Origin of the sequence: Curtobacterium sp. MCPF17_047 (genome assembly GCF_003234045.1) — a bacterium.
In the GTDB taxonomy this organism is placed as follows: Bacteria; Actinomycetota; Actinomycetes; order Actinomycetales; family Microbacteriaceae; genus Curtobacterium.
On sequence record NZ_QKSF01000009.1, the window covers coordinates 1 to 56,540 of the forward strand.

Here is a 56,540-nt window from a genome sequence, read left to right on the forward strand (position 1 = left end):
TGGGTGACAGCGCGCCGAACACACCCCGCGAAGGGGTGGAGAACCAGCGGTGAGCTGCTGGTGAGCGCTGCGGGTGTTTCCCGGCTTGTGACAGTGGTTCGGGGCCACCCGGGAACCGGATTGGGTCGGTTTGTCCTCGTTACCGTTCTGTGACACACCGGGTTCTCGCGGCGGGCCGTCGAACACGCGAATTCGTCGTCCCGAATCCCTCTGATCAGGTCTTTTCCGTCGCAGAGGGCACCATCGAGGTGGCAGGATCGTCGAGTTCCGAGACGACGGTGTCTCCGCTGTCATCCCGAAAGGCTCCATCCCATGTCGTTCTGGGCCCTCTTCCTCATCGCGCTCGGTGTCTCCGCCGACGCGTTCGCCGTCGCACTCGGCAAGGGCCTGCACATGCGGCGGTTCGCTGTTCGCCAGGCCGTCGTCATCGCCGTCGTGTTCGGCCTGTTCCAGGCGGTGATGCCACTGCTCGGCTGGCTCCTCGGCACGACCTTCGCGGGAGCGATCGCGGACTACGACCACTGGGTGGCGTTCGGGCTGCTCACGCTCGTCGGCGGCAAGATGCTGTGGGAGGCCTTCAGCGGGCACGAGGACACCGACGAGGACACCGATCGTCTGCGCATCCGCGAACTGCTGGTGCTGGCGATCGCGACGAGCATCGACGCGCTGGCGGTCGGCATCACGCTGGCGTTCCTGCCGGTGTCGATCGGGTGGGCGGTCCTGCTCATCGGCATCACGACGGCGGTGTTGAGCTTCGTCGGGGTGGCCGTCGGACGCCGCGTCGGTGCCCGCTTCGGCAAGCCGGCCGAGATCGCGGGTGGTGTGGTGCTCATCCTCATCGGCGTGCAGATCGTGCTGGAGCACACCGGCGTCCTCGGCTGACACCGACGGACCGCCGGTCGTGGTGAGAGGATCGCGTCGTGCTCACCGATGCCGCCATCGTCGCCGCGCTCCGAGCGGCCCACCCTCGCGACTACACGATCACCGAGGTGGAGGCGGTCGACGGTGTCGCGAGCATGGTGATCGAGCAGGCCGGTGGGCAGAAGGCGCATCTGCGGGTCCGGTTGCCCTCGACCGGGGCACCGCAGTGGTGGTTGCACGCCCCTCCTGAGGACGCCGGGGACTGGGCGGGTCAGTTCCTCACCTGGACCGACGAAGAGGTGGACACCGACGGTCTCGGTGCAACACGTGCCAGGACGACGATCGACGGCGCGAGTCACGTCATCGCTGAGAACTACGGGTGGCGGCTCTCCGACCAGGTCGAGCACGCCCGGCTCCACGCCCTCGCAGGCCCGTTCGGCTGGCACGACGGAGGGCGGTCGGTCGGTCCGGACGGCCCCCTGCCCGTACCCGCGGAACGGGAACTCGTGGTCGACGGTGAAGTCTTCCTCGTGTCCGTGCAGGGCACCAGCCACCAGGTCACGTGGCTCAGCGGCCCGAACGCCGGATACGGTTACGGCGGGACGCTCGGCGGCAGCCGCGGGATGAGTGCCGAGTCGATCGAGGCTGTCGTCGCTGCCACCGTGGGCGACGACGAGCACATGCGCCGGAACATCCGCGCCTTCCTGGCGGAGATCGACCCGACCACCGGGTTCCTCCGGGACGACGACGAGACCTGACCCTCAGAGGACCGGCACCTCCCGCCGGTGCACCGGCCCGTTCCCGTCGACGAGCGCGCCGCCCGGAGCACCCCGGCGGACCGCCACCACCTCGGCCATGATCGACAGCGCCATCTCGGCAGGGGTCTCCGCCCCGATGTCCAGACCGATCGGGGACCGCAGCCGCTCGGTGTCCGGCGTCCCGAGCGCGCGCAGTACTGCCATCCGCCGCTCGTGCGTCGACCGGGACCCCATCGCTCCGACGTACCCGGCGCCCCGACGGAGCGCGAGGTCGAGCACCTCGGCGTCGAACCGGTCGTCATGCGTGAGCACGATGACGACGGTGTCCGGTCCGATCGCGGTGTCGGCGAGGACCCGCGGCGGCCACCCGACGACACGTTCCTGCGCCGCCGGGAACCGCTGGTCGGTGAGGAACACCGGCCTCGGGTCGACGACGGTCACCGCGTAGCCGAGCATCGCCGCCGTGTTGGTCACGGCGACGGTGAACTCGACCGCGCCGACGACGATGCACCGCGCCCGGCCGCCGGCGTACTCGGTGAAGACGCGGGTGCGGCAGCCGTCCGACGCCGTCACCACGGTGCCGAGCGAGGCACCGTCCAGGGACAGGCCGAGCGAGGTCGGCGCTCCGGCAGCGGCGGCACGGAGCGCGTCGACCACGACGGCGTCGGTCGGCAGGACGCGGTGCACGAGCACCTCGACCCGGCCCCCGCACCGCGGACCCGGCGCCCAGTCGGCCAGGGGGTCGGACGGGTCCTCGAACCCGAAGCGTTCCAGGACGGGGACGCCGGTCGCCAGGACCTCCTCGGCGGTGCCGTACAGCGACCCCTCGACGCATCCACCGGAGATCGTCCCGACGACCTCGCCGCCGGGCAGCACCGCCATCGAGGTGCCGGTCCCGCTCGGTGCACTGCCCTGGACGTCGACGGCGGTCGCGACGACGACGGGGTCACCGGCCTCGAGCACGGCCAGGAGGCGCGGTGCCAGTTCGAACATCAGGCACCTCCGGCGTCGGTCGCGTCCGCCAGCAGCGCCCACACCCGGTCGCGGGTCATCGGCAGCCGGTACGGCCGGATGCCGATCGCGTCCCGCACGGCGTTGGCGACCGCCGGGGCGACCGGGTTGTACGGGGCCTCGCTCATCGACTTCGCTCCCAGAGGTCCGAGCGGGTCGTGGGTGTCGGCGAACAGCACCTGCGTCCGCGGGACGTCCGAGATCTTCGGCACCCGGTAGGAGCGGAAGGCGTCGGTGGTGACCCGGCCGGTGTCGTCGAGCACGACCTCCTCGTACAGCGTCGACCCGATCGCCTGCGCCGCGCCGCCCTCGACCTGGCCGCGCAGCTGCTCGGGGTTGAGGACCGTGCCGGCGTCGACGGCCTGGACGCTCTGCAGGACGCGGACCTCGCCGGTCGGACGGTGCACCGCGACCCGAGCGCCGTGCACCGTGAAGGCGAGCGACCGTGGGGTGCCGTCGTGGCTGGCGTGGGCGATCAGCGGACCCTCGGCGAGGAGTTCCGCGTGTCCGACGAGTTCGTCCCCGACGCGGACCCCCTCGGGCTCGACGGCGATGGCGGGTCCGAGCACGCCCGACGCGGTCCTCGGCGTCCGGGCCGCGACGAGCGCGAGCGCGCGGGCGGTCAGGTCGTCCCGGAGTGCCTGTGCGGCGGCGTACAGCGCGCGACCGGCGACGACGACCCCGGCGGACCCGAACGCCCCGGTGTCGTGCCGGGCGGCGTCGGTGTCGGACTGGTGCACGTCGACCCGGTCGGGCGTGGTGCCGAGCGCGGTGGCGACGAGCTGCGTGTGCACGGTGGTGGTGCCGTTGCCGAACTCCGCCGTGCCGACGCCGATCCGGTACCGCCCGCCGGGCAGGAGTTCGACGGACGTGTGTGCGTGGTGGCCCCGGGGCGGCATGGTCGCGATCGCCGCGAGGGCCATCCCGGTCCCGAACGCCCAGTCCGCGGAGCGGTTCAGCCCGGGGCCGCTCAGTTCCGGGCCGTCCATCCGGGGGACCTCGGGCAGCGGTCCGGCCAGGGCGTCCTCGACGAGGTCGAGGCACTGGTCGAGCCCGTAGCTGCCCTCCCACCGCAGGTCGCTCTGTTCGTGCGGGTCGGTGACGACGAGCGGGTCGCCGGGCACCACGACGTTCCGCCGTCGCAGTTCGACCGGGTCGATGCCGAGTTCACGGGCGAGGTCGTCCATGGCCGACTCGATCGCGAACACCACCTGTCCGAGCCCGTACCCGCGGAACGCCCCCGAGGGCAGGTTGTTCGTGTACACCGACTCCGCGTCGACGCGCTTCACCGGGCACCGGTACACGGCGACGGACTCACTGACGGAGTGGAACATGACGCCGATGCCGTGGTTGCCGTACGCCCCGGTGTCCATCGTCTGGTCGACGTGCAGCGCCGTGAGCGTGCCGTCCGGGTCGGCGCCGAGCCGGACCCGGACGCGCATCGGGTGCCGCGTGGGGGCGACCGTGAACTCGTCACGTCGGCTGAACTCGAACTGCACGGTGCGGCCGGTCCGCAGTACCGCGAGGGTGACGAGGTCCTCGGTGAGCAGCTCCTGCTTGCCGCCGAACCCACCGCCCACCCGCTTGGCGACGACGCGCACCCGGGCCGGGTCCAGCGAGAAGACGCGGGCGATCTCGTCCCGCACGAGGAACGGGACCTGTGTGGCGGTCCGGAGCACGAGCCTCCCGTCCGGGTCCATCCACCCGCGGGTGGCGTGCGTCTCGAGGGCCGCGTGCGAGACACGGCCGGTGGTCCAGACACCGTCGACGGTCGCGGCCGACGCGGACAGCGCGGCCTCGACGTCGCCGGTGCCGCCGTGGAGGCTCGCCACGACGTTCCGTGCGGGCTCGCCGATCCGGTGCTCGGCCGTCGTCTTGTCGCCGTGCAGGAGCGGGGCGCCCGGTCGGCGTGCGGCGTCCGGGTCGTGCACGCTGTCGAGGACCTCGTAGTCGACGTGGACCAGGGCGCACGCCTGCTCGGCGATCCGCACGCTGTCGGCCACGACGGCGGCGACGCGCTGGCCGCGGAACCGCAGGACCCGGTCGAGCACGCGGGTGTCGTCCGGGTCGTCGAGCCGGGACTCGTGACGGCCGGTGGAGAACAGCACGCCGGGGTCGTCCCGGTACGTCAACACGGCGTGGACGCCGGGGAGGGCCTCGGCCGCGACGGTGTCGATCGACCTGATGCGGGCGTGCGGGTGCGCGCTGCCGAGGACGGCGAGGTGCAGCAGCGCCTGGGTCCGCCGGAGCCCGTCGCCCGAGCCGGAGAGCGGGCCGTCGGGCAGGTCGAGCGTGTACTCCTCGCTGCCGGAGACGATGCGCCGGGCTGCCGGTGCCGCGACCGAGGTGCCGATCGCCGCCCCCGGTGCTGCGCAGGTGGTGTTCACGACGCCGTCGAGCGCGTCCTCGATCGCCCGGTACCCGGTGCAGCGGCAGAGGTTGCCCTTCAGCTTCCGGTGCCGGTCGGCCAGGTCGTCCTCGGTCAGCGTCGAGGCGGTGACGACGAAGCCCGCCGTGCAGAAGCCGCACTGGAACCCGGGTGCCTCGGCGAACGCCCGCTGGACGGGGTGCGGGTGCTCCGGGGTGCCGAGACCGGCGGCCGTGGTGACCGTGCTGCCCTCGAGCCGGTGCGCGGGCGTGATGCAGGAGTGCACCGGCACCTGGTCGACGAGGACCGTGCAGGCACCGCAGTCGCCGGCGTCGCAGCCCTTCTTCACCGAGGTCACGCCGTGCTCGCGGAGGAGGGTGCGGAGGACCTGGCCGGGCTGCGGAGTGACGTGCAGCGGGACGCCGTCCACCTCGAGCCTCATCGGGTGCCCGCCGTCGCCGCGCCCGCTGCCTCGGCCGCTTCGGCCCGGAGCTCGTGGGCGAAGACGCTGCTCACGGCCCGTCGCCACCGGGGCGATCCGTGCGGGTCGTCGTACCAGTCCGCGTCGGACCCCAGCACACGCTCGAGCGCCGCGTCCACCTGGTCGGCCGTCGGGACCACGGGCCAGCGGAACACCACCGGGCGCCGGGTCGCCGCCGTGACGACGAGCACGAAGCCCGCGGCCGACCACCGAGCGGTGACGAGCGAGCCCGATCGACCGTGCGGACTGAGCGACACCCGGCGGAACCCGGTCGTCGCCCGGAGTGCCCGCTCGGGCAGGTCGAACGCCCGGATCACCTCGCCGTGCCGGAGGTCGAGCGTCCGCACCCCGAGCACGAGCCGCGCGACGGGGATCCGGCGCTCCCCGCCGTCGGGCGTCCACACCACCGCGGTCGCGTCGAGTGTCACGAGCAGCGCCGTCATCGCGCCCGCCGGCAGTCCGACCGCCACGTTCCCGCCCACGGTCGCCGCGTTCCACACCTTGAACGAGGCGAGCAGTGCGTTGGCGCACCGGTCCACCAGCGGCCAGGCGGTCCAGGCGGGGTCCGGCTGCACGCGGAGCAGCGCGGCGATCGTGCACGTCGCCGCGATCGTCAGCGTGCCGGGCGTCCGTTCGACGTCGGGCCAGCCGAGGGTCGTCAGGTCGACGAGCCCGGTCAGGCCGGGCTGTTCCTCGGAGAAGAGCCAGGTGCCGCCGCCGAGCGGGCGGTCACCGGGAGCGAAGGCGAGGTCGTCGCGGTGCGACGGTGTCCGCACGGTGCGGACGGAGACGAGGTCCATGGACGGGTCCGATCGGGGCAGGGCGGCAGGGGACGACGAGCGCACCGACTCGTCGGCCGTGCGCGATCATGCCCCGGTTCCATGCCATGTCGCCACGCTAGGGAACCGGTGTTTCAGCGTCGTTACGGGGAAGCAACAGCCGGTGTCGGGTGGTGCACCGGACCCGTGACCTGCTCGACCTCTCCCCGAAACACGCGGGTGCCATCCTCCGGGACATGACCGTTCCCCCGCCCGACACCCGCGTCGCGTCGCCCGGACCCGCCGGCGACCCCGGCAGCGGCCTCGCGTTCGACCGGCTCGACGACGACGCTGCCCGGGCACTCGTCACGTCGTGGGCCGCCGTGCCCCGGTGGGTCGACGCCGTCCTCGCCGGCCGTCCGTACGGGTCGGCGGACGCCCTCTCCACCGCGGCCGCCCGGCTCGCGCGGACCTGGACCGACGACGAGGTGGAGGCCGCCCTCGCCGGACACCCGCGGATCGGGGACCGGCCGGTGGGCGACGGGGTCGCGGCAGCAGCCTCCCGGCTGGAGCAGGCCGCCTCGGCGGACCCGGACGCGGACACCGCGGCCGCGCTCCGGGCGGGCAACGCCGCCTACGAGGCGCGCTTCGACCGGGTGTTCCTCATCCGGGCCGCCGGCAGGAGTGCCGACGAGGTGCTCGCCGAACTGCACCGCCGCCTGGATGCCGACGACACCACCGAGCGTGCCGAGGTCGCCGACCAACTGCGGGAGATCGCCCTCCTCCGACTCGACAGGAGCGTCCGATGAGCCACCTCAGCACCCACGTGCTGGACACCACGAACGGCTGGCCGGCTACCGGGATCTCCGTCTCGTTGACCGACGCCGACGGGGCGCTCGTCGCCTCCGGGCGCACCGACGGCGACGGTCGGATCAGCAGCCTCGGGCCGGACCTGCTCCCGCCGGGGGAGTGGACGCTGTCCTTCGCCACCGGCGCGTACTGGGCGGCGCTCGACACCGGGACGTTCCACCCCCGCGTCACCGTGACCATCACCGTGCCCGAGCAGCCGGACGGGCTGACACCGGACGATCCCGCCCCGCACCTGCACGTCCCCCTCCTGCTCAGTCCGTTCGCCTACTCCACCTACCGAGGGAGCTGACCCACCATGACCGACACCAGCACCGCACCCGACACCAGCACCGCCGTGCCCACCACTGTCCACCTCGGCGCCAACCAGTACGGCAAGGCCGAGGTCCGCCTGGTCCGCATCACCCGCGACACGGACCGCCACGAGATCGAGGACCTCACCGTCACGACCCAGCTGCGCGGCACGGCGCTCGTCGACTCGTACACGGACGGCGACAACGCGAAGGTCCTGGCCACCGACAGCCAGAAGAACACCGTCTACGCCTTCGCCCGCGAGCACGGCGTGCACAGCCCGGAGGAGTTCCTGCTCCGCCTCGGCCGGCACTTCACGACCGCGTTCGACTGGTACGACGGCGCGACGCTGTCCGCCGAGCAGCACACCTGGGAACGCATCACGGTCGCCGGCCGCGAGCACGACCACGCCTTCGTCCGGGCCGGCGCCGGCACGCGCACGGCCGTCGTGCAGGTCGACGGCGAGGACGTCCACGTGATCGCGGGCATCACCGACCTGACCGTGCTGAAGTCGACCGGCAGCGAGTTCCACGGCTTCCCCCGCGACGGGTACACGACCCTCGCCGAGACCGACGACCGGATCCTCGCGACCTCCGTGACGGCCCGCTGGCGGTACCTGCCGGACGCGGTCGCCACCGGCATCGACTACGACGCCGTGCACGCGGGGGTCCTCGCCCGGATGCTCGAGACCTTCGCCGACCTGCACTCGCTCGCGCTGCAGCAGACCCTGTTCGCGATGGGGCGCACCGCGATCGAGGCGTTCCCGGAGATCGCCGAGGTGCGCTTCTCGATGCCGAACAAGCACCACTTCCTGGTCGACCTGGCACCGTTCGGCCTCGACAACCCGGGCGAGGTGTTCTTCGCCGCGGACCGTCCCTACGGCCTCATCTCGGGCACGGTCGTCCGGGACGGCGTCGAGGGGGCTCCCGCAGCCTGGCTCGCGGTACCCGGCTTCGTCTGAGGGTCGGACATGAAGACGGCCGACACTCGACCGGGTCGGGTGGTGGGCGTCGTCCTCGCGGCCGGCGCCGGCACCCGGATGGGCCGTCCGAAGGCACTGGTGCGTCGATCGGACGGCCGACCGTGGGTCGACCTGGCGGTCGCGGCCCTGCTCGACGGCGGCTGCGATGCGGTCGTCGTCGTCGTCGGTGCCGCCAGCCGGGAGGCCCGTGCCCTGGTCCCCGAGCGGTCGGCGGTCCGCACCGTGGTCGCCACCGACTGGGAACGCGGGCCGTCCGCCTCGCTGCTGACCGGTCTGACGGCCGCGGCGGAGGACCCGGACGTCACCGCCGTGCTCGTCACGCTCGTGGACCTGCCGGGGCTGCCGGCGGGGGCGGTGCGTCGGGTGCTCGACGACCACGGTCGCGCGGCTGCGGACCGCGCGTCACTCCGACGGGCGGTGCACGGCGGCCGGCCCGGGCACCCGGTGCTCATCGGGCGCGACCACTGGGACGCGCTCGGGGAGTCCCTCGGCGCCGCAGCCGGGGAGGACCGAGGAGCCGGGCACTGGCTCCGGTCGGCCGGCACGCAGCCGGTGGAGTGCAGCGACCTCTGGGACGGTGCCGACCAGGACCGCCCGGGGGTGGGCGTCACCTGACCCGGACATGACGGTAGGCCCGTGGCGGACTCGCCACGGGCCTACCGTCCGGTGTGGACTACGCGACCGTCGCGCGCGCCTCGGCGAGGGTCGGGTAGTCGGTGTAGCCCTCGCCGGTCTGGCCGTAGAAGAACTCGGGCCGCGGCTGGTTGAGCTCGGCGTCCTGCTCCCAGCGCTCCGCGAGGTCCGGGTTGGCGATCGCGGGGCGGCCGACGGCGATCGCGTCGGCGACGTCGCCCTCGACGACGGCGACGGCCTCGTCGCGGTCGGTCATCACGCTGAAGCCCGAGTTGACGACGAACGGCGCTCCCGCGGTGCGGCGGATGTCCTGCACGAGGTCACCGGCCGGCTCGGCGTGCAGGACGTCGATGAAGGCCAGGCCGAGCGGCGCCAGGCCCTCGGCGACCGCCGTGTAGACGGCGCGCACGTCGGCGGCGTCGTCCTCGATGACGCCCTGGATGCCGTGCTCGGGCGACAGTCGGATGCCGGTGCGGTCCGCGCCGACGGCCGCGGCGACGGCGGTGACGACCTCGACTGCGAAGCGAGCGCGGTTCTCCGGCGAGCCGCCGTACTGGTCCGTGCGGGTGTTCGAGTGGCGCGACATGAACTCGTGCACCAGGTAGCCGTTCGCGCCGTGCACCTCGACGCCGTCGATGCCCGCGGCGATCGCGTTGCGGGCCGCCTGGACGAAGCCCTGGACTGCCTCGGCGACCTCGTCGGTGGTCAGCTCGTGGGGGACCGGCATGTCGGCCTTCGAGCCGTCGGCCAGGTGCGTCTGACCGGGGGCGGCGACGGCGCTCGGGCCGACGATCCGCGGGGTCTGGGAGATCGAGGGGTGCGAGACACGACCACCGTGCATGAGCTGCATGACGATCGTGCCGCCGCGCTCGTGGACGGCGTCGGCGACGCGGCGCCAGCCGGCGATCTGCTCGTCGGTCTCGATGCCGGGCTGTCCGGGGTAGGAGCGGCCCTCCTGCACGGGCCAGGTGCCCTCGGTGATGATCATGCCGAGCGTCGCACGCTGCGCGTAGTGCTCGACGAGCAGGTCGTTCGGGACCCCGTGCTCACCGGCGCGGGTGCGGGTGAGCGGGGCCATGACGATGCGGTTGCTGAGTCGGAGGGCGCCGAGCGCGGTGGGTTCGAAGAGCTTCACGACGAGCGGGAACGTCGAGCGCGTGTTGCACATTCCGACTTCGGCGGAAGGACGGTCAGGGGCGCGGGCACACCAGCGTGGAGGAGCGGACCTGACCCTCGGGGCGGATCACGGTGTGCAGGGACAGCGGCTGGTGGCAGATCGGGCAGCCGCGGTCGATCGTGCGGTCGTCGAGGCCCTCGGGGTGGCCCGCACCGATCTGCGACGGACCCATCTTGTCGATGAGTGTCGTGTTCCAGCGCCCGTACCAGTCTGCGAAACGTCCCATGGCGACCCTTCCGTTCGTGCCCTGATCGTTAGTGTACTCGCGTCCGCGATCAGGCGTGGTCGACGACCTCGAGCAGTGCCGTCAATTCGTCCTTCAGGGCCTCGAGTCGCGCCGCCGGCCACCCGAGTCGTGCGGCCACCGCGACCGGGACCGTCTCGGCACGGTCCCGCAGCGACCGTCCGGCGGTCGTCAGGGACACCGCGAGCTGTCGCTCGTCCTCGGTGCTCCGGCTGCGGCGGACGTACCCGGAGGCCTCCAGGCGCTTGAGCAGCGGGCTGAGCGTCGCCGACTCGAGCCGGAGTTCGCCGGCGATCTCGCGGACCGAGCGCGGGTCGCGCTCCCAGAGGGCGAGCATCACGAGGTACTGCGGGTGCGTCAGACCCAACGGTTCGAGGAACTCCCGGTAGAGCCCGACCACGCTGCGACTCGTGGCGGCGAGGGCGAAGCAGAGCTGCCGGTCGAGGGAGAGCGGGTCGGTCGCGAGCATTGCCCCACCGTACCCTTCGTGCACGAACTGGTCGCGATCCGGGCTGCGGAACACCGGTGTTCGTCTGTTGCGCCGCGCATCTGCGCGATGTGCCCGACGGACACCGGTGTCGTGCCGGGGTGGACGACGGACGGGAGGCCCGGTGCCGGTCTCGTGGACCGGCACCGGGCCTCCCGCCGGTGACGCTGGTGCCTACGCGCGGTGCGACGGCGAGTGACCCGAGTCGTGGGTCGGCGCGTCCGGCTCCGCCGGGGCGGCGTGCGACCCGTGGTGGGCGCCGCCGTCGTCCGTCGGGGCAGACGGCCCGTGCTGCGTCGCCGGCTGCATGCGCTCGAGCTTGGCGCCCTCGACGTCGACGTCCGGCAGGATCCGGTCGAGCCACTTCGGGATCCACCAGGCGCTCTTGCCGAGCAGGTGCATCACGGCCGGGATGAGCAGCATGCGGACCACGAACGCGTCGAGCAGGACACCGAACGCCAGGCCGAAGCCGATCGGCTTGATGGTCGACGACTCCGAGAAGATGAACCCGGCGAACACCGAGATCATGATGATCGCGGCCGCCGTGACCACCGCGCGGCCGGCGTGCAGACCGCGCTGGACCGCGACCTTCGCGCTGGCGCCGTGCGCGTACGCCTCACGCATGCCGGAGACCAGGAACAGCTGGTAGTCCATCGCGAGACCGAACAGGATGCCGATCTCGATGATGGGCAGGAAGCTCAGGATCGGTGCCGGGTCGTGCACACCGAACACGCTGCCGAGCCAGCCGAACTGGTAGATGGCGGTCAGACCACCGAACGAGGCGAGCACCGACAGGATGAAGCCCGCGGTCGCCGTGATCGGGACCAGGAAGGACCGGAACACGATGATCAGGATGATCAGCGACAGTCCGACCACGACCGCCAGGTAGAGCGGCAGCACGTTCGCGAGCTTCTCGGACACGTCGATGTTGGCGCTCGCGTTGCCGGCGACGCCGAGCTCCACCTTCCCGTCGTCGGTCGAGACGCTCTGGGTGCGGAGGTCCTTGACGAGCTCCTCGGTGGAGACGCTGTCCGGACCGCCGTCCGGCTTCACCTGGAAGGCGATGATCGTACGGTCCTTCGACGCGCCGATCGGCAGGACCGCGTCGACGTCGCCGTTCTTCGCGAGCGCCTCGCCGATGGTGACCTCGGTGCCGGTGACGTCGTCCTCGCTGATCGCCTTCGGCAGGGTGGCGACGACGAGCAGCGGTCCGTTCTGGCCGGCGCCGAACTCCTTCTCGAGTGTCTTGTACGCCTTGTACTGGCTGGACTCGACGGCCTCGGACGAACCCGAGGGCAGGCCGAGGCGCATCTGCGTCGCGGGCAGTGCGATCGTGCCGAGGACGGCGACGCCCGCGACCAGGGTGATCACGGCACGCCAGGTCGACATCGGCTTGTTCGGCACCTGGACCGAGCCGGTGTGGCCGATCTGCTGACGCTCCTTCTTCCGGAGGATCCGGAAGCCGAGCAGCGACAGCAGCGCCGGCGTGAACGAGGTCGCGATGAGGATCGCGAACAGGACCGCGACCGCACCGACCGTGCCCATCAGGCCGAGGAACGGGATGCCGGTGATGTTCAGCGCGAGCAGCGCGACGATGACCGTCGTGCCCGCGAAGACCACCGCGTTGCCGGAGGTGCCGTTCGCGAGCCCGATCGACTCGTGCACGCCCATGCCCTGCTTCAGCTGGGTCCGGTGGCGGTTGAGGATGAACAGCGAGTAGTCGATGCCGACCGCCAGGCCGAGCATCACCCCGAGCACCGGCGTGACCGAGATGAACTCGACCAGGTCGGAGAAGGACAGTGAGGCGAGGGTCGCGACGCCGACACCGAGCACGGCGCTGAGCAGCGGGATCGCGGCACCGATGACCGTGCGGAGCATGAGGAACAGCACGAGGGCGGCGATGATGACGCCGATGATCTCGCCCGGTCCGAGGATCGAGGGCACGCCCTGCGCGATGTCGTTCGACACGAAGACGTCGACGCCGCTGATCTTCGCGGCATCGGCACGGTCCGAGATCTCCTGCTTGGTGGTCTGTGGCACCTCGTAGGTCGACTTCGTGAACTGCACCGTGCCGATGGCGGCGGAGTCGTTCGACGAGACGAACCGGATGTCCTTCGACAGGTCGAGCAGGTCGGAGCCCTGTTCGAGGTCGCGTTCGTTGTCCTCGAGCTTCTGCGTGTTCTGGTCGATGGTCTTCTGCGCGTCGGTGATCTGCTGCTCACCCGCGGTCAGCTGCTGCTTCTGGGCGTCGATCTGCGCCTGCGCCTGCGTGAGCTGCTGCTGACCGGCCTGCGCCTGTGCCTGTGCTGCGGCGCTGGCGGCCGCGGCGGCTCCGGCGGCCTGTGCCTGGGCCTGTGCCTGCGCCTTCTGCGCGTCCAACTGGGCCTGGGCGTCCGCGATCTGCTGCTGGCCGGACTCGAGCTGGGCCTTCTGGGCGTCGAGCTCCTTCTGCCCGTCCTCCAACTGCTGACGGCCGTCCGCGATCTCCTTGCGCCCGTCGACGATCTTCTGCCGCTGGTCGTCGAGCCGCTGCTGGGTGGCGAACCCGTCGGTGGTGCCCTTGACGCCGGGCAGGTCCTCGAGGTCGGTGAGGAACGACTTGACCTCGTCCTGCTGGCTGTCGGTGAAGGCCTTGCCGTCGGTCGTCTGGAAGACCAGCGTGCCGTTGCCGCCGTTCGCGCTCGGGAACTTGTCGGCCAGCTCGTCCTGTACCTGGCTGGTCTTCGTGCCGGGGATCGTGATCGAGGACGAGATGGTGCCCGAGAACAGGCTGAAGGTGACACCGGCGATCGCCATGAGGACGATCCAGGCGATGATCACCGTCCAGTGTCGGCGGGCCGCGAAGCGACCGAGGCGGTAGAGGAGACCGGCCATGCTGGGCCCCGTTCCTTTCGTCGTGGGTGTGCTGTCGAACGGGGTGCGCCGGTGGACCCCTGGGAGGACGTCGGTGTGGTCAGTGGTCGGGCAGATACCCGCTGCGGACGCTGTGCACGAGCCGTCCGAGCAGGGCGTCCCAGTCGTCCCGGGCCTGTTCGTCCAGGCGGGGGCCGGTGGTCACCAACCAGTGCTCGGCGATGACGACGATGCCGCTCATCAACGAGTCCACCAGGAGTGCGGTGTCCAGGGCATCAGCTGCGGGATGACGTCGCGCCACCTCGCTCCGGAGGCGCCCGGTGACCCGGGCGAACGCGGTCTGTGTGAGGGCGGCCGCCTTCGGGTCGTCCTCCTCCGGCTCGCCGAGGATCCGGTGCAGCCGGACGATGGCGCCGGCCAGGTCCGTGCCGCGGGCGGCGGACTCGAGTTCGTCGAACATCGCTGCGCGTGAGCCGTCGCCCATCGGGGTGTTCGCGATCTCGGCGAGGAACCGGTCGATGATCACCGACAGGGCTTCCTCGCACACGGACAGGCGGATCTCGTCGAGCGAGGCGAAGTGGTTGAAGACCGTGCGGCGGGCGACGTCGGCGCGGGCCGCGAGCTCGTCGACGCTGAACTCCCCGCGCTCCTCGATGAGATCGCGCGCGGCCTGCAGGATCGCTTCCCGGTGTCGCGCCTTGAGGGCAGCACGGCGATCGGGTGAGAGGGTCACGAGAAGACACTAGGTGCAACGATGCACTCGGTGCATCCAAACCGGGGTGATCCACAGGTTCGACCCTCGATGGCCGAGCACGAGGCTGGCCGAGGCGTGGTTGAAAACACATGATCGCGGATCCGTCCACCCCCTGGTCGGGGGTGTGTGGATCCGTACCCTGGAACAGCTGGCCCAGCCCCCGTCAGCCACATCGAGCACCGTTGACTCCTGTTCGATGCGCACGACACAGCCTCAGGAAGGCACCCGTGTTCCAAGTCGACAGTTCCCATCTCGCCCCTGCTCCCGTCTCCGACCGCTCGCTCGGTCTCCCGGAGTGGTCCGCGGGCCTCAACGTCCGGCGCCTCCGCTCCTCGCCGTTGGCACAGGACCTGGGCGAGTCCTGCTTCCGCGGAGTGGGCGGGTACCACCCGTCGGCGCTCCGAGAGGTGGCGTAGCCATGGGGCGGAACTCGATCAGCGCGCGATCGACCGGGACCCAGTGGTTGCTGTCGGTCGGGACGACGCCGTTGCTCCGGGTCGACACCCGTGCGGAAGCCGAGGAGTCGGGCCGACGACTGGCCGAGGTCCTGGGGATCGGGTTCGAGACGACCGGCGGGCTGGACTGAGCACCTGCTCGGGCTCAGACGGGCGGGAGCGTCGCTGTGGCAGGCGTGTTCTCCCGACGGAGTGCATCGGCGAGACGTGCGGCGAAGCGCCCGACGACGGCGGCTTCGTCGTCGCTGAGTTCGTCGATCACGGCCGTGACGGGCGTGTGGATGTGCCCGTAGGCCCTCGCGAGGTCTTCGCTCGCCGCCACGGTCGGGACGAGCACCACGCGCCGGCGGTCATGGACATGGGGACGGCGCTCGACGCGGCCGTCCCGGAAAAGGCGGTCCACGAGCTTCGTGACCCCGGCCGTGGACAGGCGGAGTCTGAGCGCGAGGTCCGTCGGGCTGAGGAACCGTTCGACCCGGCCGGCGTCCACGAGGTGCATCAGTGCCAACGCGTCGATCGGACGCATCTGCAGTGCCCGGAGTGCGCCTTCGTCGGCGTCGTGGATGCTGTCGCTCAGCGACTGCAGACTCGCGAGCGCTGCCGCACCGGCAGCGGTCCGTGGCTGCGCGGCGTAGAGGTGCTGCGAACTGCTGGTCCTGTCGTCGGTACCCATCGGCACACCGCCCTCGTCGTTCCGTCGATGCTCCCACCGGTCCCTGGGAAGTGAAACTGGGTAAGTAATCAGCGACGCGAGACAAGTGTCGACCGCAACGATGCCGCCGGGGTCCGGTGGCACAGAATGTGAAGGAGACACCCATGTCGAACACGGCAGGAAACCCCGCACGGCACGACAACGTCGTCCGTCGCACTTGGAACGAGACGAAGTCCGCACTGAAGACCACGGAGTTCTACGCGTGGATCGTGGTGTCGCTCGCCATCCTCATCGCGTCGGCGGTCGTCGACAACGCCGACGAGGGCCACACCGGTTTCGGTGCCGACCAGGCCTGGTTCTACGTCGCGCTCGTGACGATGGCCTACATCCTCAGCCGCGGCATCGCCAAGGCCGGCGTGCGCAAGCCCGAGGACGACGACGACCGTCGCGACGGCAACGGGCGCTCGAACTGATCTGACGTCGCCCGCTCTTCCCGGTCCACGACCGGGAGGGGCGCACCGGCGAGTTGATGCTCGCGAACCCGGATCTGGTGCTCCGGACCACGGGCCGTTCCGATTCCATCCGGAACGGCCCGTCGTCATGCCCGCCGGATGTCCGGTGGAGCGCTCACCGACCGGGGGACACGCGCGTCAGCGGAGGCGTCGGAACGTCGCGCGGATGTCGGCGACGAGCAGCTCCGGCTGTTCGAGCAGCGCGAAGTGCCCGCCGCGAGCGACCTCGTTGAAGTGCACGAGGTCGGCGTACCGGCGTTCGGCCCATCGTCGGGAGCGTCGGACGTACTCGCCGGGCATGATGCTCAGGCCCACGGGCACGGTCAGTGGTTCCTCGATGGTGCCGGGGCTGACCCACCCGGTCCTGGCCGACTCCCAGTACATCCGGGCAGCGGAGGCCGCCGAGTTGGGGAGCCAGTACAGCATGACGTCGTCGATGACCTCGTCGAGTGTGAACAGTGCCTCGACGTCGCCGTGTTCGTCGTGCGAGCCGCCGACGTCCTGGAACATGGCGTAGATCCACGCGGCGAGACCGACGGGAGAGTCGGTGAGCGCGTAGCCGATGGTCTGGGGCCGGGTCGACATCTGCTGCGAGTACGCGGACAGCACCTGCCAGTAGTACCCGCCCTCCCGGAGCATGCTCTGCTCCTCCGACGTGGCATTCCGTGCTTCGTCGTCCGTCGGCTGGAAGAGCGCCATGTTGAGGTGGATGCCCGCGAGTCCGATGTCCTCCGAGGCCTGCAGTGCGGCGAGTTCGGCGGTGACGGTGGCACCCAGGTCACCGCCCTGCGCGAACCAGTCCTCGTACCCGAGCCGCACCATGAGCGCTGCCCAGGCCCGCGCGGTGCGTGCGAGGTCCCACCCGGTGGTGGTGGGCTTCCCGGAGAACCCGAACCCGGGGAGACTCGGGATGACCAGGTGGAAGGCGTCCTCGGGTGTGCCTCCGTGCGCGACCGGGTCGGTCAGCGGTCCGATGGCATGGCGGAACTCCAGGACGGAGCCGGGCCAACCGTGGGTGAGGAGCAGCGGGCGTGCTCCGGGGACGGCCGACCGGACGTGCAGGAAGTGGACCTCCAGCCCGTCGATGGTCGTCGTGTGCTGTCCCCAGCTGTTGAGCAGTCCCTCTGTCCGGCGCCAGTCGTAGGCGGTCGCCCAGTGGTCGACGAGCGCCTGGACCTTCTCGAGGCGCGGCCCCTGCGACGTGTCCTCGACGGTCTCGCGCTCCGGCCAACGAGTGGCGAGGAGCCGTCGCCGGAGGTCGTCGAGGTCTGCCTGCGGGACGTCGAGGGTGAACGGTGTGACGGTCGTGGTGTCGTCCAAGGGGACTCCTTCGTGTCGGGCACGGAGCCGGTCCGTGTGCAAGATGATCTTGTCACAAGACGATCTTGTCCGTGTATCGTCGTGGACATGAACCGTTCCGGACGTGCCGAACCGACGACGGGCCTCCCGGAGATGGACTGGGCGGCCGGCGGCATCGAGACCGAACTCGGATGGGCCCTGCCGCTGGTGCTGCAGGAGTTCACCCGCCTGGGGACCGACGCCGTCGCCGACGTCCCCGGCGGACCGCGTGGGTACCAGGTGCTCGTCGCGATCACGACCGAGGAGACGTCCTCGCAACTCGCCCTCGCCCGGCGACTCGGGGTCGACAAGACCCAGATGACCTACGTCGTCGACGCGCTCGAGGCCGGTGGGTACGTCGAGCGTCGCCCCGCGCCGACCGACCGGCGAGTCCGTCAGGTGCTCCCGACCGCTGCGGGCCGGGAACTGCTCGCCCGGGCCCGCCTGTCCCTCCGTGACGCCGAGGGTGTCCTGATGGGCCACCTGAGCGAGGACGAGCAGACGTCCGTCCGGCACCTGCTCGCCCGTGTCGCACTCGCTGCGGGCGCGACCGCGCCCGGAGCCGACCCCGCGTTCCAGCACCCGCTGGCCGCCCCGGAGCGCTCGCGCCGGAACCCCCCGTCGTCGATCCCGTCGACCACCCCACAGTGAGGCCCCTCCCATGACCAGCACCGTCCTCGTCGCCGGCGCAACCGGTGACCTCGGCCACCGCGTCGTCCGCGACCTCCTCGGCCACGACGTCCGGGTCCGCGTCCTGACCCGTCCCGGCAGCGCGTCCGCCGCCGCCCGCTTCGGCGACCACCCGCAGGTCGACGTCGTCGTCGCCGGCTACGACGACCACGACGCCCTGACCCACGCGGTGGACGGTTCCGACGTCGTGGTGTCGACCGTCAGCGGCACCCGGCCGGTCATCGTCGACGCGCAGCGCGCACTCCTCGCGGCGACCGTCGCCGCCGGGGTGCCACGGTTCATCCCGTCCGACTACTCGGCGGACTACCGACGGATCGCGCCGGGGACGAACCGGAACTTCGAACTCCGTCGCGAGTTCGCCGCGGACGTCGACGTCGCACCGGTGCAGGCGACGTCGATCCTCACCGGGATGTTCACCGACCTGCTCACCGGAGAGGCGCCGATGATCCTGTTCGGTCGCCGCCTGGTCCTGTTCTGGTCATCCGCCGACCAGGTCCTGGACTTCACCACGAAGGACGACGTCGCCCGGGTCACCGCCCTCGCCGCCCTGGACGACGACGCTCCCCGGGTGATCGAGATGGCGGGCGACCAGCTGACGGCCCGTGACGTCGCACGGACGGTGAGCGAGCTGACCGGCGCCCGCTTCCGACTGCAGTGGGCGGGGACGACCGGCACGCTGTCCGCCATGAGCGCGGTCGGGAAGCGACTCGCGAAGGACCCCGACGAGACGTTCCCGGCGTGGCAGGGGATGCAGTACTTCGTGAGCATGTTCAGCGGTCAGGCGCAGCTGCGGCACGTCGACAACGGGCGGTACGGCACGCACGAGTGGACGAGCGTGCGTGACGTCCTCCGGACGCACCTCACGGAGCAGGGGTCGGCGACGACGGGGCGGTGACCACGGCCGAGAGGTCGCGCGTTTCGTATCGATACACAAATCGCTTGCCTTCCGGCCTCCGACCCGCTTAGCGTGACGGTGCCGGCCTCCGTCGAGGGGCCGGGAGGGCGGACGACGACGTCCGCCTCGCCAGTCCCCGACGACGGTGTTGGAGCAGATGACGATGAGAACGACCAGACGTGGACGCGCGTTCGCGGCCATCACGACGGCGGCAGCGGTGGTGGCGGCGATCGCGTCGCCCGCCCTCACCGCGACGGCGGCGGCGCAGCCGCCACAGCCCCTCGTCGTCGGTGCGGAACGACTTCCCGCCGGAGCCGGAGCCGCCGGCACGACGGACCTGACCGCGCAGGGTGGGCTCGACTGGGTGCACGCCGACGGGGGTGCGACCGAGACGAAGCGGGACCGCACCGACGCGATGACGCTGACGAGCCTCCGCCCAGAGACACCGACCGTCGCGCTCTCCGACAGCCCGGTCGCCTTCGCGTGGTCCGACGGAGCGCGGCAGGAGACCGCGACGGGGGTGACCACCGGAGCCGTGTACCGCTACGACCTGACCACCGTCGGCGACGCCACGGAGCACGACGCGGGCTTCCGCCTCACCGTGCCGAGCGGGCAGGGTACCCGCCAGCTGACCCTGGTCGGCGGGATCTGGCAGGCCAGCGCCGACCTGACCGTCGCGACCACCGACGGCGCCACCGTCCAGACCAGCCGGCTGTCGGCCGGCGGGTCCGCCGCGGTCCAGCGCACCACCGTGACCATGCGGCCGGGGGAGGGCGCGGTCGTCACCGCGACCCTGCGGGCGATCGCCGGGCGGGACGGCAACGTCTCGTTCATGGGCGCGGCCCTGCGTTCACTGGACGACGGGCCGCAGCTGACCGCCGGACCGACACCGCAACGGCTCGACCTCACGGCTGCCGGCACCAGCGACTGGCTGCACCTCGACGGAGCCACCGTGGACCGGTCTCGGGACGGCGACGGCTCCCTGGGCGTGGTGGACCGTGACCCGGCGGGCACGATCAAGCAGCAGGGCGACAACCCGACGACGTACAGCTGGACGAACGGCGTCCCGACGGCGACGCAGGACGGTACCCGGACCGGTGGCGTCTTCCTCGCTCCGGGCGACGACGCCACGAAGCCGTCCGGCTGGGACCTCACGGTGCGGGCTGACCGGGCACCGCGGACCCTGCAGTTCGTCGCCGGAGTCTGGCAGGCCAGCGCCAGGCTGAGCGTCACCCTCGACGACACGGCCGAGCCCGTCCTCACCGACACCGGACTGACGGCGGGCGGCTCCGCGGTGAGCCACCTGTACACGCTGACGATCCCGGCGGGGGCCGCGGCACGCGTCAGCGCGCAGCTCACCGCGACGACGGAGTCCGGCGGGAACGGGAACGTCACCCTGGCCGGGGTCGCCCTCGCGCCGCAGGACCACCGGGCGGAACTGACCGGACTGGTGCAGCAGGCGCGCGCGGTCGACCTGGCCACCGCCGACGAGCCGAGCGTCGCGCAGCTCGAGGCGGAGACCGCGACGGCCTCGGCGCTGCTCGACGACGCCGGCTCGAGCGACGCCGACGTCCAGAGTGCGACGCACCTGCTCCGAGCGGCGTTGGCCGCCGTCACCGCGAGTGCGAGTGGTGCCCGGTACACCTGGCAGAGCCACCCCGGGCTCACGAGCTCGTTCGGGTGGGAGGGGGACGTGGACGCCCCGATCGCGTTCATCGACGGCAGCTACCGCCTCCGTGACCACGGCGACACGATGATCACCTTCGGCGTGCCGGACATCCCGGGCAAGATCAGCTGGGAGAACGCGGAGGGCTACCTGCCGGCATTCGTCAGCCGCTACGCCAAGGCCGGGCTCGACATCTCGGTGCAGAGCTTCGCGGACGAGGTCACCGTGGGCGGCAACCGGTACGAGGTCGCGTACTCGCGGATGACCGTGACGAACACGACGGACACCGCCGCCACGCTGCCCCGGGTCTCGTCCGCGCTGGTGCCGCTCGACGGCACCAGCCGTGCCACGACCGTCGACCCGGGCGCCACCGTCGTCCGCGACTACGCCGTCGGAGCAGACCGGTTCGGCGGCACGTACGCCTGGCCCTCCGACGAGCAGATCGCCGGGCTCGGCAGCTACGACGACCACTACGCCCACATGCGGACCTACTGGAACGACCGGCTCGCCACCGTCGCCGACATCACGGCGCTGCCGGACCGGAGCCTCATCGACGCCTACAAGGCCGGCTACATCTACACGCTGATCATCCGGGACGACGTCGACGGGCAGAAGCAGCTGCACGTGGGCGAGAACGGGTACGACGAGATGTTCGACCACGACACGATCGGCATCGTCTCGAACCTGCTCAACATGGGTGACTTCGCGTACGCGAAGGACTACCTCGCGACGCTGCCCGCCGAGCTGCAGTACCAGGACGCCAAGTGGAAGTACAGCGCGCCGTACGCGATGTACCTCGAGCGGACCGGGGACGACACCTTCGTCCGCGACCACTTCGCCACGATCCGGGAGAACACCCACACGATCGCCAGCGACCGTGAGGACGACGGCACCGGGATCATCAAGATCACCAACGCCATCGACTCCGACGGGCACTGGACGGTCGACAACTGGTCGGCGCTCTACGGCCTGTCGACCTACCGCTACCTCGCGGAGCGGCTGGGCGACGACGCCGAGGCGAGCTGGGCGCAGTCCGAGTACGACAGCCTGATGGCGGCGGCGAACGCACGACTCGACGCGACCCGCAGCGAGTTCGGCATCGACTACATGCCGATGGCGATGGACGAGCTGAACGAGACCGGCCCCCGGAGCGACCCGCGGGACGCCAACTGGGCGTCGATGTTCCTGTTCGGCGGTTGGGCGTGGGACAGCTACCTCTACGACATGCCGCAGTCCGGCACGATGCTCGACAGCATCGACGAGACCTACGCCTACGGCATCGACCGACGGAAGGACGTGTCGGACTCCCCGGCGAACTTCGGCGGGTACCCGCACGGCTACTACTCCAGCGCGTACAACGCCGGGTACGGCGGGGCGGCACTGCGCGGCGAGGACCACCGCGACATCGGGATCAAGGCCTACCAGTTCATGATCGAGCACTCCCAGAGCGGCCCGTTCGGCTGGTGGGAGGGCGTGGACCAACCGAAGGCCGACTCCCCGTGGGACATCGACCACGCGTCCGGCGGCGGCGGGTCCGACCAGCACATGTGGGGCCAGGCGATGGGCACGAAGGTCCTGTTCGACTCGCTCCTCTCGCTGAAGTCCGACGGCTCGCTCATCGTCGGCCGCGGAGTCCCGGCCGACTGGGTCTCCACGGGCAAGCAGGTCGCGCTCGACCGCTTCCCGGTGCAGGACGGCGGTCGTGTCGGGTACGCCATGACCGCCGACGACGACTCCGTGCACCTGACGTTCTCGGGCGACCTGGACCGTGTCCCGAGCATCAGCGTGCAACTCCTCGCCCTCGAGGGGAACATCGCCAGCGTCGACGCCCCGGGCGCGACCGTCGACCGGGCAGCCGGCACGGTCACGCTGCCGAAGGGCACGGAGTCCGTCACGATCGGTCTCGGAGAAGCCACCGTGACACCGGCCCCCACGGCGACCGAGCTGCCGACCGTCTCCGGTCAGCCGACCGTGGGCAGCACCCTCACCGCGCACCCCGGTACGTGGTCGACCGACGGGCTGACGTTCCGGTACCAGTGGCTCCGTGACGGCGAGCCGGTCGCCGCGGCGCGGGCGCGGGCGGCGTCGTCGGCGACCTACCTGGTCGCCGCGGCCGACGCCGGACACCGGATCGCGGTCCGGGTCACCGCGTCGCGTGCCGGCTCCGAGGACGGCACCGCGACCTCTCGGTCGGTCACGATCACCCGAGCGGCGGACGGCGCCGGTGCCGGTGGTGGCGCCGGCGGCGGCGCCGGCGGCGGTACCGACCCGGGCGCGGGCAACGGGACCGGCCTGGGTGCCGGCACGGGTGGCGGCACGGTCCCCGACGGGAGGCCCGGATCACTGGCCTTCACGGGGAGCGACCTCCTGGTGCCCCTGTCGGTGCTCGCAGCCGTCCTGCTGGCCGCCGGTCTGACGGCGACCGTGGTCCGACGGCGCCGGATGAGCAGTGAGGGCGCCACCCCGGGCAGCGGGGACGAGTGACGACCGGCCGCCGGACCGACGGTCCGGCGGCCGGTGCCGCTCCGGCACGCGGTCCAGCCCACCGGGGACCGGCAGGCGGCCCGCACTATCGTGGGACGGTGCCGGACCGGACGAGGGTGACGATGGCCGACGTGGCACGTGCTGCGGGCGTGTCCGTGATGACGGTCTCCTACGCCTACAGCGCCCCGCACCGGGTCTCCCCGGGCACCCGGGCCCGCGTCGAGACCTCCGCGGCGGCCCTCGGGTACGCCGGACCGAACCCGGCCGCCCGCTCCCTGCGCCAGGGTCGGAGCAACAGCATCGCCGTCGTCGTCGGTGAGGGGCTGACCTACGCCTTCGACGACCCGGAGTCGAGCCGGTTCCTGGCCGGCGTCGCGTCGGTGTGCGTCGAGTTCCAGCAGAGCCTGACCCTGGTGCCGGTGAACGGTGACGCCCGGGACGCCGATCGGATCCGTGAGTCCGCCGCCGACGCCTTCGTCCTCTGGACCGGCGTGTCGGACGGACCCCTGCTCGACGCCGTCGTCGCCTCCGGGCGGCGGGTCGCGATCCAGGGCGCCGAGCCGGACTCGCTCCGAGCGCGGCCCGATGCCGACCAGGTCGCGGGTCGGGTGCACGTCGTCACGATCGACGACCGGTCCGCGGCGGCAGCGGTCGCCACCGCCACCTTCGCCGGCGCCGCACGTCCGGCCGTCGTCAGCTTCGCCCTCGAGGACGAGCAGGAGGCCACGGTGGTCCACGGTCCCGCCCTCGACGACGTCCGGTTCCCCGGGGCCCGTCAGCGGCTCCGGGGCTACCGGGACGCGGTCGAGGCCGCGGGACACCGCTGGGCCGACGTCCCCGTCGCGGTCGTCGGACGGAACCACCGCCAGGACGCCCGACCCGTGATCGAGGAACTGCTCGGCGGTGCCGACGCCCAGGAGTCCGCGCCGGACGCCGTCGTCGCGATGAGCGACCAACTCGCCCTCGCGGTGCTCGACGTCCTCACCGAGACCGACCGGAGCACACCGGGGGACGTCGCGGTGAGCGGCTGGGACGACTCCCCGGAGGCTGCGCAGCACGGGCTGACGAGCGTGCACCAGGCGCTCGAGGAGCAGGGCACCCAGTGCGCCCTGCTCGCGCTCGGACAGGTGACCGAGGCACCCACTGCTCCCTGGTCGCTGGCCCTGCGGACCACCACCCGGCCGGAGCGACCGTGAGGCGTGCCGTCGCGATCGCCGTCGTCACGGGGCTCGCGCTCGGTCTGCCGTTCGGCGTCGCCGGGTGCCAGCCGACGGCCACGGTGCCGTCGGGTGTCGCGGACCGGACGCCGAGCGCGAGTGCCTCGCCGGCGCCGGCAGCCACCACGAGTGCCGCGACCAGGCGGGCGTTCGACGGGCTGGAGGGCGCGCACGACGCCCGCCTCGGTGTCGTCGCGATCGACACCGGCAGCGGGGCCACGGTCACGCACCGGGCCGGGGAGCGCTTCGCGTTCGCGTCGGCGGCGAAGGTGTTCATCGCCGCGACCGTGCTCGAAGACGCGTCGCCCGCCGACCTCGACGCCGTCGTGCCGATCGAGCAGCGCGACCTGCTGTCGTACGCCCCGGTGACCTCGCAGCACGTCGGCTCGGGCATGACCGTCCGCGCGCTCCTCCACGCGATGCTCCGCTCCAGTGACAACGCGGCGGCGAACCTGCTCGTCGCGCGGGTCGGCGGCCCGTCGGTCGTGCAGCAGTGGCTCCGCGGGATCGGTGACCAGGTGACACAGGTCGTCCGGATCGAGCCGGAGCTCAACGAGGCCACCCCGGGCGACGACCGTGACACGACCACGCCGGCCCAGTTCGCCGCGGACCTGCGGACGGTCCTGCTCCGCGACGCCCTGCAGCCGGACGACCGGGAGCTGCTCGTCGACACGATGGTCGGCACCACCACCGGCGACGCGACGATCCGCGCCGGGGTGCCGACGGGTTGGACCGTCGCGGACAAGACCGGCACCGGCTCCCACGGGGTGCGGAACGACGTCGGGATCGTCACACCACCCGGCGGGGCCCCGATCGTCCTCGTCGTGATGACCAGCCGGTCGACGGCGGACGCCGAGCCGGACGACGCACTCGTCGCCGCGGCCACCCGGACGGCCGTCGCGGCGCTGCACGGCTGACGCCGACGCGCGGACGACGGACGGGAGGCTCCCCACCAGCTGGTGGGGAGCCTCCCGTCCGACGTCCGGTTGCGTCAGGAGACCGGCTTGCTGTCGTCGATCCAGCCCGCGAGCTTCGTCATGTAGTCGGCCTGCGAGGCGTAGTCGAGGGCGGGGAACGTCCAGCTGTGGACCTGGCCGGCCTCGAGGGCCGCGTTGTCCGCGAACGTCGGCTGCTTCTCGAGGTCGGCGACCTGGTAGCCCTGCTGCGACAGCAGGATCATGTCGCCCGAGATCTGGCCCGCGTTCTCCCAGCTGTAGATGCCCCAGTACCAGCCCTTCGGCTTCGGGACGACGAAGTCGACGCCGAAGTCGGTGTACATCTGCAGCGTCGGCTCGTCGGACGGGCGGGTGACGTAGGCGCCGTCGCCGTCCGCGTACATCGAGACGATGGAGAGGTCGTTCTCCTGCACTGCCTTCTGCAGGGCGCCCTTGGCGGTGTCGAAGTCCTGCTCGGCGGCCTCGACCGTGTCTTCCTCCGCCCCGAGCGACTCGGCCAGGTCGGCGATGTGCTCGATGACGTCCTCGCCCTCGCCGCCCCACTTGACCTGGGCGATCGGTGCGATGGACGCGACCTGCTCCTCCTGCTCCTTGTCCTTGAAGCCGTAGGCCGGCTGCGTGGTGTCGAGCGTGCCCTTGGTGTCCGTCGGGTAGACCGAGGTGACGACGAGGTCGGGCTTCAGGGCCGCGAGCTTCTCGAGGTCGATGTCGCCGTAGCCGGTGCCGAGCTGGGTGATGCCCTTCGTGGCCAGGCCCTCGAAGCGCTGGTCCTTCGCCATGGTCAGCTGGCCGAAGGTGCCGACCGGGCGCAGTCCGTACTCGATGAACGAGATCACGATGTCGTTGAGGACCACGACGCGCTTCGGGGTGTGGTCGACCTTGACGGTCGCTCCGGTGGCGTCCTCGTACGACCAGGCGCGGGAGGACGCGCTCGTGGCGTCGCCGGCGTCGTCGGATCCACCGGTGCTCGAGCAGCCGGTGAGGATGAGGGCCGTCGCGGTGACGGCGGTCAGGAGGGCGGCACGGACCGTGCCGCGGCGGAGAGTGTTCACATTAGGTGAGCCTAACCTAACCTGAGTGGATGTACCAGTTCCGGCACGGTTCCCGGCCGGGAGGCGCGTCACGCGTCGTGTTCGTCGGCCTCCGGGACCACCATGGGCGCCCCCGTCACCGGGTCCGGGACCACGCGGGCGAGGAGGCCGAACGCCCGCTCGAGGACGGCCGGGGTGAGGACCTCGGCGGGTGTGCCGTCGGCCACGACACCGCCGTCGTGGAGGACGACGAGCCGGTCGGAGTAGCGCGCGGCCAACGTCAGGTCGTGCAGGACCATCACGACCGTGGAGCCCTGCTCCCGGTTGATCCGTCGGACGAGCCGGAGGACGTCGAGCTGGTGCGCGAGGTCCAGGTAGGTCGTCGGTTCGTCGAGCAGGAGCGTGTCCGCCCGCTGCGCCAGCACCAGGGCGATCCAGGCCCGCTGGCGCTGTCCGCCGGACAGACTCGCGACGTCGCGGTGGGCGACCTCGGTCAGGCCGGTGGCCGCGATGGCGTCCTCGGCCACGGCAGCGTCCTCCACCGTCCACGGGCGGGCCCAGGACTGGTGCGGGTTCCGGCCGCGCATCACCAGGTCGAGCACGCTCGTGCCGGCCGGAGCGAGGGGCGACTGCGGCAGGATCGCGAGCTTCCGCGCGACGGCCCGGTTCGGTTCCTTCCGGATCGGCGAGCCGTCCAGGAGCACCTCGCCGGCCTGCGGCTTGAGCACGCGGCCGAGCGCCTTGAGGAGTGTCGACTTGCCGCACCCGTTCGCACCGAGGAACGTGGTCACGGTGCCGCGCTCGATCGTCAGGTCGAGGTCCCGGATGACCGCGGTCCGGTCGTAGCCCACGGACAGGCCACGGGCCTCCAGGACGGGGGCGGCGTGCTCGCGAGCGGCGGCCGGCGTCGCGGGCGCGACCGAGGGGGTCGTCGTGGTCATCGGGACATCTCCTTGCGGTGACGGATGAGGAGCCAGATCAGGTACGGGGCGCCGATCACGGTCGTGACGATGCCCACCGGTACCTGCCAGGGGAAGGCCGAGCGGGCGAGCAGGTCCGCGCCGAGGACCAGGACCGCGCCGAGCGCTGCCGACAGCAGCAGCGGCGGCCGGTTCGTCCCCGCGACCCGCAGCGCGATCTGCGGGACCACGAAGGCGACGAAGCCGACCGGACCGGCGGCCGCGACCGCAGCGGCGGTGAGCACGACTGCCAGCCCGATCACGAGCAACCGGTGGCGCTGGACGCCCAGGCCGACGCCGGTGGCGACCTCGTCGCCGAGCTGCCCGATGCCGAGTGCGGCCGAGGTCGCCAGGGCGATCGGCACCCCGACCGCGGCGATCACCAGCAGCGGCCACACCGTCGTCCACGAGGTGCTCGACAGACTGCCGACCAACCACTGTGACGCGGCCGTGGCCTGGGTGATCTTCGCGCGGACGAGCAGGTAGCTCGTCACGGCGTCGAGCGTCGCACTGACCCCGATGCCGACCAGGATCAGCCGGTGGCTCTGCACGCCGCCGCGCCAGCCGAGACCGTAGACGATCGTCGCCGCGACCAGGGCACCGATCGTCGCGGCGACCGGGATGCCGCCACCGAGGACCAGCGCGCTGACCGAGGAACTGCCGCCGCCGAGGACGACCGCCGCCACCGCGCCGACGCTCGCGCCGGAGGTCACGCCGATGATGTCCGGCGTCCCGAGCGGGTTGCGGGTGAAGGTCTGCGTCAGGGCTCCGGCGACCGCGAGCGTCAGGCCGACGAGTGCACCGGTCAGGACGCGGGGGAGGCGCAGGGTCGTCACGATGAACTGGTCCGGCCCGGACTCCAGGCCGAGCAGGGCGCGGACGACGGTGCCCGGGGTGATGAACGTCGAGCCGATCGCGACACCGAGGACGACGAGCAGCAGTGCGGCGACGACCGCGATGACGGAGGTGGTGAGGACGCGGGGGCGCCAGGCGAGGCCGACCGGGCCGATCCGGATGCCGCGACGGGGGGCGGTGGCGGTCGGCGCGGGACCTGGCGTCGGCGCCGACGGGTTCGTGGGCGTGCCGGTGTCGACCCGCGTGGTGGCGCTCACAGTGAGACCAGCGATCGTCGGCGGGCGACGGCGACGAACACCGGACCGCCGATGACGGCCAGGACGATGCCGACCTCGACCTCGGCGAACCCGCCGATCAGCCGCCCGACGACGTCCGCGGCCAGGACGAGCACGGCCCCGAGCAGCGCCGACGCCGGCAGGGTCCACCGGTGACCGGTCCCGACCACGGCTCGGGCGACGTGCGGCACGGTCAGCCCGACGAATGCGATCGGACCGGCCGCGGCGGTGGCGCCGGCGGCCAGCAGGGTGATGCCGCCGAGGCCGACGAGCCGCGCGGTGAGCAGGTCCTCGCCGAGGCCCTTCGCCAGCTCCGACCCGAGGCCGAGTGCGTCGAGGGCGCGGGTGTTCCAGATCGCGAGCACCAGGCCGACGGCCATGAACGGCCATGCCGCAGCGAGCACGTCGAGCTGCCGACCGGACAGGGACCCGACGACCCACAGGCGGTAGGCGTCGAGGGAGTCCTGGTCGGTGAGCACGATGAAGGACGTCAGCGCGCCGAGCAGGGCGGACACGGCGGCCCCCGCCAGGGCGAGCGGCACCGGGCTGGCGGTCCCACTGCCGGCGACGGTCACCGAGAAGACCACGACGCTCGCGACGACCGCGCCGACGAGGGCGAACCAGACCGAGGCGCTGGTGCTCGTCACGCCGAACACGAACACGCCGAGGACGACCGCCAGGCCGGCGCCCGCGGAGACGCCGAACAGACCGGGGTCGGCGAGGGGGTTCCGGGTGTGCCCCTGCATGAGCAGGCCCGCGATCCCGAGCGCGGCACCGACGCTCGCGCCGATCAGGGTGCGCGGGACACGGGAACCCCAGACGATGGCCTCGTCGGTTCCCGATCCGGTCCGGGTCAGGCCGGCGAACACCCGGTCGGCACCGATGTGGTTGCTGCCGAGGAGCATGCTCGCGACCGCCGCGGCGAGGACCAGTACGGCCAGCCCGAGCAGCACCGCCACACGACGTCGGGCCGTCCGTCGGTGCACCCCGGAGGCGCCGATCACCGCTCCGGGCAGGGCGGCGGGCGCGGTCGGGACAGCGAGGGGAGGGGGTGGCACGGAAGCCATATTAGGTTAGCCTTCCCTCATGGCGAAGATCCCGAGGCTGATGCCCGAGAACCCGCGGCTGTTCCGGGCGAGTGTCGTCCGCACCGAACGGCACACCCCGTCGATCCACCGCGTGACCATCGCGAGCGACGAGATCCGCGCCTTCCCGTTCCTGGGCTTCGACCACTGGTTCCGCCTGTTCCTGCAACGCCCCGAGCAGGACACCTTCGTGATGCCCGAGATCGACGGCGCCAAGTGGTGGCCGCAGTACCTGCGCATCCCCGAGGCCTCGCGCCCGCACTGCGCGAACTACACCGTCGCCGGGCACCGGCCCGAACTCGGCGAGATGGACATCGACTTCGTGGTGCACACCGGCGCCGACGGTCAGCTCGAGGGCCGCGCCGCGATCTGGGCCTGCGCCGCCCGCCCGGGCGACGAACTCGCGCTCCTCGACCAGGGCTGCATCTTCGATTGCCCGGACGACGCCAGCGAGGTCGTCATCGCCGCCGAGGAGACCGGCCTGCCCGCCGTCGTCGGCATCGCCCGGTCCCTGCCGCGAGACACCGTCGGCCGCATCATACAGGAGGTCCCCTCGGCGCTCGACATCCGCGACCTGGACGCGCCCGTCGGGGTCACCGTCACCTGGCTCGTCCGCGGTGACGCCTCCGCGGTGCCCGGACGTGCGGCGCTCGCCGAACTGCAGCGGCACGTGCCCTGTGACGACCTCGGCTACGCGTTCGTCGTGGGGGAGTCCCGGCTCGCCACCGAGGGCCGCCGCCACCTGCACCGCGCGGGGTTGCCCAAGTCGCGCATCACCTTCTCGGGGTTCTGGAAGCACGAGGCACGCCAGCCCGCGATGGCCTGACCATCCGGCGTCCGCCTGTGGCACGCTGGCCGCATGGGGGAACGACTGCGGACTGACCAGCGCCGGCGGCGCACCGGGCGAGCGAGCATGGTGGGGGTGGTCCTGGCGGCCGTGCTGCTGGTGACCGGCTGCTCGATGCTGCCCGGCAGTGGCAGTGGCAGTGGTAGCGACTCGGGCGGCGCTGACACCGAGTCGACCGGTGCGGCCTCCGCGCGCCCGACGACGAACCCGCGTGCGACGCCCACGCCGACCCCCACCCCGACGCCGACGACCCCGCCGGTCGCCGAACTCACCGGTGTCACCCTCGACGCGGGCGACGTCAATGAGGGTGCGCCAGCGACGGTCTCCGGCACCGGAGCGTCCGACATCGCCTTCCGGGTCCGCGGGGACTTCGCCGTCGTCGTCGACCTGGACTGTTCCCGGTGCACGGGGACCGCGACCGTCACCGCTCCGGGGCGGATGTCGCCGTTCGGCTCTGCCACGGCACCGCTCACGGCGTCCTTCCTGACCGGCGTGCTCAAGGCCGATCCGCGGCAGCAGATGCTCATCATCGAGGCCGACGGCCCGTGGTCGCTCACCCTGCGCAGCTGGAACGACCTGGCGACGGTGTCCGGCCCACAGTCCGGAACCGGTCCCGCCGTGCTGTTCTTCTCGGACGACGTCGGACACGTGCAGGTCGACTACACGCCGGCCGACGCGGACGACCGCTTCGGCCTCCGGGTCTTCACGACCTCGGACGCCACCCGGATCTACGGCAACACGGAGGCGTTCTCCGAGACCTTCGAGGCCGACCTGCCGGGCATCCTCGCGATCGCCACGAACGGGAAGTGGTCAGTCACCCCGACGCCCTGACGCCCTGAGGGGCCCGCGCGTATCCTCGCGCCATGAGCTGCCGACTGAGCGAACTGGTCCTCAACTGCGACGACCCCGAGGCCCTGTCCCGCTTCTGGTGTGCCGTCCTCGACTACGTCGAACTCGGCAAGGACGAGGACGGCATCGAGATCGGCCCCGCCTCCGGCTTCGGCGGCGCGACGCCGACGATCATCCTGGCCCGCGTGCCGCACGCGAAGACACAGCCCCTGCGCCTGCACCTCGACGTCAACCCGGTCGACCGCGACCAGGACGCCGAGCTGGAACGGCTGCTCGCGCTCGGTGCCCGCCCGGCGGACGTCGGGCAGACGGGCGAGGAGTCGTGGCACGTGCTGCAGGACCCGGAGGGCAACGAGTTCTGCCTCCTGCGGTCACGGCTCGAGCCGCTCGCCGGCTGACGGAACCGGTTCCGCCAGGCGTGGACCGCACCCACGACGGACGGGAGGCTCCCCACCAGCTGGTGGGGAGCCTCCCGTCCGTCACGTGGTCCGGACGCGTCGTCCGGACCGGACCTCAACCCTTGAGGCCGGAGCCGGTGACACCCTCGACGATCTGCCGCTGGAAGATCAGGTACAGGATGATCAGCGGCAGCGCCGCCAGGATCGCACCCGCCTGGATGTCCGCGTAGCGCTGACCGAAGCTGCCCTGGACCGTGGCGAGCCCGACCGGGATCGTCATGAGGTCCGGGTTCGACAGCACGAACAGCGGCAGCAGCAGGTTGTTCCACACCCCGACGAAGGTCAGGATCGTCACCGCGGCGATCACCGGACGCGACAGCGGCAGGATGACCGACCAGTAGATCTTCCAGATGCCGGCACCGTCGATGCGGGCCGCTTCTTCCAACTCCTTCGGGATGCCGTCGAAGAACTGCTTGAAGATGAACACCGCGATCACGGCGGGCACCTGCGGGAAGATCACCGACCAGTAGGTGTTGAGCAGGTTGACCGCGTTGAGCTCCTGGAAGATCGGGATGATCAGGACCTGCGTCGGGATCATGATGCCCAGGATGATGAGCAGGAACGCGATGTTCCGACCGCGGAACACGAGCCGGGACAGCGCGAAGGCCGCCATCGACGCGAAGATCACCGTGAGCACCGCGGTGACGACGCTCGTGATGCCGCTGGCCAGGTACCAGTTCCAGATGTCGCCGGACTGGAACAGTGACGCGTAGGAGTGCAGCGTCGGGTTCCAGTTCGACAGGATCGACTTCGCGCCGAGCGCGGCCACGCCGTTGTCGGACAGCGAGGTCTTCAGCGCGAACAGGCTCGGGATGAGCCAGATGATCGCGAACACCGTCAGGACGACGGCCGACGCGATCGTGAAGCCGCGGCCGCTGACGCCGATCTTCGCGGCGCTCGTGGGAGCGGCCGAGGAGACGCCGGTGCGGAGCTTGGCGCGGCCGGTGGTGATGATGCTCTCGGTGGCGGTCATGTCAGGCTCCGATCTCACGCTTGGCGGCAGCGCGCTCGACGAGCTGCCGGATGACCGCGATGGCGACGATCACGATGAACAGCAGGACCGACGCAGCCGAGGCGGCGCCGAGCCGGTTGTCGGTGAACCCGACACCGGTGATGAGCTGCAGCGAGACCTGGGTCGAGATGCCCGGACCGCCGTTCGTCATCAGGTAGACCTGGTCGAAGATCTTCAGGCTCGCGATGATCTGCAGCAGGATGACGAGCGTCGTGGTGCGACCCAGCAGCGGCAGGGTGATCGACTTGATCTGCTGCCAGTTCGATGCACCGTCGACGGCGGCGGCCTCGTACAGCTCGCGGGGGATCTCCTGCAGGCCGGCCAGGTACAGCACGAAGTTGAAGCCGAGCGTCCACCAGACCGTGGCGATGGCGACGCCGATCATCGCCGTGTTCGGGCTGGACAGCATGCCGGAACCCGGGGTCAGACCGATCGCGGACTGGATCGTCGCGAACAGGCCGGTGGCCGGCGTGAAGATGAACACCCAGATCAGCGAGATCGTCGCGGACGGCAGGATGAACGGCAGGAAGAACGCCAGGCGGAAGAACCACTGGCCCTTGTTCATCCGGTTCGTCAGCACCGCGAAGACGAACGCCAGGATCACCAGCGGCGGTGTCGTGTACAGCGTGAACTGCAGCGTGTGCCAGAGCGAGGACCAGAAGTCGGAGCGTCCGAGCATCTCGGCGTAGTTCGCGAACCCGGCGAAGCTGCCGAGGCCGGTGCGGACGGTCGAGGTGTTGAAGAAGCTCGTGACGATCATCCAGATCGTCGGGCCGAGCAGGAAGGCCACGTAGAACAGGCCGAAGGGGGCGAGGAAGAGCCACCCGCTGCGGCCCTGCCCGCGGGTGAGGCTGGTCCGGTAGGAGCGGCGCGGCCGCGGCGCGAGGGTCGCGTCCGTCGGCCGGTCGAGAACTGGTGCTGTGGTCACGTCATCGTGCCTTTCGCGCGGTGTTCACGTCGTTCGTGGTGTGCAGGTGGCCGGTGGTCGCGTGCCCGGTCACAGCGGGCTCGGGGTGTTCAGGTAGGTGGCCAGCTGGCTCTTGATCGCGCTGAGTGCCTGCGCGGGACTCGAGCTGCCCTGCTGGACGAGTGCGAGCTGTGCGCCGACCGTGCCCTCGAAGGTGGAGCCCGACCCGCCGTACCAGGCGGCGTCGTCGAAGACCGCGGTCTCGGCGGCGGCGGCGTAGTTCGACTGCGGCTTGAGGTCCTTGTACTGGGTGCTGTCGAACGTGGGCATGTAGGCCGGGACGTGCCCGCCCTCGGCCCAGGTCAGGCTCTGCTCGAGCATCTGCTTGATGAACAGCATGGCGGCCTTCTTCTGCGCCGGGGAGCGGTCCTTCTTCGGCAGGATGAACGTGTGCGAGTCGGCCTGGGTGGCGGGCTTGTCGTAGAGCGTCGGGATCGGCGCCATGCCGAACTTCAGCCCCTTGATCGACTGGGCGGTGCTGATCTCCCACTCGCCCTGCATGAAGAAGCCGGCCTTGCCGTCGAACATCAGCGACTGTGCGGTGGCGTAGTCCAGGGCCTTGTTCATCCAGCCCTGCTTCACCCACTTCTGCGTGCGGCTGGTGACCTCGTTGTAGGCGTCCTCGTTGACGGTGAGCTTCCCGCCGCCGTCGCTGATGAACGGCGTCGCGCCGTCGATCTGGTTGTACATCGTCCAGAAGAACCGCCACGGGGTCGCGGTCTCGGGGACGACGTTGGCGACGTTGAGCGCGGTGCCGCCGGTGACCTTCGACACGGCCGCCAGCGCGCTCTCGAACGCGTCCATGCCGTCGAGGCTCTTCAGCTCGCCGTTGCTGTCGAGCAGCCCCGCCTTCTGGCAGACGTCGACGTTGTAGAACAGCACGAACGGGTGCGTGTCGAGCGGGATCGCGATGTTGGCGCCGTCGGTCTTCTGCGCGGCCCAGGCCTTCTGGTTGAAGTCGCTGGCCTTCAGTCCCACGCCGGCCAGGTCCTCTGCCGTGATCGGGTCCAGCAGGTCGCCGTCCCAGAGCGGCTTCGCCCGGGTCAGGTGGGCGATCGCGACGTCCGGCGGCTTGTTCCCGACGGTCGCGAGTGTCAGCTTCGAGTAGTACGGGTTGCCCCAGGCGAACGTGGTCGCCTGCAGGGCGGACGAGCCGCCGTGCTGCTTGGCGTAGCCGTCCTCCATCGCCTGCATGCGGACACCGTCGCCACCGCCGAAGAGGTTCCAGAAGACCAGGGTCTCGGGGTTGAGGGCACTGCCGGCGAGACCGGCCGAGAGCGGGCTCGAGCACGCGGCGAGGGGGAGGACCGTGGCGGCCGCCGCTCCGGCGGCGAGCAGGCTCCTGCGGGTGAACGTTGACCCGCGGAGGGGTGGGACGGATCGGTTCGGCATGGCATCACTCCATCGGGACGGGCCGAAGCGGGACGTCATCCGGGGAGGAAGGACGTCCCGATCGCGGGGCGTCGGTGCCCCGTGAGCGCTCACGTTAGCGCCGCGCCGACCTGCGCGCCAGCCCTTCCGTCCCGTGTCGACACCCGATACCGTTTCCCGTAGGTGAGCGCTCACTTCCGTGACAACGCGGAACACCCGTGCTCGACGCACAGCCTGATCGAAGGAGATCCATGCCCCGCACACACCTCGTCCTCGACTCCGCGTTCACGGTGGGCCCCGTGCGACGCCGACTGTTCGGGGGCTTCGTCGAACACCTCGGCCGCCACGTCTACGACGGCATCCACGAACCCGCGCACGAGTCGGCCGACGAGCACGGCTTCCGCAAGGACGTCATCGAACTCGTCAAGGAGCTCGGCGTCACGACCATCCGCTACCCCGGCGGCAACTTCGTCTCCGGCTACAAGTGGGAGGACGGCGTCGGACCGGTCGAGCAGCGTCCCCGCCGACTCGACCTGGCGTGGCACTCGACCGAGACGAACGAGGTCGGCCTGCACGAGTTCCAGCAGTGGCTCGACTCGGTGGGCTCGGAGCTCATGCTCGCCGTGAACCTCGGCACCCGCGGGGCCGCCGAGGCGATCGAGCTGCTCGAGTACGCGAACATCCCGGGTGGCACCGCCCGCTCCGAGGAGCGCAAGGCCAACGGCCGCGAGGAGCCCTTCGGCATCACCATGTGGTGCCTCGGCAACGAGATGGACGGCCCGTGGCAGCTCGGCCACAAGAACGCCGAGGACTACGGCAAGCTCGCCGCGATGACCGCCAAGGCGATGCGGCAGATCCAGCCCGACCTCGAGCTCGTCGCCTGCGGGTCCTCCGGAGCGTCGATGCCGACGTTCGGCGAGTGGGAGCGCACCGTCCTCGAGCACGCGTACGAGGACGTCGACTACATCTCCGCGCACGCCTACTACGAGGAGGACCAGGACCTCACCTCGTTCCTCGCCTCCGGCGCCAACATGGACCACTTCATCAAGACGGTGACGACCGCCGCGGACCACGTCCAGGCCCACAAGGGCTCCGACAAGCGGATCGACATCTCGTTCGACGAGTGGAACGTGTGGTCGATCACGAAGTGGGAGGCGATGGCGAAGACGTTCACGCTCGAGGACTGGCCGGTCGCCCCGCGCCTCCTGGAGGACGTCTACACCGTCGCCGACGCCGTCGTCCTCGGTGGGCTGCTCATCTCGCTCCTGCGGCACGCCGACCGTGTCGCGTCGGCGTCGATCGCACAGCTCGTCAACGTGATCGGCCCGATCATGACCGAGCCCGGTGGCGAGGCCTGGCGCCAGACCACGTTCTTCCCGTTCTCGGTCACCTCGCGCCTGGCCCACGGCACCTCGCTCAACGTCGTCGCCTCGGGTGACACCGTCGACGGTGGCAAGCACGGCACCGTCCCGGTCGTCGACTCGGCCGCCACGGTCGAGGACGGCCGCGCAGCGGTGTTCCTCGTCAACCGCCACCAGACCGAGAGCACGACGGTCACCATCGACCTGGCCGGGCTCGACGTCGACGGTGAGGTGCACGCGGAGGGCATCTGGGACGATGACCTGCACGCCGTGAACGACCTGTCGAACACCTCCCGCGTCGGCCTGCGGACCAACGAGTCCGTCCGCCGCGAGGGTGACACGATCACGATCGAGCTGCCGCCGGTCTCCTGGACGGCGCTCTCGATCGGGTAGACGCCTCGGCGCGCGCTGCGAGCGGCGAGCGTCGAGTGAGCAGAGGACGCCGGGTCCCTTCGGGGGCCCGGCGTCCTTCTCGTGTCCGGCGGGGCCGGGGCCGGCGCGTCTTGCGTGTCCGGCGGGACCGGCGCGGCGGGGACCGGCGCGGCGGGGACCGGCGCGGCGGGTGCGTTTCGCGCTGGGCGACACATTTCGGGTTGGTTGCCGCGCGGCCTGTCGCTGGGCGCGAAACGCGGCTGGCCGGGAGGCGCGTGTCGGGCGCGCCCCGTTCCTCCTGTCCGGCGAGCCTTGGCTGGGCGGACGCCGCTCGGCCCGCGCGAGGCGCGGTCCGTCCGTGGTCCGCGCGGCGGGTGCGTTTCGCGCTGGGCGACACCTTTCGGGCTCGTTGCCGCGTGGCCTGTCGCTGGGCGCGAAACGGGGCTGGCCGGGAGGCGCGTGCCGGCAAGGCGGCGGTGGCCGCGGTCCGCGTGGCGGGTGCGTTTCGCGCTGGGCGACACCTTTCGGGCTCGTTGCCGCGTGGCCTGTCGCTGGGCGCGAAACGGGGCTGGCCGGGAGGCGCGTGCCGGGCCCGCCCCGCCGCTACCGGGCCGCCGCGCCCGCCCCGCCGCGCCCCGCGCCGCGCCGCTACCGCGGCGGCGCGGCCGTGCTCGCGCGCACGACGAGCCGCACCGGCACCAGGTCGGTCGCCGCCGTGGCGGCACCGCCCTCGATCTGGCGCAGGAGGGTGGCGACCGCGCGGCGCCCGACCTCGTCGAAGGACTGGTGCACGGTGGTGAGCGGCGGCCAGAACGAGTCCGACTCGGGGGAGTCGTCGAAGCCGACGACACTGAGCGTGGACGGGACGGCGCGGCCAACCTCGTGGCAGGCGCGCAGGACCCCGAGCGCGGTCTGGTCGTTCGCCGCGAACACCGCGGTGATCTCGGGGCGACGGGCGATCTCGAGGCCGGCCCGGTAGCCGGACGACGTGCTCCAGTCACCCTCGAGCACGGGTGGGACCGTCCGTCCGGCTGCGGTGAGCGTGGCACTCCACGCGGCCTGTCGCCTCGCCGCCGAGTACGACGACGCGGGGCCGGCCACGTGCCAGACCGTGTCGTGTCCGAGGTCGAGCAGGTGCTGGGTCGCCAGTCGGGCGCCGTCGGCCTGGTCGGTGTCGATCGCCGGGTGGTCGGTCGTGCCGGTGGAGTCCACGACGACCATCGGGACGCCGTCGGGCAGTTCGACCTCGGCGGTGTCGATCACGTGGGACTCGATGATGATGACCACGCCGTCGACGGCCTGTTCGTGCAGGCGGGAGAACGCGGAGCGGACGCCCTCCTCGGTCCGCGATGCCATCGGCAGCAGCGTGATGGTGAAGTCGGCGACCCCGGCGGCGTCGGCGATGGCCTCGAGCGTGCGCATGTTGCCGTAGGACGCAAGGGTGAACATGATCACGCCGATGGTCCGGAACCGTCCGGAGCGCAGGGCCCGAGCGGCACGGTTGGGGCGGTAGCCGAGCTCGGCCATCGCCTGCTGGACGCGGGTGCGGGTCTCGGGGCTGACGTTGTCGAAGCCGCGGGCGACGCGGGAGACGGTCTGCATCGAGACACCGGCAGCCTCGGCCACGGCGGCGAGCGACGGGGCGCGGCGGGCGGAAGCCGCAGCGTCCGTGGTCGTCGAGATGGTCACGCGCTGCCTTCCTCGGAACGGTTCGGGTCGGCGCCTGCGCACGGCCACTCCTGCGAACGCTAGTGCATGTTGACGTTGCCATGCTATGGTCGCCAGCGTTCGATGTTGACGTCAACATCAGGGCCGGTCGCAGCACGACCACCGGCGCTGGGAGACCCGTCGACGTCAGTCAGGACACGACGAAGGAGTCACATGAGCACGCTCACCGCGCGGAGCCCCGAGGCCGCGCCGCGACGTACGGGCACCACGCCCGCACCGCGTCGCCGTGGGAAGCCCCGGGGGCGGATGACCGGCTGGCTCTTCGTCGGCCCGTTCGTCGCCGTCCTCGTCCTGATGCTCATCGTCCCGATCGGCTACGCCCTCTGGCTCAGCCTGTTCCGCGACCAGCTCATCGGCGGCAACCAGTTCGTCTGGTTCGCCAACTACGTCCAGCTCTTCCAGGACGCCAAGTTCTGGTCCGGCTTCGGACGGGTCGCGATCTTCCTGGTCGTGCAGGTGCCGATCATGCTGGGCCTCGCCCTCGTCGCCGCCCTGGCCCTCGACAGCGCCCGCCTCTGGGGCACCGGGTTCTTCCGCATCGCCGTGTTCCTGCCCTACGCCGTCCCCGGGGTCGTCGCAGCCCTGATCTGGGGCTTCATCTACGGCAACCAGTTCGGCCTGACCGGAGCGGCGAACGACGCCCTCGGCATCGACCTGCTGCAGCCGTTCAGTTCGTCGTGGGTCCTCACGAGCATCGGCAACGTGGTCACGTGGGAGTTCCTCGGCTACAACATGCTGATCTTCTACGCCGCCCTCCGCACGGTCCCCGCCGACCTGTACGAGGCCGCCGAGCTCGACGGCGCCGGCCCGATGCGCACCGTCTTCTCGATCAAGCTCCCGGCCCTCCGCGGCCCGATGGTCATCGCCACGATCTTCTCGATCATCGGCAGCTTCCAGCTCTTCAACGAGCCGAACCTGCTGAAGACCCTCGCCCCGAACGTCATCGGCAGCGCCTTCACGCCGAACATGTACGCCTACTCGCTGTCCTTCAGCGGCCAGCAGTTCAACTACTCCGCCACCGTCGCGATCGTCATGGGCGTCATCACCGCCGTCATCGCCTACGTCGTGCAGGTCCGCGGCACCCGACAGGAGAACCGATGAGCACCCTGCAGGGTCCCGCCCCCCTCACCGTCACCGAGGCGACCACGACGCAGGGTGACCCGCGCGAACGCCGCACCCGAGCCTCCCGGAAGGCGGCGCAGCCCGTCGACGGACGCAAGGTGAAGCGCTCCGGTCTGCTGACCGCGGTCATGGTCGTGTTCGTCGTCTACTCGTTCGCGCCGCTGTTCTACCTGCTGGTGAACAGCACGAAGACGCAGGCGTCACTGCTCTCCACCTTCGGCCTGTGGTTCGGCGGGGACTTCAACCTGTGGCAGAACATCGTCGACACGCTGACCTACAACGACGGCATCTTCGTCCAGTGGCTCGGCAACACGCTGCTCTACGTGGTGGTCGGTGCCGGGGGAGCGACCCTGCTCGCGACGGTCGCCGGCTACGGCATGGCCAAGTTCCAGTTCCCCGGCCGGCGCGCGGTGTTCGCCATCGTCCTCGGCGCGATCGCCGTCCCGGGCACCGCCCTGGCCGTCCCGACCTTCCTGCTCTTCTCGCAGGTGGGCCTGACGAACACCCCGTGGGCGATCATCCTGCCCTCGCTGATCAGCCCGTTCGGCATGTACCTGATCTGGACCTACGCGGTCGAGGCGATCCCCACCGAACTCATCGAGGCCGCCCGCATGGACGGTGCCGGCGAGTTCCGGATCTTCTTCACCATCGCGCTGAAGCTCCTGGCACCCGGTGTCGTGACGGTCCTGCTGTTCGCGGTCGTCGCGACCTGGAACAACTACTTCCTGCCGCTCATCATGCTGAGCGACCCGAAGTGGTACCCGCTCACCGTCGGCCTCAACCAGTGGAACGCGCAGGCCACCGGCTCCGGTGCGCAGCCGATCTACAACCTCGTCGTCACCGGCTCGCTCCTCACGATCATCCCGATCGTGGTGGCGTTCCTCTTCCTCCAGCGCTTCTGGCAGTCCGGCCTCGCGGCCGGGTCCGTCAAGGCCTGATCCCGCCCTCCGGCCCGGTCAGCAGCACCGGACCCCGGCCGGGAGGCACGGCGCGGCCCCGCGGGGACCGCACCGGCACCGAGCAGTCCCTCCTCCACGAAGAAGCACCTTCTTCACGATGAAGTGAAAGGCACCACCATGCAGAAGCGTCTCCGGCGCGGGCTCAGCGCCCTCGCCATCGGCGTCACCGCCGCGATGGCCCTCGCCGCCTGCGCGTCCGGCGGCTCCGGCTCCGGCGGCTCGGCCTCGGACATCGACAAGGCCCTCGACCAGGGCGGCACCCTGACCTACTGGTCGTGGACCCCCTCCGCGAAGGACCAGGTCGCGGCGTTCGAGAAGGCCTACCCGAAGGTGAAGGTCAAGCTCGTCAACGCCGGTACCGGCGCCGACCAGTACACGAAGCTGCAGAACACCGTGAAGGCCGGCTCGGGTGCCCCCGACGTCGCCCAGGTCGAGTACTACGCGCTGCCGCAGTTCGCCCTCTCCGAGTCGCTGCTCAATCTGTCCGACTACGGCTTCGGCGACCTGGAGAGCAAGTTCGCGGCGAGCACCTGGAACTCGGTCTCGATGGACGGCAAGGTCTACGGGCTGCCCCAGGACTCCGGCCCCATGGCCATGTTCTACAACAAGAAGGTCTTCGACGAGTACGGCATCGAGGTGCCGAAGACGTGGGACGAGTACGTCGCAGCCGCCAAGAAGCTGCACCAGGCCGACCCCGAGAAGTACCTGGCGGCCGACTCCGGCGACGCGGGCTTCACCACGAGCATGATCGCCCAGGCCGGCGGCACCCCGTTCACCACCGACGGTGACAAGGTGACGATCAACCTGCAGGACGAGGGCACCAAGAAGTGGACCAAGACCTGGGACGAGCTCGTCGAGCAGAAGCTCCTGTCCAAGACCGTCGGCTGGACCGATGACTGGTACAAGCAGCTCGGCAACGGCCAGATCGCCACGCTGATCACCGGCGCCTGGATGCCCGGCAACCTCGAGGCCAGCGTCGCCGACGCGAAGGGTGACTGGCGCGTCGCCCCGATGCCGACCTACGACGGCGGCACCGCGGCCACCGCGAACAACGGCGGCAGCGCCGAGGTCGTCATGAAGCAGTCGAAGAACCCGGCCCTCGCCGCCGGCTTCCTCAAGTGGCTGAACTCGTCGAAGGCCTCGACCAAGGTCTTCATGGAGTCCGGCGGCTTCCCGTCCACCACCGCCGACCTCGAGTCGTCCGCGTTCCTCGACGAGAAGCCGGACTACTTCGGTGGCCAGCAGATCAACAAGGTGCTCGTCGACGCGTCCAAGGCGTCGGACAACGACTTCACCTACCTGCCGTACCAGGTGTACGCGAACAGCGTCTACGCCGACACCGTCGGGCAGTCGTACGAGAAGGGCACGTCGCTCGAGTCGGGTCTGTCGGCCTGGCAGGACGCCCTCGCCAAGTACGGCAAGGACCAGGGCTTCACGGTCTCGACCAAGTAGCCCCACCACATCGACGCGGCCGTGCGGGTTCTCCGCACGGCCGCGTTCCCACGAGACGCGTCGCCAGCCGACGTGTTCCCACCAGAAAGACGTGACATGCGCTTCGCCATCGGCGACACCGACTTCCTGCTCGACGGGCAGCCGCACCGGGTGCTCTCCGGTGCGATCCACTACTTCCGCGTCCACCCCGACCTGTGGGCCGACCGGATCCGCAAGGCCAAGCTCATGGGTCTGAACACCGTCGAGACCTACGTCGCGTGGAACGCGCACGAGGCCACCCCCGGCACCTTCGACTTCACCGGGGGGCTCGACCTCGGCCGGTTCCTGGACCTCGTCGCCGCCGAGGGCATGCACGCCATCGTCCGGCCCGGCCCCTACATCTGCGCCGAGTGGACGAACGGCGGCCTGCCGTTCTGGCTGTTCACCGACCGCACGGTCGGGATCCGCCGCGACGAACCGCAGTTCCTCGCCGCCGTCGGCCGCTACCTCGACGCCCTCGCCCCGATCCTGGTTCCGCGGCAGATCGACGCCGGCGGGCCGATCGTGCTCGTGCAGGTGGAGAACGAGTACGGCGCGTACGGGTCCGACCCCGTCTACCTCGAGAAGCTCGAGCGCATGCACCGCGACATCGGGCTCACCGTGCCGTTCACGAGCGTCGACCAGCCGATGGGCTCGATGCTCGAGGACGGGTCGCTGCCGTCGCTGCACAAGACCGGCTCGTTCGGCTCCCGCTCCACGGAACGTCTCGCACGCCTCCGCCAGGCGCAGCCGACCGGTCCGCTGATGTGCTCCGAGTTCTGGGACGGCTGGTTCGACAGCTGGGGCGAGCACCACCACACCACCTCGGCCGCTGCCTCGGCGTCGGACCTGGACGACCTGCTCGCCGCCGGCGGCTCGGTGAACGTCTACATGTTCCACGGCGGCACGAACTTCGGGTTCACCAACGGCGCGAACGACAAGGGCGTGTACCGGCCGATCGCGACGTCGTACGACTACGACGCCCCGCTCGACGAGGCCGGTCGCCCCACCGAGAAGTTCCACGCCTTCCGGCAGGTCATCGCCCGTCACGCTCCGGTCCCCGACCTGCCCGCGTCGATGCAGCCCGGCGGGTCCGGTCGGCTCACGACGGACGTCGTCGCCGGCCTGGAGGCACGCCCCACCACCGCCTCGGACGTCGCCGTCCGCCTGGACCGCGTCCTCCCGCTCGCCGGTCTGCTGCCGACCATCGCGTCCTGGACCACGCACGAGACGCCGCCGACGTTCGACGAGTTGGGCGCCGCCTCCGGTTTCGTCCTCTACCGGACGGAGGTCGACCTGCCCGAGGGTGGCGTGCTGACCGTCGCCAAGGAGGTCCGCGACCGTGTCCTCGTCCGCGTCGACGGTCGGACCGTCGGCGTCCTGGAGCGGGAGCACCACGACCGTGCCATCGCCCTGCCGCCGGTGACGGGCCTCCTGGAACTGCTCGTCGAGGACCAGGGACGCGTCGACTACGGGCCCCGCATCGGCGAGCCGAAGGGACTGATCGGAGCGGTCCGGATCGACGACGACGTCCTGTCCCGCTGGACCGTCTCGCCCCTGGCACTCGACCCGGTGCCGGAGGACGCGCTCGACGCCCTGCGGACCGCGGCGACGTCGGCGGGGGAGACCCTGGCCGGTCCGGCGTTCGCCATAGGGTCGTTCGACCTGGCCGAGAGCGGCGCGGACCTCGACCGCTACCTCGCGCTCGACGGGTTCCGGAAGGGCGTCGCCTGGGTCAACGGGTTCTGTCTCGGCCGGTACTGGTCACGAGGCCCACAGGCGACGCTCGCCGTCCCCGGACCCGTGCTCCGCGCCGGACGGAACGAGGTCGTCGTCTTCGAGGTGCACGCATCGGCGTCCCGGACGGTCTGCATGTGCGTCGAGCCGGCGCTCGGGCACACCGAGGCCTGACCCGCCTGTACCGCGAACGGCCCCGGGGACACCCGGGGCCGTTCGTCACGTCGTGGTCAGCCGATGTCGGTCAGCAGGTCGGTTCGGGCACGAGCACCGCGATCCGGCCGACGCGCACGACCGGGACACCGCTGCGGTCGCCCAGTCGTTCGCCGGCGAAGCGGACGAGCACCCCGGGTTCGGTCCGCTCGGCCTCGACGAGTGCGGCTGCCTGGGCGGGTGTGACCAGGAGCTCCCACGGACGGCGGACCCCGGCGCTGTCCTCGGAGCAGAGTTCCAGCAGGACGCCGACCCGGGCGCCGGCTGGTCCGCCGGCCGTGCTCGTGCCGGTGCGCAGCCCCACCAGTGCGCCCGTGTGCGTGACGATGTCGTTCATGGTCCCCCTCGTTCCTCGGCGTCGTCGCCGCGACGAGCCTACGGCCGCGAGGATCCCTCGCACCTCATCCGGAAGGTGGGGAATCGTCCGCGCGTCGTCCGCCGTTCGGCTGACCAGGCGCGCGCGCCTGCGTCGCCTGACGCGGCGACCACGGCCCCGACAGGAGGCGCGGTGCGAGCCCGTCACGGGCCTCCCGGCTGTCAGTACGCGCGCGCGTCCGCCCATTCCCGGACGCGGAGGAGTTTTTCGCGGCGCCAGATCCAGTACGGGGCGAACTTCGAGCCGTCGTCCTCGTAGGCCTTTGTCAGGAGCCCGATCTGCCGTCGGCGCTGGCGCCCGGCGTCGTCTACCCACTCCACGTACCCGTCGTCGAGCACGGTCGTGATCTGCGCGCGCGGCACCGACCAGCTGAGGACGTACCCGTCGTAGCGGAGCTCCTGGTCGCCCAGGTGGACCGCAACCCGTCGAGCACGAGCCGTCGTCCACACCCCGAAGCCCACCATGACCAGGCCGAGGATCCCGCCGAACACCCGAGCCGACGCTTCCGGGACGAAGGCGACCCCGACCAGGACCGCACCGACCACGATCTGCAGCGGACCGAGTGCGGCGGTGTTCGCGCTGCGCTCCCTTGCGGGGGCACGGATAACCTCGTCGTCGGTCACGGCGACTCGTCGAGCCGGTCGAGATCCGCGAGGGCCTGCTCGGCCTGCGCGATCCGCTCGGGCACCGGTCGGGTCCACCACTCAGGCCCACGCTCGCCGAGCCCGTGCTTGGCGAGGCCGTTCCGGTGTCGGGCCCGGGCGACGGCGTCCTCGTCCCCGGCCCGCTTCGCCAGCTTCACCCCGTTCCGTCCTCGGCCGAGGTGGGACCGGAGCCGGGCAGCGAGGTCCTCGGGGAGCGCCGGGTCGGTCCGCCGCCACCGACGGCCGTCCACGACGAAGAAGTGGTCGTCCTCCACACCGGCGGTCATGCTCCGAGTCTGCCCGAGCGACGTCCGAGCTGTCGGTGGCCCCGGGTAGAACGGAGTGCGATGACCGACTCCCGCGTACGCCCCCTGCTCGACGTCACGCGTATCTACGCCGAGGACGCTGCGCTCGAACTGCCGCGCGGACAGGAGATCATCGGGCGCTGGCCGGACGCCGAGATCGTGCCCGTCGCCTCGCACTGGCAGATCCCCGAGGTGCACGGCGACGAGCGCAACGTCTCCCGCTGGGTCCGGATCAAGACCGAGGCGCTCGTGCTCGGCGTGAAGAAGTCGATCGTCACGCGGCCGAACGGACGTTCCGCCGACTTCATCGCCCCGTCGACGGCGAACGGCTGCGCGATGGCCTGCGCCTACTGCTACGTCCCCCGCCGCAAGGGCTACAGCAACCCGATCACGGTCTTCGCGAACATCGAGCAGATCACGAAGCACCTCGCCCGGAACATCCACAAGCAGGGTCCGAAGACCGAACCGAACCAGTGCGACCCGGACGCCTGGGTCTACGACATCGGCGAGAACAGCGACTGCTCGGTCGACGCGATGCTCAGCGACAACGTGCGCGACCTCTGCGACCTCTTCCGGATGACGCCGACGGCGAAGGCGTCGTTCGCCACGAAGTACGTCAACCGCGACCTGCTCGACTGGGACCCGATGGGCCGCACCCGGATCCGGTTCTCGCTCATGCCGCACGAGACGGCGAAGGTGACGGACATCCGCACCTCGCCGATCGCCGAACGGATCGCGGCGGTCAACGACTTCGTCGACGCCGGGTACGAGGTGCACCTGAACTTCTCGCCCGTCATCCTGACCCCGACGTGGGAAGCGGACTGGGCCGCGATGCTGCGGGAGGTCGACGACGTGCTGTCCCCGGCCGCGAAGGCGCAGCTCGCTGCCGAGGTCATCTTCCTCACCCACAACGAGCAGCTGCACGAGGTGAACCTGGGCTGGCACCCGAAGGCCGAGGACCTGCTGTGGCGGCCCGAGTTGCAGGAGCAGAAGCTCTCCCAGAACGGTGCCGTCAACATCCGGTACCGCGCAGCCATGAAGGCGCAGCACATCGAGCGCTTCCGACAGCTCGTGGCCGAGAACCTGCCGTCCTGCCGGATCCGGTATGCCTTCTGACGTGTACACGGTTTGTGTACACGTGTACCGATCTGCGGTACACTGGGCGAATGCAACTCGCCGCTCCCCTCGCCACGCTCGTCGGCCCCACACAGGCCGACGCACTCCGCGTCCTCGCTCGTACTGACGCGGCCATGACTGGACGCCAGGTCGCCAGGGTCGCTGGGGCGGCACAGCACACCGGCATCAAGCGTGCACTCGACAAGCTCGAGCACTCCGGACTCGTGCGTGTGGAGCGCGGTCTGCAGCACTCCGCCTACCAGGTCAACCGCGAGCACCTGCTGTGGCCAGCAGTCGAGCTCGTGCTCGGCGCGCGAACGGAACTGGAGCGCCGCATCCACGACTTCATCGCGGGGAGCGAAGTCGACGTGTTGTCCGTGTCGATCTTCGGATCGCTCGCCCGGGGAACGGCCACCGACGAATCGGACGTCGACCTGCTCGTGGTGTTCGCGGCGGAGACGAACGTCGATGTGGTCGTCCGTCTCGGCGATCTCGTGCAGCGCTGGACCGGCAACGACTGCCAGGTCTTCGACGTCACTCGTGCTGACCTCGAACGGTTCGCCGCCGAAGGGGATCCACTCGTGGGCTCGTGGCGCGCCGACGCGCACACCGTGTACGGGTCCGACATCCGATCGCTCGTCTGATGCCCCTCCGGACGCGCGTGATGGATGCGACAGCAGTCCGGATGCGACGAGACGAGGCTGAGGCGTACTACGAGGTAGCGGTTCTCTGTGCCGGCTCGACTTCGCATGCCGACTGGAAGGCAGCCGGTTCGAACGCCGTCCTCGGCGGTATCGCGGCGGCCGATGCGATCTGCGGGGCTGTCCTGGGGCAGCACCACGTCGGCGAGGACCACGCGCAGGCCCGACGCCTGCTCGACACGGCTTGCTCACCTGACCGACAGCCAGGCAACCAACTCAAACGCCTGACCGACGAGAAGACGAACTTCCAGTACTCGTCTGCTCGCGTGACCCGCGAGCAGACGAGTCGTCTCGTGCTCGCGCTCGAACGCCTCATCGTCACGATGCGGCAGAAGACCGACCCGAGCCGCTGACCGATCCACGATGGCGTCGGTCGGGCTCACGGCAGGGTCGATCGTGCTGTACCCCGACGATCCCGAGCGGCGGTCCAGACAGGTCGCTCAGCGCGGGCGTCGGATCCGGATCGGCCCCTTGGCGGTGGACGGGTCGATGACGTTCCCGCCCTGGGTGATCTCGACCTCGCCACGGGCGACCATGCGTCGAGCGGCTCGGCGCGCCGGTTCCATCAGGTCACGCCAGTCCTCGCCGCCGATCGCCCGCGCGGCGTCCGACGGGCAGATGCTCGACGTGGCGGCCCGGGCGTCGAGCAGCTCGTCGATGGTGCGCTCGAGCCTCCGGTCGGTGTCGTCCAGCTTGTGCCGGCGGCACGCGTCGGAGCACCACTTCGTGTGCGGATCCGCCGATCCGGGCATCCGCCGGCCGCAGGATGCGCAGGTGCCTTCGGCGTGCGCGGCGTCGAGTCGGCGTGCGTCGTCCTCGGTGCGGATGGCTCGTCCCATGGGTCCATGATCGTCCCTGCCACCGACGCGCATCCAGGCTGGCGGTACCCCGGTCGGCGGTTCCGACCAGGGCCGGCTGGCAGCATGCAGGGATGGACCACGATGCCGACCGCACCCCGGAGCCGACGACCAGGACAGGGGAGCCCGCCTGGGTCGAGCACGTGATGTGGTGGCACGTCTACCCGCTCGGCTTCGTCGGCGCGGAGATCCGGCCGAGCAGCAGCCCCGACAGCGGTGTCGAGCACCGTCCCGTCGAGCACCGCCTGGGGCACCTCGAGGGTTGGCTCGACCACGTCGTCGACCTCGGGCTCAACGGGCTGCTGCTCGGGCCGGTGTTCGCGAGCTCGACGCACGGCTACGACACCGTCGACCACTTCCGGATCGACCCGCGCCTGGGCGACGACGCCGACTTCGACCGTCTGGTGGCCGCAGCTCGAGAACGCGGCATCCGGGTCCTGCTCGACGGCGTCTTCAACCACGTCGGGCGCCAGCACCCGGCCTTCCGGGCACTCGCCGAGCAGGGCCCGGACGCCGAGACCGCTCCGCTGTTCGCCGTCGACTGGGACGGCTGGCAGCCCGGGCAGCCGGTGCCGGTCGGTTCGTTCGAGGGGCACGACATCCTGGTGGCGCTCGACCACTCCTCGTCGGCGACCGAGGACCTGGTCGTCCAGGTCATGACGCACTGGCTCGAGCGCGGCATCGACGGGTGGCGGCTCGATGCCGCCTACGCGGTCCCGCCGGCGTTCTGGGCGCGCGTGCTGCCGCGCGTGCGGGAGCGCTTCCCCGAGGCGTGGTTCTCCGGCGAGGTCATCCACGGCGACACCGCCGCGATCGTCCGCGCGTCGACCATGGACTCCACCACCCAGTACGAGCTCTGGCAGGGCATCTGGCACGGCATCGCGGATCGCAACTGCTACGAGCTGGCGCACGCGATCGAACGGCACGACGAGCTGCTGGCGACGTTCGCCCCGAGCACGTTCGTCGGCAACCACGACGTGACGCGGATCGCCTCGGCCGTGGGGGAGGGGTTCGTCGGACACGCGATCGCGGTCCTCTTCACGGTGGCCGGCACCCCGTCGGTCTACGCGGGCGACGAGTTCGCCTGGGCCGGGGTCAAGGAGGAACGCGAGGGCGGTGACGACGCCGTGCGGCCCGCCTTCCCCGCCGGTCCGACGGAGGTCACCGGCACGGCGGCCGACGTGCTGCACGCCCACCAGGCGCTCGTCGCACTCCGTCGTCGGCACCCGTGGTTGCACCGCGCGCACACCGACGTGGTCCACCTGGACAACACGGCGCTCGTCCTCCGCACGGCGACCGACCGGGAGGCCGTGGTCACCGCCCTGAACCTCTCGCCCGAACCGGTGGTCCTGCCCGCAGCCGACGCGACGCGGGTCGAGGTGGGCGCGGGGGAACTGCGCGACGGGACCCTGCGCCTCCCGGCCGCCGGTTGGGCCGTCCTGTCCCGCTGACGCCGCCCGCGACCGCAGCCCGCAGCGCCCCAGCCGCAGCCCGCGACCGCAACGCGAAAGCGACAGATCTCCGTCGAGTTCCGACGGAGATCTGTCGCTTTCGGGGACCGGTCGTACGACCGACCCCGTCCTACTTGCGGCTGCTGGCCGCGCGGCGCTTGTTGAAGACGTCGAACGCGACGGCGGCCAGGAGCACCAGGCCCTTGATGAGCTGCTGGAACTCGGACCCGACACCGAGGATCGACATGCCGTTGTTGAGCAGACCGATGATGAGACCACCGACGATCGCACCCGGCACCGTGCCGATGCCGCCGGTGACCGCAGCGCCACCGATGAACACGGCCGCGATGGCGTCGAGCTCGAAGCCGTTGCCCGCGCTGGGGGAAGCCAGGTTGAGCTGCCCCGTGAAGACCACGCCGGCCAGGGCCGAGATGACACCCATGTTGACGAAGAGCAGGAACGTGACGCGCTTCGTCTTGACGCCGGACAGCTGCGCGGCGAGCGGGTTGCCGCCGATCGCGTAGATGTGTCGACCGAAGACCGCGCTGCGCATGACCATCGAGTACACGATGACCAGGACGCCGAGGATCACGAGGACGATCGGGGTGCCGTTGTAGCTGGCGAGCAGCAGCGCGATGAAGATGACCAGCGCGACGGTGAACACCATCTTGGTGATGAACCAGGCGAAGGGCTCGTCCTCGAGCTGGTACTTGCGACGGGTCGCACGACCACGGAAGCCGGTGATCACGAGGATCGCCGCGGCCGCGAGGCCCAGGATCATCGTCAGCGGCTCGTAGCCCGAGGTGCCGAAGGAGGGCAGGAAGCCGGAGCCGAGCGAGCGGAAGCCGTCCGGGAAGGGCGAGATCTGCTGGTTCTGCAGGGCGATCTGGGCGGCACCGCGGAAGGCGAGCATGCCCGCCAGGGTCACGATGAACGCCGGGATCCCGAAGTAGGCGATCCAGAAGCCCTGCCACGCACCGACCAGGGCGCCGAGGACCAGGCAGAGGACGACGGCGATCGGCCAGGGGATGCCCCACTGGGTGATCATGACGCCGGCCATGGCGCCGGTGAACGCGACGACCGAACCGACGGAGAGGTCGATGTGGCCGGCGATGATCACCATCACCATGCCGATCGCGAGGATCAGGATGTAGCTGTTCTGGACGATCAGGTTCGAGACGTTGATCGGGGCCAGCGTGATGCCGTTCGTCGTCACCTGGAAGAAGATGACGATGACGATCAGCGCGATGAACAGGCCGATCTGTCGGAGCTGCCCGGTGAGGTAGCTGGCGGCGGACTTAAGCGCGTTCATTGACTGGGGTCTCCCGTTCCTGGGTCATGTACTGCATGAGGACTTCCGGCGACGCCTCGGCGCGCGGGACGTCGGCGGTGATGGTGCCCTCGGAGAGCGTGTAGATGCGGTCGCAGATGCCGAGCAGCTCGGGGAGTTCGGAGGAGATCACGATGATCCCCTTCCCCTGGTCGGCGAGCGCGTTGATGATCGTGTAGATCTCGTACTTCGCGCCGACGTCGATGCCTCGGGTCGGTTCGTCGAGGATGAGCACGTCCGGGTCGGAGTACATCCACTTCGACAGGACGACCTTCTGCTGGTTGCCGCCGGAGAGCTTGCCGGTGATCGCGTTGACCGTCGGGGCCTTGATGTTGAGGTCCTTGAGGAACTTGCGCGCGATCGTGGTCTCCTCGGAACCGTTGACGAAGCCCCAGTTGGCGAGCTTCCCGAGCGCCGAGCCGGAGACGTTCCGCTTGATGTCGTCGATCAGGTTGAGGCCGTAGCGCTTCCGGTCCTCGGTCGCGTAGGCCAGGCCGTTGTCGATGGCGGCCGTGACCGTGTTCGTCTTGATCGGCGTCCCGCGCTTGTAGACGGTGCCGCTGATGCCGGTGCCGTACGAGTGCCCGAAGACGCTCATCGCGAGCTCGGTGCGGCCGGCGCCCATCAGGCCGGCGATGCCGACGATCTCACCGGCACGGACGTTGAGGTTCGCCTGGTGGATGATCTCGCGGGAGGCGTCCAGCGGGTGGTGGACGGTCCAGTCCTCGATGCGCAGGAGCTCTTCGCCGATCTTCGACTCGTGCTCCGGGTAGCGCGTGGAGAGGTCGCGGCCGACCATGCCGCGGATGATGCGGTCCTCGGAGACCTCGCCCGCGTGCATGTCGAGCGTCTCGATGGTCTGCCCGTCGCGGATGATCGTGACCTTGTCGGCGATCGCCTTGATCTCGTTGAGCTTGTGGCTGATGATGATCGCCGTCATGCCCTCGTCCTGCAGCGAGCGGATGAGCTCGAGCAGGTGCGCGGAGTCGTCGTCGTTCAGCGCTGCGGTGGGCTCGTCGAGGATGAGGAGCTTCACCTTCTTCGACAGCGCCTTCGCGATCTCGACGAGCTGCTGCTTGCCGACGCCGATGTCCACGATCTTCGTGATCGGGTTGTCCTTGAGGCCGACGCGCTGCAGGAGCTTGGCGGCTTCGAGGTTCGTCTTGTTCCAGTCGATGAAGCCGCCCTTGGAGCGCTCGTTGCCGAGGAAGATGTTCTCGGCGATCGAGAGGTAGGGGCTCAGTGCGAGCTCCTGGTGGATGATGACGACGCCGGCTGCCTCGGAGTCGTTGATGTTCGAGAAGCGGACCGGTTCGCCGTCGAGCAGGATCTCGCCGTCGAAGGTGCCGGTCGGGTAGACGCCCGACAGGACCTTCATGAGCGTGGACTTGCCCGCGCCGTTCTCACCGCAGATCGCGTGGACCTGGCCCCGTTCGACCTGGAGCGAGACGTTCTGCAGGGCCTTGACGCCGGGGAACGTCTTGGTGATGTCGCGCATCTCGAGGATGGTGTCCGCCACGGGACCGCCTTCCGTTGGGGCGCCGGGACGGCGCGCGAGTGGAGGGGAGACAGGACGGGAGGCGCGGTGCGGGCGTGCACCGCGCCTCCCGGTCCGTCAGGGGGTTGCGACTACTTGAGGTCGGCCTCGGTGTAGTAGCCCGAGTCGATCAGGACCTTCTCGTAGTTGTCCTTCGTGACGACCGTCGGCTGGAACAGGTACGTCGGGACGACCTTGACCTTGTTGTCGTAGGTCTTGGTGTCGTTGACCTCGGGCTTCTTGCCCGACAGCAGGTCCTCGGCCATGCTCGCCGACTTCTCGGCCAGCTGACGCGTGTCCTTGTAGATGGTCGAGTACTGCTGACCGTCGACGATCGACTTCACCGAGGCGGCCTCGGCGTCCTGACCGGTGATGGTCGGGAGCGGGCGGTCGCCGGAACCGAAGCCGGCACCCTGCAGGGCAGAGATGATGCCGATCGACATGCCGTCGTAGGGCGAGAGGACGCCGTCGAGCTTGGTGCCGCCGGAGTAGGACTTGGCGACCAGGTTCTGCATGCGGGACTGGGCCTTCGCCGGGTCCCACTGCTGCGTCGCGGCCTGGGTGAAGCCGTCCTGGCCGGAGCCGATCTTCAGCGTGCCGTCCTCGAGGTAGGGCTTGAGGGTGTCCATTGCGCCGTTGAAGAAGAACGTGGCGTTGTTGTCGTCGGGCGAGCCGGCGAAGACCTCGATGTTGAACGGACCCTTCTCGTCGGTCTTCTTGCCGTCCTCGTCGAGGAGGCCGAGACCGGTGAGGAGCGAGTTCGCCTGGTCGACGCCCACCTTGTAGTTGTCGAACGAGACGTAGTAGTCGACGTTCTTGTTGCCCGTGAGCAGGCGGTCGTAGGAGATCACCTTGATGCCGGCCTTGGCGGCGGCGTCGAGCTGGTCGGAGAGCGAGCCGCCGTCGATCGAGGCGACGATGAGGACCTTCGCGCCCTTGGTGATCATGTTGCTGACCTGCTGGACCTGCTGCGGGATCTTGTTGTCCGCGTACTCGAGGTCGACCTTGTAGCCGGCCTTCTCGAGGTCGCTCTTGACGGCGTTGCCGTCCTTGATCCAGCGCTCGGACACCTTGGTGGGCATCGCGACGCCGACGAGGGCGCCCTTGTTGTCGGTGCTGCCGCCGGCGTCGCCGGTCGCCGAGCGACCGCCGCCGGAGCAAGCGGCCAGGGAGAGAGCGAGGCCGAGGGCTGCGACGCCCGCGACGATCCTGCGCTTCTTCATCGAAGTACCTCTGTTCCTCTCGCGTCGGCATCGACGCGTTCAGGTGCGGGGCTGCTGTGTCCCGCTGGGGATGTGATGCTCCAAGTGAGCGCTCACATCATGTGGTCTCCGTGGGGTCGTGTCAACTCGTCGAGACCAGATCGGGATGTCGCGTCCCCGAACTGGTGTCGCGGTACGGTGACCGGATGACGACGACCGCGACGCCGAACGGCAGGGGACGCAAGGCCCCGACGATCTTCGACGTCGCCGAGCGTGCGGGCGTCTCCCACCAGACCGTCTCCCGTGTGATCAACGGGGACCCCACTGTCCGGGAGCAGTTCCGGACGAAGGTCACCGACGCCGTCACCGCACTCGGGTACCGGCCCCGGGCTGCTGCGCGGGCACTCGCCGGCGGACGGAGCCGCGCCCTCGGTCTGGTCAGCGCGGGCGATGCGCTCTACGGACCGTCCAGCACCGCGATCGGCTTCGAGCGTGCTGCCCGGACCGCGGGGTACCACGTGCTGCTCTCGACGCTGCCGGACGACCCGAGGCCCCTCGACCTGTCCGAGGCGCTGTCCACGCTGCTGGCGCAGGACGTCGCCGCCGTGGTCCTCGTCGCCGCCGACAACCGGGTGCTCGACGCCCTCGCGTCGCTGACGCTGCCGGTCACGGTGCCCGTCGTCGTCGCGAACGCGGTGCAACGGGACGCCCTGCCGACCGATCTGGTCGTGCCCGGGAGCGGCGGGGCGACGATCTCCGCGGTCGCCATCGACCAGGCGGCCGGTGCGAACCTGGCGTTGCAGCACCTGTTCGACCTCGGCCACCGTCGGATCGTGCACATCGCCGGGCCGACGGTCTCGCAGGAGGCCGAGGTCCGCCGTGCGACCTACGAGCGGACCATGCGTGCCCGGGGTCTGACGCCGGTCGTGTACGAGGGGGACTGGACGCCGGCCAGCGGGTTCGCGGCCGGCCGCGCGATGGACGCCGCGACGGTCGACGCCGTGTTCGCGGGCAACGACCAGATGGCGCTCGGTGTCCTGCACGCCTTCGCGGAAGAAGGACTCCGCGTGCCGGACGACATCGCCGTCATCGGGTTCGACGACGTGCCGGAGGCCGCGCACTTCACACCGCCGCTCACCACCGTGCGGCAGGACTTCCAGGCGATGGGGGAGCGGGTCCTCGCCTCGGCGCGGGCGCTGCTCGAGGGCGGGCTGCACGACGACGCGCTCCTGCAGCCCGAGCTGGTGGTGCGGCGCTCGGCGTAGTCGCCCTGCTCGGCAGGGCTCAGCGCCGCCCGGCGTAGCCTCTCGCCATGACGACGACGTCTCCCTCGACCGGCCCGGTATCGCCCTCGACCTCCCGGCTCCGCCCGCTGCCGCACGGTGCGCTGCGGCTCACCGGCGGCTACTGGGGCGAGTGGCAGGAGCGCAACGGGAGCGTCGTCCTGCGGCACTGCGAGGACTGGATCGAGCGGATCGGCTGGGCCGGCAACTTCGACGGTGCCGCGACCGGCGTCGAGTTCACGCACGCCGGCATCGAGTTCGTCGACTCCGAGGTCTACAAGCTGCTCGAGGCGATGGCGTGGGAGCTCGGACGCACCGGGGACCCGGAGCTCGCGGAGCGGTACGAGCGGCTCGTCGACCGGGTCGCCGCCGCACAGGACGACGACGGCTACCTGCACACCGCGTTCGGTCGCCCCTGGCAGCGTCCGCGCTGGTCCGACCTCGAATGGGGCCACGAGCTCTACTGCATGGGGCACCTCATCCAGGCCGCCGTCGCGCGACTGCGCACCGCCGGCAGCGGCCGACTGGTCGACGTGGCCGTCCGCGTCGCCGACCACCTGGTCGGGGTGTTCGGGGACGGCGGACGGGAGGCGGTGTGCGGCCACCCGGAGATCGAACCGGCGCTCGTCGAGCTGGGTCGGGCGACCGGCGACCACCGGTACGTCCGGCTGGCGCAGTTGTTCGTCGACCGCCGGGGGAACGGGCTGCTCGGCCCGATCGCGTTCGGACCGGAGTACTTCCAGGACGACCTGCCGGTGCGCCAGGCGGGCGTCTGGCGCGGGCACGCCGTCCGGGCGATGTACCTGGCGGCCGGCGCGGTCGACGTCGCGGTGGAGACCGGCGACGCCGAACTCGTCGCGGCCGTCGAACGGCAGTGGGCGAACACCGTGGCGACCCGCACCTACCTGACCGGGGCGATGGGGTCGCACCACCAGGACGAGTCGTTCGGCGCCGACTTCGAGCTGCCGCCGGACCGTGAGTACGGCGAGACCTGCGCGGCGATCGCGTCGAACATGGTGTCCTGGCGCCTCCTGCTCGAGACGGGGGAGTCGAAGTACGCGGACCTGATCGAGCGGACCCTGTACAACGCGGTGATGGTCGCACCGCGCGAGGACGGGCGGGCGTTCTTCTACGCCAACACCATGCACCAGCGGGTGGAGGGTGCGGTCCCGCCGGAGGACGACCTCAGCGCGCGGGCACTGTCGAGCCTCCGGGCGCCCTGGTTCGAGGTCTCGTGCTGCCCGACGAACCTGGCCCGGACGCTGGCCAGCGTCGAGTCGGTCTTCGCGACGATGACCGACGACGGCCTGCAGCTGCACCAGTACGGCGACTACGACGTCGACACCACCCTGCCGGGCGGCGCCACGGCCGCGTTCCGGGTGCGCTCGGGGTGGCCGGCCGCGGGCACGGTCTCGGTCGAGGCGACCGCGGCGAGCGGGACCCCGGTGGCGCTGCGCCTCCGGGTGCCGTCCTGGGCGTCGGAGGCCGTCCTCGAGACCCCCGACGGCGCCCGGTCGGTCGACGGGGAGGACACCGTCACCGTCGTGCGGACCTTCGCCGTCGGGGACCGCGTGACCCTCACGGTGCCGGTCGCCGCTCGGCTCACGGTGCCGGACCCGCGGATCGACGCGGTCCGCGGCACGGTCGCGGTCGAGCGCGGCCCGCTCGTGTACGCCA

The 56,540-nt window shown here is 70.9% G+C and carries 52 protein-coding genes (1 of these 52 running past the window's edge); 27 read left to right on the forward strand and 25 right to left on the reverse strand.

Translation table 11 applies throughout. From position 1 onward, the window contains the following. Positions 1–312: 312 nt before the first annotated feature. Together DEJ33_RS10385 and DEJ33_RS10390 are read left to right on the forward strand one after the other, a co-directional pair. Complete coding sequence (locus DEJ33_RS10385; RefSeq protein WP_111079509.1) at positions 313–882, forward strand: manganese efflux pump MntP family protein; 570 nt, start codon at positions 313–315, stop codon at positions 880–882. Between the two features lie 38 nt (positions 883–920). Further along, the gene (locus DEJ33_RS10390) at positions 921–1,619 is read left to right on the forward strand and encodes a hypothetical protein (RefSeq protein WP_111079507.1); all 699 of its coding nucleotides are present in this window, start codon (positions 921–923) and stop codon (positions 1,617–1,619) included. Positions 1,620–1,622: 3 nt separating this feature from the next. On the opposite strand, the gene DEJ33_RS10395 is transcribed toward DEJ33_RS10390, so the two are convergent. From DEJ33_RS10395 to DEJ33_RS10405, 3 genes are read right to left on the reverse strand one after another with little or no spacing between them, the layout of a single operon-like run. Next, positions 1,623–2,612, reverse strand: coding sequence for an XdhC family protein (locus tag DEJ33_RS10395; protein WP_111079505.1), 990 nt, complete (start codon positions 2,610–2,612; stop codon positions 1,623–1,625). Then, positions 2,612–5,440 carry a molybdopterin cofactor-binding domain-containing protein gene (locus DEJ33_RS10400; RefSeq protein WP_111079503.1) on the reverse strand — a complete coding sequence of 943 codons (2,829 nt, stop codon included), beginning with the start codon at positions 5,438–5,440 and terminating at the stop codon, positions 2,612–2,614. The genes DEJ33_RS10395 and DEJ33_RS10400 overlap by 1 nt, the downstream gene beginning before the upstream one ends. Beyond that, entirely contained in the window at positions 5,437–6,279 is an 843-nt protein-coding gene (locus tag DEJ33_RS10405) for a xanthine dehydrogenase family protein subunit M (protein ID WP_111079501.1), read from the reverse strand. The genes DEJ33_RS10400 and DEJ33_RS10405 overlap by 4 nt, the downstream gene beginning before the upstream one ends. A 215-nt stretch (positions 6,280–6,494) precedes the next feature. On the opposite strand from DEJ33_RS10405, the gene uraD reads away from it, so the two are divergent. From uraD to DEJ33_RS10425, 4 genes are read left to right on the forward strand one after another with little or no spacing between them, the layout of a single operon-like run. Beyond that, positions 6,495–7,046, forward strand: a complete 552-nt coding sequence (gene uraD, locus DEJ33_RS10410; RefSeq protein WP_111079517.1) for a 2-oxo-4-hydroxy-4-carboxy-5-ureidoimidazoline decarboxylase — start codon at positions 6,495–6,497, stop codon at positions 7,044–7,046. After that, positions 7,043–7,396 carry a hydroxyisourate hydrolase gene (uraH, locus tag DEJ33_RS10415; protein ID WP_111079499.1) on the forward strand — a complete coding sequence of 118 codons (354 nt, stop codon included), beginning with the start codon at positions 7,043–7,045 and terminating at the stop codon, positions 7,394–7,396. The genes uraD and uraH overlap by 4 nt, the downstream gene beginning before the upstream one ends. Positions 7,397–7,402: 6 nt before the next feature. Continuing rightward, a complete protein-coding gene (gene pucL, locus DEJ33_RS10420) occupies positions 7,403–8,356 on the forward strand; it encodes a factor-independent urate hydroxylase (RefSeq protein WP_111079497.1) in 954 nt (317 codons plus the stop codon). Between the two features lie 9 nt (positions 8,357–8,365). Beyond that, the gene (locus tag DEJ33_RS10425) at positions 8,366–8,992 is read left to right on the forward strand and encodes an NTP transferase domain-containing protein (protein WP_111194904.1); all 627 of its coding nucleotides are present in this window, start codon (positions 8,366–8,368) and stop codon (positions 8,990–8,992) included. Positions 8,993–9,050: 58 nt separating this feature from the next. Here the strand turns inward: DEJ33_RS10425 and DEJ33_RS10430 are convergent, their stop codons facing one another. The 5 genes from DEJ33_RS10430 to DEJ33_RS10450 form a co-directional block, all read right to left on the reverse strand. Beyond that, positions 9,051–10,145: an alkene reductase gene (locus DEJ33_RS10430; protein WP_181437295.1), complete on the reverse strand. Its 1,095-nt coding sequence runs from the start codon at positions 10,143–10,145 to the stop codon at positions 9,051–9,053. Between the two features lie 55 nt (positions 10,146–10,200). Next, the gene (locus tag DEJ33_RS10435; RefSeq protein ID WP_110904323.1) at positions 10,201–10,413 is read right to left on the reverse strand and encodes a hypothetical protein; all 213 of its coding nucleotides are present in this window, start codon (positions 10,411–10,413) and stop codon (positions 10,201–10,203) included. Positions 10,414–10,462: 49 nt separating this feature from the next. Then, positions 10,463–10,900, reverse strand: coding sequence for a MarR family winged helix-turn-helix transcriptional regulator (locus tag DEJ33_RS10440; protein ID WP_111079515.1), 438 nt, complete (start codon positions 10,898–10,900; stop codon positions 10,463–10,465). Positions 10,901–11,092: 192 nt separating this feature from the next. After that, the gene (locus DEJ33_RS10445; protein WP_111079492.1) at positions 11,093–13,792 is read right to left on the reverse strand and encodes an MMPL family transporter; all 2,700 of its coding nucleotides are present in this window, start codon (positions 13,790–13,792) and stop codon (positions 11,093–11,095) included. Between the two features lie 79 nt (positions 13,793–13,871). Further along, positions 13,872–14,504 carry a TetR/AcrR family transcriptional regulator gene (locus DEJ33_RS10450; protein ID WP_110904325.1) on the reverse strand — a complete coding sequence of 211 codons (633 nt, stop codon included), beginning with the start codon at positions 14,502–14,504 and terminating at the stop codon, positions 13,872–13,874. 439 nt (positions 14,505–14,943) lie between these two features. On the opposite strand from DEJ33_RS10450, the gene DEJ33_RS17255 reads away from it, so the two are divergent. Continuing rightward, on the forward strand, positions 14,944–15,111 hold the full coding sequence (locus DEJ33_RS17255) for a hypothetical protein (RefSeq protein WP_181432983.1): 168 nt from the start codon (positions 14,944–14,946) through the stop codon (positions 15,109–15,111). Positions 15,112–15,125: 14 nt separating this feature from the next. Here DEJ33_RS17255 and DEJ33_RS10460 read toward each other — a convergent pair whose 3' ends face one another. Next, positions 15,126–15,653, reverse strand: coding sequence for a MarR family winged helix-turn-helix transcriptional regulator (locus DEJ33_RS10460; RefSeq protein ID WP_111079490.1), 528 nt, complete (start codon positions 15,651–15,653; stop codon positions 15,126–15,128). A gap of 143 nt (positions 15,654–15,796) precedes the next feature. On the opposite strand from DEJ33_RS10460, the gene DEJ33_RS10465 reads away from it, so the two are divergent. After that, positions 15,797–16,105: a hypothetical protein gene (locus tag DEJ33_RS10465; protein WP_110904327.1), complete on the forward strand. Its 309-nt coding sequence runs from the start codon at positions 15,797–15,799 to the stop codon at positions 16,103–16,105. Positions 16,106–16,282: 177 nt separating this feature from the next. Here the strand turns inward: DEJ33_RS10465 and DEJ33_RS10470 are convergent, their stop codons facing one another. Beyond that, a complete protein-coding gene (locus DEJ33_RS10470; protein ID WP_181436637.1) occupies positions 16,283–17,464 on the reverse strand; it encodes an epoxide hydrolase family protein in 1,182 nt (393 codons plus the stop codon). 87 nt (positions 17,465–17,551) lie between these two features. Between DEJ33_RS10470 and DEJ33_RS10475 the strand changes: the two genes are divergently transcribed. The 5 genes from DEJ33_RS10475 to bla all read left to right on the forward strand — a co-directional run bounded on the left by DEJ33_RS10475 (position 17,552) and on the right by bla (position 25,351). Further along, positions 17,552–18,133, forward strand: a complete 582-nt coding sequence (locus DEJ33_RS10475) for a MarR family winged helix-turn-helix transcriptional regulator (protein WP_111079511.1) — start codon at positions 17,552–17,554, stop codon at positions 18,131–18,133. A 10-nt stretch (positions 18,134–18,143) separates the two neighbouring features. After that, positions 18,144–19,067: an NmrA family NAD(P)-binding protein gene (locus DEJ33_RS10480; RefSeq protein ID WP_111079488.1), complete on the forward strand. Its 924-nt coding sequence runs from the start codon at positions 18,144–18,146 to the stop codon at positions 19,065–19,067. Between the two features lie 163 nt (positions 19,068–19,230). After that, positions 19,231–23,217, forward strand: a complete 3,987-nt coding sequence (locus tag DEJ33_RS10485) for a sugar-binding protein (RefSeq protein ID WP_181436636.1) — start codon at positions 19,231–19,233, stop codon at positions 23,215–23,217. 122 nt (positions 23,218–23,339) lie between these two features. Next, positions 23,340–24,413 (forward strand): LacI family DNA-binding transcriptional regulator, encoded by a 1,074-nt coding sequence (locus DEJ33_RS10490; protein WP_111079486.1) that lies wholly within the window; start codon positions 23,340–23,342, stop codon positions 24,411–24,413. Between the two features lie 44 nt (positions 24,414–24,457). After that, positions 24,458–25,351 carry a class A beta-lactamase gene (gene bla, locus DEJ33_RS10495; protein ID WP_375334718.1) on the forward strand — a complete coding sequence of 298 codons (894 nt, stop codon included), beginning with the start codon at positions 24,458–24,460 and terminating at the stop codon, positions 25,349–25,351. Between the two features lie 74 nt (positions 25,352–25,425). Here bla and DEJ33_RS10500 read toward each other — a convergent pair whose 3' ends face one another. From DEJ33_RS10500 to DEJ33_RS10515, 4 genes are all read right to left on the reverse strand, one after another. Continuing rightward, complete coding sequence (locus tag DEJ33_RS10500; RefSeq protein WP_111079482.1) at positions 25,426–26,442, reverse strand: ABC transporter substrate-binding protein; 1,017 nt, start codon at positions 26,440–26,442, stop codon at positions 25,426–25,428. A 68-nt stretch (positions 26,443–26,510) separates the two neighbouring features. Then, positions 26,511–27,362 carry an ABC transporter ATP-binding protein gene (locus DEJ33_RS10505; RefSeq protein WP_111079480.1) on the reverse strand — a complete coding sequence of 284 codons (852 nt, stop codon included), beginning with the start codon at positions 27,360–27,362 and terminating at the stop codon, positions 26,511–26,513. After that, a complete protein-coding gene (locus tag DEJ33_RS10510; protein WP_111079478.1) occupies positions 27,359–28,492 on the reverse strand; it encodes an iron chelate uptake ABC transporter family permease subunit in 1,134 nt (377 codons plus the stop codon). Before DEJ33_RS10510 ends, DEJ33_RS10505 begins: the two co-directional genes overlap by 4 nt. Beyond that, a complete protein-coding gene (locus DEJ33_RS10515; RefSeq protein WP_258378146.1) occupies positions 28,489–29,568 on the reverse strand; it encodes an iron ABC transporter permease in 1,080 nt (359 codons plus the stop codon). The genes DEJ33_RS10510 and DEJ33_RS10515 overlap by 4 nt, the downstream gene beginning before the upstream one ends. A gap of 28 nt (positions 29,569–29,596) precedes the next feature. Between DEJ33_RS10515 and DEJ33_RS10520 the strand changes: the two genes are divergently transcribed. The 3 genes from DEJ33_RS10520 to DEJ33_RS10530 are packed head-to-tail and all read left to right on the forward strand — an operon-like array spanning position 29,597 to position 31,689. Beyond that, positions 29,597–30,421, forward strand: coding sequence for a siderophore-interacting protein (locus DEJ33_RS10520; protein ID WP_111194907.1), 825 nt, complete (start codon positions 29,597–29,599; stop codon positions 30,419–30,421). A gap of 33 nt (positions 30,422–30,454) precedes the next feature. Next, positions 30,455–31,273, forward strand: a complete 819-nt coding sequence (locus tag DEJ33_RS10525) for a hypothetical protein (RefSeq protein ID WP_146242595.1) — start codon at positions 30,455–30,457, stop codon at positions 31,271–31,273. Positions 31,274–31,305: 32 nt separating this feature from the next. Further along, positions 31,306–31,689, forward strand: coding sequence for a VOC family protein (locus DEJ33_RS10530; RefSeq protein WP_111194909.1), 384 nt, complete (start codon positions 31,306–31,308; stop codon positions 31,687–31,689). A gap of 115 nt (positions 31,690–31,804) precedes the next feature. Here the strand turns inward: DEJ33_RS10530 and DEJ33_RS10535 are convergent, their stop codons facing one another. The 3 genes from DEJ33_RS10535 to DEJ33_RS10545 all read right to left on the reverse strand — a co-directional run bounded on the left by DEJ33_RS10535 (position 31,805) and on the right by DEJ33_RS10545 (position 35,120). Next, the gene (locus DEJ33_RS10535; protein ID WP_111194910.1) at positions 31,805–32,722 is read right to left on the reverse strand and encodes a carbohydrate ABC transporter permease; all 918 of its coding nucleotides are present in this window, start codon (positions 32,720–32,722) and stop codon (positions 31,805–31,807) included. Position 32,723: 1 nt separating this feature from the next. Beyond that, on the reverse strand, positions 32,724–33,689 hold the full coding sequence (locus DEJ33_RS10540) for a carbohydrate ABC transporter permease (protein WP_110904337.1): 966 nt from the start codon (positions 33,687–33,689) through the stop codon (positions 32,724–32,726). A gap of 69 nt (positions 33,690–33,758) precedes the next feature. After that, on the reverse strand, positions 33,759–35,120 hold the full coding sequence (locus tag DEJ33_RS10545) for an extracellular solute-binding protein (RefSeq protein WP_110904338.1): 1,362 nt from the start codon (positions 35,118–35,120) through the stop codon (positions 33,759–33,761). A 230-nt stretch (positions 35,121–35,350) separates the two neighbouring features. On the opposite strand from DEJ33_RS10545, the gene DEJ33_RS10550 reads away from it, so the two are divergent. Next, positions 35,351–36,853 carry an alpha-N-arabinofuranosidase gene (locus DEJ33_RS10550; RefSeq protein WP_111079025.1) on the forward strand — a complete coding sequence of 501 codons (1,503 nt, stop codon included), beginning with the start codon at positions 35,351–35,353 and terminating at the stop codon, positions 36,851–36,853. Positions 36,854–37,480: 627 nt separating this feature from the next. On the opposite strand, the gene DEJ33_RS10555 is transcribed toward DEJ33_RS10550, so the two are convergent. Continuing rightward, on the reverse strand, positions 37,481–38,515 hold the full coding sequence (locus DEJ33_RS10555) for a LacI family DNA-binding transcriptional regulator (RefSeq protein WP_375342149.1): 1,035 nt from the start codon (positions 38,513–38,515) through the stop codon (positions 37,481–37,483). A gap of 198 nt (positions 38,516–38,713) precedes the next feature. Here DEJ33_RS10555 and DEJ33_RS10560 point away from each other — a divergent pair, with 198 nt between their 5' ends. The 4 genes from DEJ33_RS10560 to DEJ33_RS10575 all read left to right on the forward strand — a co-directional run bounded on the left by DEJ33_RS10560 (position 38,714) and on the right by DEJ33_RS10575 (position 44,022). Beyond that, positions 38,714–39,661: a carbohydrate ABC transporter permease gene (locus tag DEJ33_RS10560; protein ID WP_111044050.1), complete on the forward strand. Its 948-nt coding sequence runs from the start codon at positions 38,714–38,716 to the stop codon at positions 39,659–39,661. Further along, entirely contained in the window at positions 39,658–40,620 is a 963-nt protein-coding gene (locus tag DEJ33_RS10565) for a carbohydrate ABC transporter permease (RefSeq protein WP_111079023.1), read from the forward strand. Before DEJ33_RS10560 ends, DEJ33_RS10565 begins: the two co-directional genes overlap by 4 nt. A gap of 138 nt (positions 40,621–40,758) precedes the next feature. Then, positions 40,759–42,093 (forward strand): sugar ABC transporter substrate-binding protein, encoded by a 1,335-nt coding sequence (locus DEJ33_RS10570; RefSeq protein WP_111079022.1) that lies wholly within the window; start codon positions 40,759–40,761, stop codon positions 42,091–42,093. A 96-nt stretch (positions 42,094–42,189) separates the two neighbouring features. Next, on the forward strand, positions 42,190–44,022 hold the full coding sequence (locus DEJ33_RS10575) for a beta-galactosidase family protein (protein WP_111194912.1): 1,833 nt from the start codon (positions 42,190–42,192) through the stop codon (positions 44,020–44,022). A 70-nt stretch (positions 44,023–44,092) separates the two neighbouring features. Here the strand turns inward: DEJ33_RS10575 and DEJ33_RS10580 are convergent, their stop codons facing one another. From DEJ33_RS10580 to DEJ33_RS10590, 3 genes are all read right to left on the reverse strand, one after another. Continuing rightward, entirely contained in the window at positions 44,093–44,398 is a 306-nt protein-coding gene (locus DEJ33_RS10580; protein ID WP_111079020.1) for a hypothetical protein, read from the reverse strand. 200 nt (positions 44,399–44,598) lie between these two features. Continuing rightward, on the reverse strand, positions 44,599–45,060 hold the full coding sequence (locus DEJ33_RS10585; RefSeq protein ID WP_111194913.1) for a hypothetical protein: 462 nt from the start codon (positions 45,058–45,060) through the stop codon (positions 44,599–44,601). Further along, the gene (locus DEJ33_RS10590) at positions 45,057–45,368 is read right to left on the reverse strand and encodes a biopolymer transporter Tol (RefSeq protein ID WP_111194914.1); all 312 of its coding nucleotides are present in this window, start codon (positions 45,366–45,368) and stop codon (positions 45,057–45,059) included. Before DEJ33_RS10590 ends, DEJ33_RS10585 begins: the two co-directional genes overlap by 4 nt. A 60-nt stretch (positions 45,369–45,428) precedes the next feature. Here DEJ33_RS10590 and DEJ33_RS10595 point away from each other — a divergent pair, with 60 nt between their 5' ends. From DEJ33_RS10595 to DEJ33_RS10605, 3 genes are read left to right on the forward strand one after another with little or no spacing between them, the layout of a single operon-like run. Then, positions 45,429–46,502: a spore photoproduct lyase family protein gene (locus DEJ33_RS10595; protein ID WP_111194915.1), complete on the forward strand. Its 1,074-nt coding sequence runs from the start codon at positions 45,429–45,431 to the stop codon at positions 46,500–46,502. Between the two features lie 50 nt (positions 46,503–46,552). Continuing rightward, on the forward strand, positions 46,553–47,146 hold the full coding sequence (locus DEJ33_RS10600) for a nucleotidyltransferase domain-containing protein (protein WP_111079016.1): 594 nt from the start codon (positions 46,553–46,555) through the stop codon (positions 47,144–47,146). Between the two features lie 41 nt (positions 47,147–47,187). Beyond that, entirely contained in the window at positions 47,188–47,556 is a 369-nt protein-coding gene (locus tag DEJ33_RS10605) for a hypothetical protein (protein ID WP_111079015.1), read from the forward strand. Between the two features lie 87 nt (positions 47,557–47,643). Here DEJ33_RS10605 and DEJ33_RS10610 read toward each other — a convergent pair whose 3' ends face one another. Beyond that, positions 47,644–48,042 carry a DUF3253 domain-containing protein gene (locus DEJ33_RS10610; protein WP_111194916.1) on the reverse strand — a complete coding sequence of 133 codons (399 nt, stop codon included), beginning with the start codon at positions 48,040–48,042 and terminating at the stop codon, positions 47,644–47,646. A gap of 92 nt (positions 48,043–48,134) precedes the next feature. On the opposite strand from DEJ33_RS10610, the gene DEJ33_RS10615 reads away from it, so the two are divergent. Further along, the gene (locus tag DEJ33_RS10615; RefSeq protein ID WP_111194917.1) at positions 48,135–49,511 is read left to right on the forward strand and encodes an alpha-amylase family glycosyl hydrolase; all 1,377 of its coding nucleotides are present in this window, start codon (positions 48,135–48,137) and stop codon (positions 49,509–49,511) included. A 130-nt stretch (positions 49,512–49,641) separates the two neighbouring features. Here DEJ33_RS10615 and mmsB read toward each other — a convergent pair whose 3' ends face one another. From mmsB to chvE, 3 genes are all read right to left on the reverse strand, one after another. After that, on the reverse strand, positions 49,642–50,823 hold the full coding sequence (gene mmsB, locus DEJ33_RS10620) for a multiple monosaccharide ABC transporter permease (RefSeq protein ID WP_111194918.1): 1,182 nt from the start codon (positions 50,821–50,823) through the stop codon (positions 49,642–49,644). Beyond that, positions 50,810–52,360: a multiple monosaccharide ABC transporter ATP-binding protein gene (mmsA, locus tag DEJ33_RS10625; protein WP_111044059.1), complete on the reverse strand. Its 1,551-nt coding sequence runs from the start codon at positions 52,358–52,360 to the stop codon at positions 50,810–50,812. The genes mmsB and mmsA overlap by 14 nt, the downstream gene beginning before the upstream one ends. Positions 52,361–52,470: 110 nt before the next feature. Further along, a complete protein-coding gene (gene chvE / locus DEJ33_RS10630; RefSeq protein ID WP_111079011.1) occupies positions 52,471–53,601 on the reverse strand; it encodes a multiple monosaccharide ABC transporter substrate-binding protein in 1,131 nt (376 codons plus the stop codon). Between the two features lie 185 nt (positions 53,602–53,786). On the opposite strand from chvE, the gene DEJ33_RS10635 reads away from it, so the two are divergent. Then, positions 53,787–54,845: a substrate-binding domain-containing protein gene (locus tag DEJ33_RS10635; protein WP_111194986.1), complete on the forward strand. Its 1,059-nt coding sequence runs from the start codon at positions 53,787–53,789 to the stop codon at positions 54,843–54,845. Positions 54,846–54,892: 47 nt separating this feature from the next. Beyond that, positions 54,893–56,540: the 5' portion of a glycoside hydrolase family 127 protein gene (locus DEJ33_RS10640; protein ID WP_111194919.1), read on the forward strand. The gene runs 248 nt beyond the window's last position; only the first 1,648 of its 1,896 coding nucleotides appear in the window; the start codon lies at positions 54,893–54,895; its stop codon lies off the right edge, out of view.

Bases quoted from the DNA above. Each gene is read 5' to 3' on its own strand.
- DEJ33_RS10485 (WP_181436636.1), top strand. From the start codon at position 19,231: ATGAGAACGACCAGACGTGGACGCGCGTTCGCGGCCATCACGACGGCG.
- DEJ33_RS10575 (WP_111194912.1), top strand. From the start codon at position 42,190: ATGCGCTTCGCCATCGGCGACACCGACTTCCTGCTCGACGGGCAGCCG.
- chvE (WP_111079011.1), bottom strand. From the start codon at position 53,601: ATGAAGAAGCGCAGGATCGTCGCGGGCGTCGCAGCCCTCGGCCTCGCT.
- DEJ33_RS10545 (WP_110904338.1), bottom strand. From the start codon at position 35,120: ATGCCGAACCGATCCGTCCCACCCCTCCGCGGGTCAACGTTCACCCGC.
- DEJ33_RS10605 (WP_111079015.1), top strand. From the start codon at position 47,188: ATGCGACGAGACGAGGCTGAGGCGTACTACGAGGTAGCGGTTCTCTGT.
- DEJ33_RS10590 (WP_111194914.1), bottom strand. From the start codon at position 45,368: ATGACCGCCGGTGTGGAGGACGACCACTTCTTCGTCGTGGACGGCCGT.
- DEJ33_RS10550 (WP_111079025.1), top strand. From the start codon at position 35,351: ATGCCCCGCACACACCTCGTCCTCGACTCCGCGTTCACGGTGGGCCCC.
- DEJ33_RS10405 (WP_111079501.1), bottom strand. From the start codon at position 6,279: ATGGACCTCGTCTCCGTCCGCACCGTGCGGACACCGTCGCACCGCGAC.
- DEJ33_RS10635 (WP_111194986.1), top strand. From the start codon at position 53,787: ATGACGACGACCGCGACGCCGAACGGCAGGGGACGCAAGGCCCCGACG.
- pucL (WP_111079497.1), top strand. From the start codon at position 7,403: ATGACCGACACCAGCACCGCACCCGACACCAGCACCGCCGTGCCCACC.
- DEJ33_RS10560 (WP_111044050.1), top strand. From the start codon at position 38,714: ATGAGCACGCTCACCGCGCGGAGCCCCGAGGCCGCGCCGCGACGTACG.
- DEJ33_RS10580 (WP_111079020.1), bottom strand. From the start codon at position 44,398: ATGAACGACATCGTCACGCACACGGGCGCACTGGTGGGGCTGCGCACC.
- DEJ33_RS10400 (WP_111079503.1), bottom strand. From the start codon at position 5,440: ATGAGGCTCGAGGTGGACGGCGTCCCGCTGCACGTCACTCCGCAGCCC.
- DEJ33_RS10530 (WP_111194909.1), top strand. From the start codon at position 31,306: ATGAGCTGCCGACTGAGCGAACTGGTCCTCAACTGCGACGACCCCGAG.
- DEJ33_RS17255 (WP_181432983.1), top strand. From the start codon at position 14,944: ATGGGGCGGAACTCGATCAGCGCGCGATCGACCGGGACCCAGTGGTTG.
- DEJ33_RS10570 (WP_111079022.1), top strand. From the start codon at position 40,759: ATGCAGAAGCGTCTCCGGCGCGGGCTCAGCGCCCTCGCCATCGGCGTC.
- DEJ33_RS10520 (WP_111194907.1), top strand. From the start codon at position 29,597: ATGGCGAAGATCCCGAGGCTGATGCCCGAGAACCCGCGGCTGTTCCGG.
- DEJ33_RS10595 (WP_111194915.1), top strand. From the start codon at position 45,429: ATGACCGACTCCCGCGTACGCCCCCTGCTCGACGTCACGCGTATCTAC.
- DEJ33_RS10615 (WP_111194917.1), top strand. From the start codon at position 48,135: ATGGACCACGATGCCGACCGCACCCCGGAGCCGACGACCAGGACAGGG.
- DEJ33_RS10490 (WP_111079486.1), top strand. From the start codon at position 23,340: ATGGCCGACGTGGCACGTGCTGCGGGCGTGTCCGTGATGACGGTCTCC.
- uraD (WP_111079517.1), top strand. From the start codon at position 6,495: ATGACCGTTCCCCCGCCCGACACCCGCGTCGCGTCGCCCGGACCCGCC.
- DEJ33_RS10385 (WP_111079509.1), top strand. From the start codon at position 313: ATGTCGTTCTGGGCCCTCTTCCTCATCGCGCTCGGTGTCTCCGCCGAC.
- DEJ33_RS10460 (WP_111079490.1), bottom strand. From the start codon at position 15,653: ATGGGTACCGACGACAGGACCAGCAGTTCGCAGCACCTCTACGCCGCG.
- DEJ33_RS10475 (WP_111079511.1), top strand. From the start codon at position 17,552: ATGAACCGTTCCGGACGTGCCGAACCGACGACGGGCCTCCCGGAGATG.
- DEJ33_RS10445 (WP_111079492.1), bottom strand. From the start codon at position 13,792: ATGGCCGGTCTCCTCTACCGCCTCGGTCGCTTCGCGGCCCGCCGACAC.
- DEJ33_RS10425 (WP_111194904.1), top strand. From the start codon at position 8,366: ATGAAGACGGCCGACACTCGACCGGGTCGGGTGGTGGGCGTCGTCCTC.
- DEJ33_RS10535 (WP_111194910.1), bottom strand. From the start codon at position 32,722: ATGACCGCCACCGAGAGCATCATCACCACCGGCCGCGCCAAGCTCCGC.
- DEJ33_RS10565 (WP_111079023.1), top strand. From the start codon at position 39,658: ATGAGCACCCTGCAGGGTCCCGCCCCCCTCACCGTCACCGAGGCGACC.
- uraH (WP_111079499.1), top strand. From the start codon at position 7,043: ATGAGCCACCTCAGCACCCACGTGCTGGACACCACGAACGGCTGGCCG.
- DEJ33_RS10480 (WP_111079488.1), top strand. From the start codon at position 18,144: ATGACCAGCACCGTCCTCGTCGCCGGCGCAACCGGTGACCTCGGCCAC.
- DEJ33_RS10610 (WP_111194916.1), bottom strand. From the start codon at position 48,042: ATGGGACGAGCCATCCGCACCGAGGACGACGCACGCCGACTCGACGCC.
- DEJ33_RS10395 (WP_111079505.1), bottom strand. From the start codon at position 2,612: ATGTTCGAACTGGCACCGCGCCTCCTGGCCGTGCTCGAGGCCGGTGAC.
- DEJ33_RS10600 (WP_111079016.1), top strand. From the start codon at position 46,553: ATGCAACTCGCCGCTCCCCTCGCCACGCTCGTCGGCCCCACACAGGCC.
- DEJ33_RS10525 (WP_146242595.1), top strand. From the start codon at position 30,455: ATGGGGGAACGACTGCGGACTGACCAGCGCCGGCGGCGCACCGGGCGA.
- DEJ33_RS10505 (WP_111079480.1), bottom strand. From the start codon at position 27,362: ATGACCACGACGACCCCCTCGGTCGCGCCCGCGACGCCGGCCGCCGCT.
- DEJ33_RS10435 (WP_110904323.1), bottom strand. From the start codon at position 10,413: ATGGGACGTTTCGCAGACTGGTACGGGCGCTGGAACACGACACTCATC.
- DEJ33_RS10440 (WP_111079515.1), bottom strand. From the start codon at position 10,900: ATGCTCGCGACCGACCCGCTCTCCCTCGACCGGCAGCTCTGCTTCGCC.
- mmsB (WP_111194918.1), bottom strand. From the start codon at position 50,823: ATGAACGCGCTTAAGTCCGCCGCCAGCTACCTCACCGGGCAGCTCCGA.
- DEJ33_RS10465 (WP_110904327.1), top strand. From the start codon at position 15,797: ATGTCGAACACGGCAGGAAACCCCGCACGGCACGACAACGTCGTCCGT.